Genomic DNA, 57,671 nt, shown 5'->3' on the forward strand with positions numbered 1-57,671 from the left:
TTTTGAAACGGTGGTGCTTTCCGCCCAGTGTTTCCTCAATGTAGGTTTTCAGCCCGCTCGAGGTAATGGAATCCGTGACGATCGTACCGCCTTCGTTGCCTTCCAGCGCAATGGCGGAGGCAATGGCTACCAGCCGGTTGCGGTTAATTTCGTCGCCCTTCGCGTCTACCGCGCCGCCCCTGTCAACATCGGTATCAAAAATAACACCCATGTCCGCTTTTGCCGCAACGGTCGCCGCGCAAACGGACTGCATGGCGGCCTCGTTTTCCGGGTTCGGGATATGGTTTGGGAAAGTGCCGTCCGGTTCCAGAAACTGGCTTCCGTTCGTGTCCGCGCCGAGGGGAGCGAGAACATCCCGTGCGTAAAAGCCGCCCGCGCCGTTGCCTGCGTCCACCACAATTTTAAAGCCCGCGAGCGGATGCTCGTAGTCCGCGGCGTTCACGCCGGATTTGATTTTCTCTCTCAGAGCCGCGCAGTACTGCGCCATATAATCAACGGTTTCCACTTTGCCCGCGCCGGCGGCGGGGGTATTGCCGTCCTGTGCGTGCTGCAGAATCTGTTCAATGTCCGGTGCGTCAAGGCCGCCGTTCCGGGTGAAAAATTTCAGCCCGTTCCGGTTGAAGGGGTGGTGACTTGCCGTGATCTGGATAGAACCGTCGCAGCCAAGGTCAACGGTGGTCATGAACATGGACGGCGTGGAGGCGAGCCCGCAGTCCAGTACACGGACACCCGCCGCGCAAAGTGAGCGGGTGACCGCCGCCTGAATCCGGTTGGCGGAAATACGGGAGTCGTGCCCGACCGCAACCGTCAGCTGGGAAGCTTTCTTTCCGGTATGGGCTTCCAGCCACAGGAGAAAGCCCGCGGCCATTTTTTCAATATTTTCATCGGTGAGGCTGATCTCCTGCCCCTCAACACCGTCGCTTGCCACTCCGCGGATGTCGGTGCCGCTTTTAAATTGTTTCCAGTACTTTGTAAGCATCAGTCTGTCCCCTTTACGCTGTTATTTGGTTTTATTATAAGCGATTCCGGGATATTTGTAAACGAGGTGTTCAAAATCGAAGATTTAATTACAGTGAGTAATATTTATAAAATATACAACAAAGGGGAAAACGAAGTGCGCGCTTTGAACGGCGTTTCCCTATCCATTCGCCCCGGGGAATTTGTTGCGATTGTCGGCCAGTCCGGCTCGGGGAAATCGACCCTGATGAATATTCTGGGCTGTCTGGATACGCCGACCTTGGGCGAGTATTATCTGGACGGAGAAAATGTGGCCGGGCTGAATGAAAAACGGCTGACCCAGATCCGGAACTGTGAGCTTGGCTTTGTCTTTCAGGGGTTTAATCTGATTAGCGGGCTGGATGCGCTGGAAAATGTGGAGTTGCCCCTGCTCTACCGTGGAATTCCAAAAGCGGACCGCCGTACTCTTGCGGAACAGGCTCTTTGCAAAGTGGGACTTTCCAACCGCGAGCACCACAAACCCGATCAGATGAGCGGCGGGCAACAGCAAAGGGTGGCCATTGCGCGCGCAATTGCGGCAAAACCACCCATTATTCTGGCCGATGAACCGACCGGAAACCTGGACTCAAAGTCCGGCACGGCGGTCATGGAAATATTAAATTCTTTAAATCAGGAAGGAAAAACGGTCATCCTGATTACGCACGATGAGAAGATCGCCGCGTCGGCGGGCCGTGTGGTGCAGATACAGGACGGTCAGGTTATCCCTCAGTGAACTTTTCATCCACAATTGTGTCCTTGAATTGGGGGAGTAGCTCTTTCCGGTGCTTCAGGTAGAAAAAGCAGTATTCATACATTTGGGTTATGGAAAGCATCTGGACGGAACGGCTGATGGTAATGTACCCGCAGCGCGGCTTGAAGTACAGGTACATCGGGAAGCCTCCGTCGTCACAGGGCTGAAGGAATTTCGCGTGAAGCCGGTGCGCGCCGAGTTTTTCATAAAAGCGGATGCGCTTTTTCTGCTGCTCGGCAAGCAGCGGATCAGTTTCTGAAACGTATTCCACGGAAAAGAGAATCCCGTCGAACGGACCGCAGTACTTTTGCCAAAGCGCCCGGAACAGCGCGCTGCCGTATCCGCAGCCATGGTGCTTTTTCAGAACCGCAAGGTAGTCGAGCCACAGGACATTGCTGTCCGCGATTGTATAAACGAATGCGTATCCGATCAGTTCGTTGTCGGATAGCCGCCGGTACAGCAGAATTTTATACCGGTTGCTGTTCAGAAGCTGCAAAAGCTTTGGGTACGGGTACAATTCGCAGGGTGGGAACTGCTGCTTCATGTCTTCATAAATCATGGGCAGGTCATTTTTATTTCCCAACACAATGGCGGACTCGGGTGCGAAGGTCATTTCCATAATCTCCTGTCTAATATAGCAGGTTTTCAGACGCTTTTCGGACCTGCTAAAGTCATTAATAGGCATTATAGCACATCCGGTCGAAAAACTGCAAGCTTCCCCAAAAAATGGGAACCTGACCGGCCTGATTGACAATCGGGAAGAAAATGTTATAATGGCCTTGGAAGATATTAGTATCACTGACCGGTGTATTTCACCGCTGAAGGAGGTTCATTATGACATCATCTACGCTGCAGCTGCACGATGTGGATGTTCCCGCGTTCCTAAAGGTACTTGACCAGTGTGAGGGAAACGTTTTTCTGGTATCGCGCGAAGGCGATCACCTTAACCTCAAGAGCAAACTCAGTCAGCTGGTTGGACTGACACAGCTGATAGAAGGCGGCAAAATTGCGGAAGCCTTTATTGTCTGTGAAAAGCCGGAAGACGAGTCAAAGCTTTTCCGCTTCAATCTTTTCGGAACAGAAAACAAATAATCGGAATTCCCAAATGCACCGCCCGTCAGGGCGGTCTTTTTCTACATTGAGAAAAGAGGGGAACAAGATTGGCATACAGAAAAAAGCAAAAATATTCCTTATGGGTTTCGCTGCTGATTCTTGCCGCGATTTCGGCGGCTATGGCGTTCGGGTCCCGCGGCGGAACGGGGATGGTCGCCGGCTCGGCACCGCAGAGTTCCTCGGGCGCACAGCTGTCCGGGACGGAGCAGGACGCCACAAGCGTCTATTTCCTTGACGTGGGGCAGGGGGACAGTGAACTTATCCGGCTGAAAACGGGGGAAAATATCCTGATTGACGCCGGTACCCCGGAAACGGCGCAGGAGCTTGCCGATTACCTGGCGGATCTGGGCGTTTCCAAAATTGACTGTCTGGTTGCAACGCATCCGCATGCCGACCATATCGGCGGGATGGAGCAAATCGTCAGCCGTTTTGAAATTGGGCAAATCTATATGCCCCGCATCCCGGACAGCCAGATTCCCACTACGGCTGCTTATGAAAAGCTGCTGACTGCCATAGATAAAAAAGGGCTGAAGATTACCGCCCCAAAAGCGGGAACAGTGATCGTTCACAACGGGGATGAAAAGCTGGAAATTCTGGCGCCGAACTCCGCAAAATACGATGACCTCAACAGCTATTCCATTGTTGCAATGCTGACCAGCGGCGAAAAAAAATTCCTGTTTACCGGGGACGCAGAGTCGGACAGCGAAAAAGAAATGGTGGCAAAGGGCTATGACCTGCGGTGCGATGTACTGAAATGCGGACATCACGGCAGCTCCACCTCTACCAGCGCCGCCTTCTTAAAGGCCGCAAATCCGAAAACCGCGGTGATTTCCTGCGGACTAAACAACGATTACGGCCACCCGCACAAGGAAGTGATTTCCCGGCTGCAGAAAGCGGGCGTCACCATTTACCGTACCGACCAGCAAAAAACCGTTCTGGCACAATGCGACGGAAAGAGTATCCGGTTCACCACGGGGCTGAATTCGGTGGGAAAGTAAAAAACCATATTGAAACAGAAAAGCGCTTTGTCCGGGAAAACAGCCGGGACAAAGCGCTTTTATTGAGAGAATCTGCAGAGAAAGCTCTGCGGATTCTTGTTATTTTTCTTCGTTGAAGAATTTTTCCCAGTCAAAATCACTGTCCTTTACCGGCTGTGCCTGTGATTTTGGAGAAGCACTCCGGTCAGCAGAAGGAGCGGACGGTTTGCTACGGCTCGATAGGTCCTGCGGGATGGGAGCGGTCTCATCCAGATCGGACTTTACCGGCTTTTTGTCCGGGTGCGGTTTTGCGGCGGGGCGGTTTTTTGCGGCCTGTGGGGTTTTCGCCGCGGCGGGTGCCTTTACGGGTTCCGATGAGCGGGACTGAATGTCAGTAAAGGTACGGGTTTCGTCGGATACAGGTTCGCTCGGATGCTGTGCTTCCTCGCTGTAAGAGCTGATGTCCTCAAAGGCGGCCGGCTCTTCCTGCTTTTTGGCGTTGCCGGCGGGAGCGAACTTTAGGTTTTTCTGGCGTTCCTGAAAAAAAAACTGAAGGTAAATAAACAAGCCGATTCCGCAGAGCGCAAGTACGATCAGCACAACGCCCAGAATTAAAAGCCAAGATACGCCGCCGATCCCCGACGGGGATTCGGGTTCACTGCTGACGGTTCCGCCGGCCTGAACCGCTTCGCCCGAGGAAGCGCTTTCCCCGCTGGAAAGGAGCTCGCCCCAGTCCTGAGAAGAGAGCACGTCCGGATCGCTGATGGTCTGCGCCGCTTGGGACGCCCTTTGTTCTACCTGATTGGTGTGGGTATCGACATAATGGTTGACCACTGGAGCTTTGCTGGAAGAAGTAGTTGTGGGGGATTCGGAAGAGGATGTCTCCGGTTTGCTGGATACGGTGCCGTCGTCGGGTTGTGTAGTCGTGCCGTCTCCGGGCTGAGTGGTGGTGCCGTCGCCGGGCTGAGTGGTGGTGCCGTCGTCGGGTTGAGTGGCGGTGCCGTCGCCGGGCTGAGTGGTAGTGCCGTCACCGGGCTGAGTGGCCGTGCCGTCTCCGGGAGAAACCGTACTGGATATTTCCTGTGTGGGCGGGTCCACCTGCGCTGAAGGATTGCCTTCCGCAAAAGCAGTCAGCGTAAACACCGTGACCGCAAAAATCAGTGTCAGAAACACCGTTACAAATCTTTTTGACTTTATATTCATTGTTCACAAATCCTCTCAATGATGATTGCAGATATAAACATATCATATCATATATTATGCGTTCCATACAACTGTGAATTTTCTGTAAAATTTCCACAGAAAGAGTCTTGCGCCGGCAGAACATTGAAAAAACGGGTTTATAATGATATAATTAAAAAATTAGTATGCAAAATGATAATGGGAGTGCGATTATGGGCGTTATTATCAGCACCGACAGTGCCTGCGATTTATTTCCGGATTTATATAAACAGTACAAGATTGAAATTGTACCGCTGTATATTACGGTGGAAGGCCGCACTCGCAGGGATGTTTTTGAAATCGGGCCGGACGACCTTTTTGTAAATTACGAAAAAACCCATCGGCTTCCCAAAACAGCAGCTCCCCCGCCCGCCGATTTTTTTGAGCTGTTTAAGAAACAGGTGGAAAACGGCAACGATGTGGTTCATATCGCAATGAATTCCAAATTTTCCTCATCCTATCAAAATGCCGCTATCGCCGCGCAGGAGTTTGACAATGTCTATGTGGTGGATACGTTTACTCTGAGCTCCGCTCAGGGACTTCTGGTGCTCCGGGCCGCGGACATGCGCGACGCGGGGATGTCCGCAAAAGAGATTTACGATAAAATGGAAATAGACAAAACAAAAATCCGCACCAATGTCCTTTTGGATACACTGGAATTTGCTTACCGGGGCGGACGGGCCACCATGCTGCAGATGTTCGGGGCGAACCTGTTGAAGCTGCGTCCCTGCCTTCTGCTGGATACCCACGGCGTGCTTTCCGTGCGGCGGAAATTCCGGGGGAATTTCACGCAGGTCTGTAAGGAATATATCCGTTTTGTACTTGACCAGCCGAATATGGACGACGAGCGGGCGTTTGTCTCTACCACGGGGATGGATCAGTCGCTTCTGGACAGCGTAGTCAGAATGGTAAAGGAAAGCGGAAAGTTCAGGCAGGTTCTCACAACGCGCGCAGGGTGCAGTATGACGGTTCACACCGGCCCCAACACGCTTGTTTTGTTTTACAAGGAAAAATAGGAGGGACTATGCAGCGAAAGGTAAAAATTGCAGCCGACAGCACCTGTGATTTGAATGCGCAGATGCTGGAACGTTACGGGATTGAAGTCATTCCGCTCAACGTGAATCTGGGCGATCAATCGTATCTGGACGGGGTAACCATCCATACGCCGGATCTGTTTGAGTACTATAAAAAGACGGGGCAGCTTCCCACTACTTCTGCGCCCACTCCTGCGTATTACGAGGAGTTTTACCGCAAATGGACGGACGAAGGCTGGGAAGTCGTACATTTCAGCATCAGCGCGGAGTTGACCGTAACGCCGAACATCGCAAAGATGGCCGCCGAAAAATTTGAAGGCGTTTATCCCGTGGATTCCCGCAACGTGTCCAGCGGCATGGGTATCCTCGCCGTCAAAGCGGCCGAGCTTAGAGATCAGGGATTCACCGCGGCTCAAATTGCGGAGCAGGTCGGGGCGATGACCGGAAAGGTACGCACCACCTGCGTCATCAGTACGCTTCTTTATATGTATAAGGGCGGACGCTGCACCGGGGTGCAGGCGCTGGGAGCGAACCTGCTGAACCTCAAGCCCTGCATCGATGTGAAGGACGGAAAGATGGGCGTTGCCAAAAAGTACCGCGGCAGCCTGAAATCGGCGGTCTGCAATCTGGTGGAGGACAGGCTCAAGGATGCCCAAAACATTGATCTTTCCCGCCTGATGATCGCCCACTATGATGTAGACGCCGAAACCATTGAGTCGGTCAGACAAAAGATTATGGAATACCAGAATTTTGAGGAAATTATCGTCTGTGACTGCGGCTGTTCCGTTTCGGTACATTGCGGGCCGGGAACCTTCGCTGTTATCTATATGGAAAAGTAAAGAAAATAAAATGACCGCCGGAGGCTTGTCCCCCGGCGGTTTTGCTGTCTGTTCGGTTATTGGAGTTCGCTGTTTGCTTCCAGAATATCTCGCGTCAGCTCCTCCAGTTGCGCCCAGCTTTCCAGACTGCCCGCCCTGCGGCGGAAGGAAGCGGCGTTTTTCATCCCCTTCAAGTACCAACCGACATGTTTGCGCGCCTCGTTCATGGCGCGGTGCTCGCCCTTGTACTTGCACATCAGCTCAATATGCTGCATCATGACCAGAATACGCTCGTGAAGTTCCGGCGGGGGGAGAATGCGGCAGGAATCGGTCAGGTAGGCGTTGATCTGGGCAAAAATCCACGGATTTCCCAGCGCCTCCCGCCCGACCATCACCGCGTCGCAGCCGGTTTGCTCCAGCAGCTGTGCGGCAGCCTGCGCGGAGACCACGTCGCCGTTGCCGATGACGGGAATTTTGACCGCCTGCTTCACCTGACGGATGATTTCCCAGTCCGCGTGCGGGGCATACATCTGCTCGCGTGTGCGGCCGTGAACAGTGACGGCGTCCGCTCCGGCGGCTTCGCAGATTCTGGCGACCTCTACCGCGTTGACGGAATCGCTGTTCCACCCCTTGCGCATTTTGGCTGTTACCGGAACCGGTACGGCTTTCTTCACCGCCGCTACGATTTCCCCGCACAGCTCGGGGTTCTTCATCAGTGCGCTGCCGGAACCGTTGCAGCTTACCTTCGGGGCGGGACAGCCCATATTGATGTCGATGACGTCCGGCCGGTACTCCATCGCCTTTACTGCCGCCTCGGCCATTACGGCGGGTTCGCTGCCGAAAAGCTGGATACCCGCGGGGCGTTCCGCGCCACTCAGCTCCATCAGCGCGCCGGTCTTTTTGTCGTTGAACTGAAGCCCCTTGGAGCTGACCATCTCGCTGACCACATAGGACGCGCCGAACCGCACGCAGGTTTCACGGAAAGCCCGGTCGGCCACGCCGGCCATGGGAGCGAGCACGGCATAGCCATCTATTTGTAAATTGCCGATTTTCATGCAAAATTCCTTTCTGTTTTAAAATCCGCGTTCATTATAACACTTATTTTTTTCTTTGGAAAGTGATATAATACCAATGTATATGTTCGAAAAGAAGCGAGGCTTTTCGGCGGGCCTTTTTGGCCTTCCGCTCTGCCCGCAGATGATACCGCGAAAAAAGGAGAACAACATGAAGCTGCTTGTACTTGACGGAAACAGCATATTGAACCGTGCGTTTTACGGCATTCGCCTTCTAACCACAAAAGAGGGGGTTTTTACCAACGGAATTTACGGTTTTCTGACCATGCTGCAGAAACTGAAAAACGAAACCGCCCCGGACGCGGTCGCCATCGCGTTCGACATGCGCGCGCCGACCTTCCGCCACAAGGAATACGCGGGGTACAAGGCACAGCGCAAGGGGATGCCCGAAGAGCTGGCCCAGCAGCTTCCCAACCTCAAGGAGCTGCTTCAGCTTTTAGGCTACCGGCTGGTGGAGTGCGAGGGCTTTGAGGCCGACGATATTCTCGGTACGTTGGCGCACCGCTGCTCGGAAAGCGGGGACGAGTGCATCCTTGCCACCGGCGACCGTGACAGTCTTCAGCTGGTCGGGCCGCACGTCAGCGTCCGTCTTGCCGCCACGAAATTGGGTCAGCCGCAGGTTACGGTTTACGATGAAGCCAAAATCATGGAGGATTACGGCGTGACCCCGAAGCAGATGATCGATATTAAGGCGATTCAAGGCGACTCGTCGGACAATATTCCGGGCGTTGCGGGCATCGGCCCGAAAGGCGCGGGCGATCTGATTCAGCGGTTCCACGATCTGGATTCCATTTATAAAGAGATCGACACGCTCGACATAAAAGAGGGCATGCGTCAGAAACTGATAAAAGATAAGGAAACGGCCTATCTGAGCCGATATTTGGGAACCATCCGCACGGACGCGCCGATTGATACGGAAATTTCGCACTATATCCCGAAGCAGTGGGACAATGACGGCGCCGCGCGGCTGATGGCAAAACTGGAGTTTTTCTCCTTAATTGACAAAATGGGGCTGCGCGAATCTGCCGCCGCGCCGGAGGGGGAGCAAGCGGAGGAGACCGCAGCGGACGTGGTGGAAAACACGGATACCGCTGCGCTTTTCAGAGAGCTGAAAAAAGCAGGCCGCGCCGATGTTATCGCTTCCTATGACGGCGGGAATCTGACGCTTTATATTAACAGCGGAAGCCGGATTCACAAGGTGGATGACCTCGATTTTATCAAACAGCTTTGTGAAGAGGAAACCATCCGGAAAAACACGCATGACATCAAACCTCTTTACGCCGCTCTGCTGGCGAAGGGCATCGAATTGAAAAATCCGGGGATAGACACGATGCTGGCGGCCTATCTGCTCAACCCGTCCGCGTCCGGCTATGAACCGGCCCGGCTGGCACAGGAGTACGGTGTTTCCCTGACCCGGCAGGAGGATGCCCGGCTGACAGACGCTTCTGTGATGCCCGCTCTTGCGGATGTGTTGGGAAACGAAATCGGCAAGAAAAATCAGACGGAGCTGCTGAACAACATTGAAATGCCGCTCGCCGAGGTGCTTGCCCATATGGAAACCGTCGGCTTTGACGTGGACGAGGATGGAATCCGAGCTTACGGGGAAGTGCTGCAGAAGCAGATCGATACGATTCAGACGCAGATTTATGAAGCCGTCGGCTACGAGTTTAATATTAATTCCCCCAAACAACTGGGCGAAGCGCTTTTTGAAAAGCTGGGGCTGAGCCACGGCAAGAAGACGAAAAGCGGTTATTCCACCGCGGTGGAAATTCTGGAAAACCTGCGCTATGAACACCCGGCGGTCGAACTGGTGCTGAATTACCGCAGTCTGGCAAAGCTGAAGTCCACCTACTGCGAGGGTTTGTTAAAGGTGATCGCACCCGACGGCAGAATCCACTCCAGTTTTAACCAGACGGAGACCCGAACAGGCCGTATCAGCTCCACGGAGCCGAATCTGCAGAATATCCCCGTACGGACCGAGCTGGGCCGGGAAATGCGCCGTTTCTTTGTCGCGCGCGAAGGCTGGGTGCTGGTGGACGCGGACTATTCCCAGATTGAACTGCGCGTTCTGGCGCACGTTGCCAACGATAAAAACATGATACAGGCTTTCCTGAATAACGACGATATTCACCGCAGCACGGCGGCGCAGGTGTTTCATATGCCGGAGCAGATGGTCACTCCGGTAATGCGCAGCCGCGCCAAAGCAGTCAACTTCGGTATTGTTTACGGAATCGGCGCGTTCTCCCTCGCGAAAAATATCCATGTTACGCGGAAAGAAGCGGAAACCTATATTCATGATTACCTTGCCCATTACTCCGGTATTGATGAATATATGAAGGAGGTCGTTGCGCGGGCAAAGGAAACCGGCTACGCTGAAACCATGTTCGGCCGCCGGCGCTACCTGCCGGAGCTGACCTCAAGCAACTTTAACATGCGTTCGTTCGGCGAACGGGTTGCGCGCAATATGCCGATACAGGGCGCTGCCGCCGATATTATTAAAATCGCGATGATTAAAGTGGAAAACCGGCTGCAAAAAGAGGGAATGCAGTCGCGCTTAATTTTGCAGGTGCACGATGAACTGATCGTGGAGTCCCCGAAGGAAGAGGCGGAAAAGGCCGCGCGGATTCTGACGGAGGAAATGGAAAACGCCGTTTCTCTTTCCGTACCCATGGTGGCCGAGGCGAAAATCGGAAAGACCTGGTACGAGGCGAAGGCATGACGATTTTTACCTGCCCCGTTTGTGGGGAAAAGCTGGACAGACTCCCCAAAGCCTGTGTCTGTCCGAACGGGCACAGCTACGATCTTGCGGCGGAGGGTTATATCCATCTTCTGCCGCCGAACAAAATGCATTCCAAAATTCCGGGAGATAACAAGGAAATGATCGCGTCGCGCCGCCGCTTTCTGGAATCCGGCGCCTACCGGCTTTTCAGCGATAAACTGAACGAGCTGGTGTGCGAATATTCCCCCGCAAAAAGTCCAATCATTCTTGACGCGGGCTGCGGGGAGGGTTACTATACCGGACGGCTCTGTGACGACCTTGTGTCCCACGGCTTTGCCCCGCAGGTTTTTGGGTTTGATATTTCGAAGTTCGCGGTGAAGGCTGCCGCAAAAAAATACAAACAGATTTCCTTTGCCGTCGCCAGCAGCTTTGGAATCCCGGTTTCAAACGGTGCCGCGGACTTTGTTCTGGATGTGTTCGCGCCTGTGGTGGAAAGCGAGCTGAACCGTGTACTCAAACCGGGCGGAACTCTGATTCTAGCCGTTCCGGGGCGGCGGCATCTGTACGGATTAAAAGAAATTCTGTATGACGCGCCGTATGAAAATGAGTCCATTGAAGCGGAATACGGCGGATTTCAGTTTCTTAACCGTGTGCCGGTGGAGACCGACGCCGAAATAACTGGCAATCAGATGATTCAGGACCTGTTCACCATGACGCCCTATTACTATAAGACCGGGCAGGACGGGGCTGAAAGGCTGAAACAGGTACGGACGCTTCAAACGCATCTGGAATTTGATTTTCTGATTTATAAAAAGGTGGGAGAAAATTGCATAAGCACAGAGAGCTGACAAACGAACAGTTTGAGAACATGGGCTTCCTTGTTCTGATTACGGTACTGGCCATGCTGTGCCGTTTTCTGCTTTTTCCGTTTGAATCGGGGGATTACCACCAGTTTTTGCAGGGATGGTATGCCGCGCTGAAGGACAACGGTGGCTTTGCGGCTGTGGGGATGAATATCGGCGACTATATGCCGACCTATCTCTATCTTCTCGCCGGTTTTACATATTTCCCTGTTTCCGGGCTGGTCGCCATTAAGCTGGTTTCCAGTCTGGCGGACATTGCTCTTGCTTATTATGTGATGAAAACGGTTCGCCTGAAGTTCGAAGACCCCCTGTATGGGGTCATGGCCTACGCTGTTGCTTTATTCCTGCCCAGTGTCGTGCTGAATTCGGCGGTCTGGGGGCAGTGCGACGCGATTTTTACCGCCGCGCTCGTTGCCTGCGTGTACTATTTCATGGTGGATAAGGAGTACCAGGCGGTTGCCGCGTACGCAATTGCGTTTATCTTTAAATTGCAGGCGGTATTTCTCGCGCCGTTTCTGCTGCTTCTGCTGATTAAGCGGCGGGTAAAGATCAGTACTTTTCTGATAATCCCGTTTGTTTACCTGTTGGCTGTCTTACCCGCGATGTTCCTGGGGCGCAGCATGAAAGAACTGCTGACGGTGTATTTTTCTCAGGCGGGGCAGTATAAAATGATTGCCATGTTCCTGCCGAACCTGTACACCTGGCTGCCGGAGGACACGCCGGAGTACATCAGCGCCGCTGCGGTGATGTTTGCCGGAGCGCTGACCGTCACCGCGCTGTTCTACCTTTATAAGAAGAAGTTTGTTTTTACGGACGAACTGTTTGTTACAATGGCGCTTTTTTTTGCGCTGTTTCTGCCGTTCATCCTCCCCCATATGCATGAGCGGTACTTTTATCTGGCGGACATCCTGGCGGTCATCTTTGCGTTTTATTTTCCAAAAATGCTCTATGTGCCGGTGGTCACGGTGCTGAGCTCCACCTACGCCGTCTGCCACAATCTGTTCAACACGGATTTCTTCAGCGTGCAGCTTCTGGCGGTGATAATGCTTTTCATTCTGATACAGGTTGCGAGGCACGCGGTGCGGCTGATTGATCTTCAGTCGGGGCAGGTGCCGGGATGAGCGGGGTGCAAATCGTACCGATGGGGGAAGAGCATCTGGACGCGCTGGTCGAAATTGACGCGCTCTGCTTTTCGGACCCGTGGTCGCGGGAAGGACTTCGCGCCGAGCTTTTCAGCGACACGGCTGTTTTTGCCGCGGCGCAGCGGGATGGAGAAACGGTCGGCTGTGCCGGGATGCACTGCGTCTGCGGGGAATGCTATATTGACAAGGTCTGCGTCCATCCATCCTGCCGCCGGATGGGAACCGCGCGGGCGCTGGTGCGGTATTTAATGGATTACGCGGTCAATCACAACGCGGAATTTATTACGCTCGAGGTTCGGCCGAGCAACGCGGCCGCCATTGCGCTTTACAGCGGGCTTGGTTTTCTGCCTGTAGGGGTCAGAAAAAATTTTTACACCGATCCGAAAGAGGACGCGCTGCTGATGACAAAAACCTTTTAAAAAATTGATTGACAGCGGGTCGTATGGTTTTATTTTAAAAATAAGGGGAAAATAGAGAATGCGGATTTTAGCACTGGAAAGCTCCTGCGACGAAACCGCCGCCGCAGTGGTGGAAAACGGCAGAACCGTTCTGTCTTCGGTGGTTGCTTCACAGGTGGAGGAACACAAATTATACGGCGGCGTCGTGCCGGAAATCGCGTCGCGCCGTCACTGTGAAGCAATTGTCGGCGTTACACAAAAAGCGCTTGACGACGCGGGAATGAGGCTGGAGGAAGTCGATGCCATTGCTGTGACCTACGCGCCCGGGCTGATCGGCGCGCTTCTGGTGGGCGTGAATTTTGCGAAGGGGCTTGCCATGTCCTCCGGAAAGCCGATTGTGCCGGTGCACCATCTCCGTTCGCACATCGCGGCAAACTACATTACCTCGCCGGAACTGAAACCGCCGTTTTTGTGCCTGATTGTTTCCGGCGGCCACAGCCATATTGTGGAGGTAAAAGATTATACGGATCTTTCTATTCTGGGCCGTACGCGCGACGACGCCGCGGGCGAAGCCTTTGACAAGGCCGCAAGAGCCATGGGAATGCCGTATCCCGGCGGGGTGGAAATGGACAAACGCGCCGAAGGCGGAAACCCAAAGGCGTTTCAGCTGCCGCATCCCACGGTGGACGGTTCCCCGTATGATTACAGCTTTTCCGGGCTGAAAACGGCGGTGATTAACCTGATCCACAACGCGGAGCAGAAAGGGCAGGCTTTGCCGGTAGAAGATCTGGCGGCCTCTTTCCGCAAGGCGGTAGTCGACTGCCTGGTAAAGAATTTTGTGAAAGCCGCGCAGGACACCGGCAGCACCAAGCTGGTGATTGCGGGCGGCGTTTCCGCCAATTCGCTATTGAGGAAACGTCTGCAAAAAGAATGCGCCGACCGGGGCTGGCAATTCTATATGCCGGAACTCAGCCTTTGCGGGGACAACGCCGCCATGGTCGGTGCGCAGGGATACTACGAGTTTCTTGCAGGAAACACCGCTTCCATGGACCTGAACGCCTGCGCGGCAATGCCGATTGACGGCGGCCGCTGAAAATCCTCCAAAAGTGGAACAAAAGCTTTGTGCATTTCTTATGGTAAAATTTTAACAATTTCATTATTTCAACATTGATTAAAATAATACAATGTATTATAATGAGATCTAATATCATCAATTTTGGAAGGTCATTGGACCGGAAGGAGAAATGAGTTATGACAAGCAACAAGTCCGTTTTAAATTGGATTGAGGAAATGAAAGCACTTGTTGGTCCGGACAAATTAGTCTGGATTGACGGGTCAGAGGATCAGCTTGAAGCACTGCGCGCCGAAGCCTGTACTTCGGGAGAAATTATCAAGCTGAATCAGGAAAAACTCCCGGGCTGCTACCTGCACCGCACTGCGATAAACGACGTCGCCCGCGTGGAGGACAGAACCTTTATCTGCTCCCGCAAAGAAGAGGATGCAGGCCCGACCAACCACTGGAAAGACCCTCAGGACGCCTATAAGATGCTCTATGATATTGCAAGGGGCAGCTACAGGGGCCGTACCATGTACGTCATTCCTTACTCCATGGGCCCGATTGGGTCACCGCTCGCAAAAATCGGCGTTGAACTTACAGATTCAATCTATGTTGTATTAAATATGGCAATTATGACCCGCGTAGGCCAAAAGGTTTGGGATACGCTGGGCGACAGCACCGACTGGGTAAAAGGTCTGCACTGCAAGTGCGAAATCGACGCGGAAAAGAGATACATCTGCCATTTCCCGGAAGACAACACCATTATTTCCGTCAACTCCGGCTACGGCGGAAACGTTCTGCTGGGCAAAAAGTGCTTTGCACTGCGCATCGCTTCCTACCTTGGCAAGACCGAGGGCTGGATGGCGGAGCATATGCTGATTCTCGGTATTGAGAATCCTCAGGGCGATATCAAATACGTCGCTGCTGCGTTCCCGTCCGCCTGCGGCAAGACCAATCTGGCTATGCTGATTCCGCCGGAAGGCTACCGCGCGAAGGGCTACAAGGTCTGGACTGTCGGCGACGATATCTCCTGGATGCGTCAGGGCCCGGACGGCAGACTGTATGCCATCAATCCTGAAAACGGATTCTTCGGCGTCGCTCCCGGCACAAACGCAAAGTCCAACCCGAACGCGCTTGCATCCACAATGTCGGGCACTATTTTCACCAATGTTGCGCACAACCTTGACGACAACACCGTCTGGTGGGAAGGCCTTGACAAGAATCCTCCGAAGAACGCCCTCAACTGGAAGGGTGAACCCTGGGATGGCACTACTTCCGACCAGAAGGGCGCTCATCCGAACAGCCGCTTTACCGCTCCCGCAAAGAACTGCCCCTGCGTCAGTCCTGAATTTGACAAGGGTGCGGGCGTTCCGATTTCCGCCATCATCTTCGGCGGCCGCCGCGCACAGACCACTCCGCTGGTTTATCAGTCCCGCGACTGGAACAACGGCGTGTTTGTCGGTTCCATTATGGCTTCTGAAACAACCGCAGCCGCTACCGGTGCAGTCGGCGTAGTCCGCCGCGACCCGATGGCCATGCTTCCGTTCTGCGGTTACCATATGGGCGACTACTTCAAGCACTGGATCGAAATGGGCGCAAAGCTCGGCGAAAAAGCTCCGAAGATCTTCAACGTCAACTGGTTCCGTCTTGACGACGAAGGCCACTTTATTTGGCCGGGCTTCGGTGACAACCTCCGCGTTCTTGAGTGGATTGTCAACCGCTGCGAAGGAAAAGCAGACGCTGTTGAAACACCGATCGGCTTTGTTCCGAAGGCGGAAGATATTAACCTGGAAGGCCTTGACTTCAGCATAGATACCCTGAAGAGCATTCTTGAGATTAAGAATGACCAGTGGGTCAAAGAGGCCGAGGGAATTGAGGAATTCTACAAGAAGTTTGGCGACAAACTTCCGAAGGAGCTTCACGATCAGCTCGATATTCTGAAAAACAACCTGAAATAATTTCATTGATCTACAGCGGCGGCTTCTCAGGGAGGTCGCCGCTCATTTTATGCTTTTTGCAGCTTGAAAGCGGTTTCATGCATACTTTATGATAGAATGCTCTAAAATAAGTGTGGAAATTTAATTTTTTGCATTTTCATGACCAAATTTCCTCAAAAAGTATGAATAAATTGTTTCTAAATCCAAAAGTTTGTGTAAATATCACATTGTCATATCCTGACCAAAGCTCTATACTATAAATAAATCGTGTTTGAACCCGGCAATGTTTGTCGGGCACTTTTATTTTTATTTATCAGGAGGAGAAATTATGGCAGGCAGTTCAGAAACAGCATACCATCCGAAGGGCGATTTCTTTAACTTAAAGGGCAACAATACAAATGCCCGCACAGAAATCGGGGCAGGTTTGACCACTTTCTTCGCAATGGCATACATCATCATCGTCAACCCGAATATGCTGTCACAGACAGGCATGAAATGGGGAGCGGTATTCCTTGCGACCATTATTGCTTCCGTAATCGGTACTCTCATCATGGGATTGTTCGCCAATGTTCCTTACGCACAGGCGCCGGGCATGGGCCTTAACGCTTTCTTTGTCTTTACCGTGTGTTTTGGCTTGCATTTCCAATGGCAGGAAGCACTCGCTATGGTTTTCATCTGCGGTCTTGTCAATATTTTAATCACAGTGACCAAAATCCGCAAACTTATCATCAAATCCATTCCGGAAAGCCTTCAGAATGCCATCGGCGGCGGTATCGGTATTTTTATCGCCTACATCGGCATTAAAAACGCCGGACTGATTCAGTTCACCTCCGACCCGGGCACCTATCTTCTTTTGGACAGCAAAACCGTTATCGCTTCCAGCGCTGCGGTTCCGGCCATTGTAAAGCTGAACGCACCCGTTGTGCTTCTTGCTTTGTTCGGTTTGGCACTGACTGTCGTTCTTCTGGTTAAGAACGTCAAGGGCGCTATTCTGATTAGTATTGCCGTAACCACCATTATCGGTATTCCTATGGGTGTTACAACGATGGGTCAGAGCATGGGATTTGCAGAAGCCTGCTCTCAGCTGCCGGAGACCTTCGGCGCCGCTTTCGGCAACCCCGGTATGGTTTCCCTGTTCTCAGATCCGTCAAAGATTCCGCTTGTACTCATGACTATTTTCGCGTTCAGCCTTTCCGATACATTCGACACCATCGGCACCTTTATCGGCACCGGCCGCAAGACCGGCATCTTCACCGCTGAAGATCAGAAGGCGCTTGAGACCAGCACCGGCTTTAAGTCCAAGATGGACAAGGCCCTGTTTGCCGACGCAACCGCAACTTCCATCGGCGCAATTTTCGGCACTTCCAACACCACCACTTATGTTGAGAGCGCAGCCGGTATCGGCGCCGGCGGCCGTACCGGTCTGACCAGCGTTGTAACCGCGGCGATGTTCATTATCAGCGCATTCTTTGCTCCTTTAATCAGCGCTGTTCCTTCCGCCGCCACCGCTCCCGCCCTGATTGTTGTCGGTATCATGATGCTCAGCTCCTTTAAAGAGATTGAGTGGACCAATCTGGAAGAAGCGACCCCCGCATTCTTCGCCGGTATCTTTATGGCGTTCTGCTACAGCATTTCCTACGGTATCGCAGCCGGATTTATCTTCTACTGCCTGATTAAGGTCGTTCGCGGCAAGGCAAAGGAAATTCATCCGATTCTCTGGGTTGCCACAGGTCTGTTTGTTCTGAACTTCATCATTCTGGCAATCATTTCCTGATTTTATTCATCCTGTTTTTATAGAGGCCCCGCACGGTACCGTGCGGGGCCTCTTCTTTATTATTACGGATTCCTATGGTATAATTACTGCAAAGAAGAGGCTATACTTTTAAAAGAGTCCGCACTGGGGAAAACGCTGCGGCGACAAAAGTTTAGCGGTCAATTAGTTTTATCATATACTTGAGGTGAATTATGCCCAGATTTTTTATTGATTACGTTCCACAGGAACGCGCGTTCATCACCGGAGAGGACGCCCGCCACATTGCGCGGTCGCTGCGGATGCAGCCCGGCGAAAGCCTGATTCTCTGCGACAGTATCGGAACGGATTATAACGGCGAAATCGAAAGCGTGGCGGACGACCAGGTAGTCGTGCGCGTTCTGAATTTCTGCAGGAGTGTCGCGGAGCCGAGCGCCCTTGTAACCGTGTACCAGGGGCTGCCCAAAGCGGATAAAATGGACAGTATTGTGCAGAAGTCGGTAGAGACGGGCGCGGTAAAAATTGTGCCGGTTATGACCGCGCGCTGCGTTTCAAAGCCGGACGAAAAAGCGGCGGCAAAAAAAATCGTCCGCTGGCAGAAAATTGCGGAAGAAGCCGCAAAACAGAGCGGCAGGGGCATCATTCCACAGGTTGCCCCGCTGACAAGCTTCCGGCAGGCAGTGGAGCAGGCGGCAAAAGCCGGGAAGATCATCCTCTTTTTTGAAGGCGGCGGGCAGAGCATCGCGAAGCTTGTCAACGGAGAGACCCGGGAACTGGCGGTCTTTATCGGGCCGGAGGGCGGATTTGAACAAAGTGAGGTCGATTTTGCGGTGGAAAACGGTGCGGCCGTCGGTACGCTCGGCGCGCGCATTCTCCGCACGGAAACCGCGCCCATCGCGGCGCTTTCAGCCATTATGCTCGCAACGGGCAATATGTAACCTGCAGTTAGGAGGAACTTATGAAATACGAATGGACAGATGAATACTGCCTTTCAAAAGTCGGCGTGGAAAAAGATTTTAAGGTGGAATGGAACGCAACCCGCTACATGATCCGGGGGAAGATGTTCGCCATGCGGGGCGGCGATAAAGAAGGCAAACCGATTCTGACGATAAAACTGGAACCCTCTTTCGGCGCGTTCCTGCGCACCCAGTACAGGGATATCGTACCGGGTTATTATATGAATAAGGAGCACTGGAATTCGCTGTATCTGGAGGGAAATGTTCCGGACGAAACGGTCAGGGAAATGCTGGACAACGCATACTCGATTGTATTTGCCGCTCTGAGCGGAAAAGTGCGCCGGGAACTGGAAGAAGGAGACTGAAAAATGAAAACGGCATTGGTTACCGGTGCTTCACGCGGAATCGGAAAAGCCGTGGCGAGCAGGCTCGCCGCCGACGGGTTCCGGGTCATCGTAAATTATTGTGCATCCCAGGGGCAGGCCGAAGCCCTTGCGGCGGAGCTGAATACCCTATATTCCGCGGGCTGCACGGCAATACAGGCTGACGTTTCAGACCGGGCGCAGGTGGAAAAAATGTTTGCCGCAGCCGGTGAAATCGACGTACTGGTCAACAATGCGGGCATCGCGCAGCAAAAGCTTTTTACCGACCTGACGGAGCAGGATTGGGACAGGATGTTTGATGTGGACGTGAAGGGGATGTTCCACTGCTGCCAGTGCGCGCTTCCTTATATGATCCGCCAAAAGCGGGGGAAAATCATCAATGTTTCTTCCATGTGGGGGCAGGTCGGCGCCTCCTGCGAAGTACACTATTCCGCGGCGAAGGCGGCGGTCATCGGGCTGACCAAGGCGCTCGCAAAGGAAGTCGGCCCCTCGGGAATCCAGGTGAACTGTGTGGCGCCGGGCGTGATAGAGACGGAAATGAACGCAAAGCTTGACGCGGATACGATCCGTGAGCTGAGAGAGGAGACTCCGCTCGGCGTAATCGGCGCGGCAGAGGATATTGCCGCCGCGGTCAGTTTTCTGGCAGGAGAGAATTCCCGGTTTATTACGGGTCAGGTGCTGGGCGTGAACGGCGGTATGATTATTTAGCGGAAATATAAACGGATGATTCTTTCGAATACAATTCTTTCATAACCATTACAAAGCTGTCAGAAATATAGACATTCCATGATTATCCATTATACTATAATTAAAATAATAATCAGTTCCCCGTACAGTGACAGGGGAAAGTATAGGAGGAGAATGGCTATGATGTACCGGGCAAAGCGCGCGGTGCTCCTGCTGATGGCGTTTTGCTGCATCCTTTCGCAGGCTGGCTGTGCCGGGGTGGCGGAGGCAAGAACTGCTTCCAGTCAGGTAACCGGTTTTTCACAGGGCAGCAAGGTAGTCAATACAACGGAGGATAAGGTGCAGATTCAGACGGCGGTTCCGGTTTTTCTCGGATTTTCCGCCGCGCAGGAACTGAATCAGAAAATCAAAGAGGTATCCGACGACGGAATTATCGAAATCAAAAAGGCCGAGAAAGAGCTTGGCAATTCGGCGGCGGAAGGACATCTCTTTTTTCAGAGCTATTACGACCTCTTTTGGGATAATGATATTCTTTCCGTGTGGGTCAGAAATGAGAATTACGCTGGCGGAGCGCACGGATACCGCTGGCTGAAGTCCTTTAACGTCAATATTCAGACAGGGGAATTCTACGATACACCCGGCAAATTGTTTAAAGACCCGGAGGCGGGAACCAAACAGATTACGGATAAAATTCTGGAGGAAATCAAAAAGAAACCCGACCTCTATTTTCAGGAAGCGGCACAGACTGTGAAGGATAAAAAGGGCGCGTATTCCTTTTATCTGGACGGACAGGATCTTGTCGTCTATTTTGACCTCTACGAGTTAGTGCCTTACGCGGCGGGGATGCCGGAGTTCCGCTTCCCGCTGACTGATCTTGACCTAAAGTTCCGAATGGGAAACAACCCTGACCGGTCGAGCGTGCGCAACAACGGAATGGACTTGGAATTCAAGAATCCGGTCGTTTCGAACGACAGCGGAGTATTTCTGCCATTGGAAGAGACTGCGGGCGCGCTGTGCCATAACGTGAAGAAAACGGACGCGGGCTATACGGTGGATAATCATCCGGTAAAACCCACGATGCTAAACGGCGCGGCTTATATGCCCCTTCAGTATTTCAACGATCTTGGGAAAGATTACGCGATTCCGGGATTTGTGGCCTATGACAGGGATACGCTTTCTATCTTCACCCAGACCGCACAGAGCGAGGAAGAAAAAAAGAGCACCGACCTTAACAGCGTGGGAAGCGAAATTTATTTGAACAGCGCGGCAGGGGATTCCTCTTCTGAAATTTCGTGGAAAAAAAGAATGTGTTATCTCAAGAGCTTTGACAAGGAGTCTTCCACTTTGACTTTTGATCCCATAGAGTGGATTTCCAGCGATGACAAGGATCGGATTTCGGAGCTGAAGCTCGGCGGCGATTTCCCGGACGGCTATTACATTTACAATCCTACCGTGGAGACGGAGAAAATAAAGCTTTCTGAAAATGCGAAAATCAGCCTTATTAACTGGAACGGGAACAATGTGGCGGAATCCAGTACGCTGACAAATACAGAAGGCTTGGTCGCGCGGCTGAAAGAGGACGGCGCGCTGAACTTTCCTTATGAATACACCGTGAGCAACGGACAGATGATAGAACTTCGCGAGCAGTATGTACCTTGAAGTCCGATCAAAACAAGAGCAATTTTTTCAGACAGGGAGGAAGAAAGGGATGAAAAACAGAGGATTTTTAGCACTTGCCGCCGCATTGCTGATGACGGCATACATACTTGGCGGCTGTGCCTCACAGGGAAAAAGCACAGCTGCGGTTTCTGCAGCGGGACAGAAATCCGTTGCCATGGATACACAAGCCGCGAATGAAGCGGCGGGAATCGACGGCGGGCAGCCATCGGTGGCTGGCAAAAAAACCGCAAACGGGGCAAACAACGCTCCGACCGCGGGCGAAATCGCGGCGGCGTCCTCCAGTCAGAAAATTATCGAGCGCCTGTCGTACCAGATTGAGACACTGAAATTTGACGATTCCGTCCAGAAAGTGCAGAGCCTCTGTACGGAAATGAACGGCTATGTGCAGGAATCGGGAGTTACGGGCAGCGGAATTGAGAAGCAAAACCTGCGCTCCGCGAATTTCGTCCTGCGGATTCCGCAGGAAAAGCTCAGCCAGTTTAAAAACAGCGCGGGCTCTATCGGGAGCATCCTGAACCTGTCCAGCTCAAGCGAAAACATCAGCGAAAGCTATTATGATACCGAAGCAAGGCTGAAAAGCCTGCGCACCCAGCAGGAAAGACTGATGGCGCTGCTGCAAAAATCCGGCTCTCTGACCGACATCATCGCGCTGGAAAAGGCGCTGGCGGACGTTAATTACCAAATCGAACAGTATACCGGCACCCTGCGCCAGTATGATTCCCTGATTAATTACAGCACCGTTTCCATCCAGCTGAATGAAGTGGTAAAGCCCACGGAGCTGGAAAAGACGCCGGTAACGCTGGGGGAGAAAATTTCAAGTCAGTTTAAGAGTTCCCTGCGTGCCCTGGGTGGGTTTGGGGAAGGGCTGCTGATCTTTGTGATCGGCGGCGCGCCCGTGATTCTGTTCTTGGCAGTCATCGCCGCGGCGGTGGTGTTTGTCCTGCACAAAAGAAAAAGGCGTTTCCAGAAAGCGGCCCAAAAGGCTCAGCCAGTGTTTACACAGGAACAAAAAGAAGAGAGTTCCAGAGATAAATAGTTCGTATCGCGAAAGCGGGCCGCTTCCCGGTTTGGGGAAACGGCCCGCTTTTGTATAGATGAATTAAAATTCAATTTTCTTGCTGATATAGGCTGCCAGCTCGGAAATCGCGATGCGCTCCTGCTGCATGGTGTCGCGGTCGCGCACGGTCACGCAGCCGTCTGCTTCACTGTCAAAATCATAGGTGATGCAGGACGGGGTGCCGATTTCGTCCTGACGGCGGTAACGCTTGCCGATGGAACCGGCGTCGTCGTAATCCACCATGTAATGCTTCGCGAGCATGTCGCTGATTTCCTGCGCTTTTTCACCCAGCTTCTTGGAAAGCGGAAGAACGGCGGCCTTGTAGGGAGCCAGCGCGGGGTGCAGCCGCATCACGATTCTGGTATCCTTTTCGTCCAGCTTTTCCTCGTCATAAGCGTCACACAGGAAGGCGAGCGCAACACGGTCGGCGCCGAGGGACGGCTCCACAACATACGGAATATACCGCTCGTTTGTTTCGGGATCAAAGTATTCCAGGCTCTTGCCGGAGTGGTTCTGGTGCTGGGTCAGATCGTAACTGGTGCGGTCTGCAATGCCCCAGAGTTCGCCCCAGCCGAACGGGAACAGGAATTCAATATCGGTGGTTGCCTTGGAGTAGAAGGACAGCTCTTCTTTTTCATGGTCGCGCAGACGCATGTTTTCTTCCGTCATACCGAGGTCGAGCAGCCATTTCTTGCAGTAATCCTTCCAGTAGTAGAACCAGTCAAGGTCGGTGTCCGGCTTGCAGAAGAATTCAAGCTCCATTTGCTCAAATTCACGCGTGCGGAACGTAAAGTTGCCCGGCGTGATTTCATTGCGGAAGCTCTTTCCGATCTGCGCCACGCCGAAGGGAACCTTGCGGCGGGTGGTGCGCTGAATGTTGGCAAAGTTGACGAAAATGCCCTGCGCCGTTTCGGGGCGGAGGAAGATTTCATTTTTGGCGTCTTCCGTAACACCCTGAAAGGTTTTAAACATCAGGTTGAACTTGCGGATATCCGTGAAATTGGCGGAGCCGCATTCCGGGCATTTGATGTTGTTTTCTTTAATGTAGTCGCTCATCTGCTCAAAGGTCATGCCGTTCGCGTCGCCGCCTGCGTCCTCAATCAGCTTGTCGGCGCGGTGGCGGGTTTTGCAGTCGCGGCAGTCCATCAGCGGGTCGGAAAATCCGCCCACGTGGCCGGAGGCCACCCACACCTGCGGATTCATCAGAATCGCGGTGTCCAGACCGACGTTGTACCGGCTTTCCTGCACAAATTTTTTCAGCCAGGCGCGTTTGACGTTGTTTTTGAATTCTACGCCGAGCGGGCCGTAGTCCCAGGTGTTTGAAAGGCCGCCGTAAATTTCGCTGCCGGAGTAAACAAACCCGCGGTTTTTGCACAGAGCGACAATTTTATCCATCGTTTTTTCAGTTGCCAACATGTTTAACTTCCTCCATAATCAGGGGCGCTGGCTGCGCTCCATTATTTTTTAAAGATAATCATTTTGCTTAGCACATAATTCATAATGACCACAATCACGTTCATAATGATTTTTGCCAGCCAGTCGTTCCAGACCAGCACATTCACCATGAGCAGCATTCCGAGAGAATCCACGCCAAGCGACAGCAGGCGCGCGCCCACAAAGGTGGAAAGCTCCCGCCAAAAAAGCTTTGCGGCGAAGCTTTTGCTGCGGAACACAAACAGCTTGTTCGTAATAAACGCAAAAGCCACCGAAAGAACCCAGGCAATCGTATTTGCCGTCAGCACATCCCACTGAGCGTTCCAGTGAATCACCGGGCGCAACAGTCCGTAGCTCACCACATTGACGACCGTGGTAAGAACACCGAAAATAATGTAGGAGATCATTTCGGGCGTTGTCAGAAAGCGCCACAGCTTTTTTAGCTTATCCAAAGTAACACCGCCATTTACTGAGTATTATTATAGTTTACCATTGAACGGCAAGGCTTTCAAGTACTTATCCTGTGGTTTATGAAAAATGAAATGACAAAAGCAGAATAAAATGCGCTCTGCACGGACAAACGGTCCGTACAGAGCGCAATCGTTTCATTCAGAATTTACTGCAGCTTCGCAAGCTCCACGGCAAGGTTCGCGCCGACCACAGCGTTGTTGTATACCAGCTGAATATTGGAATCCAGACTGTCGCCGCCGGTGATCTCCTTGATCTTGGCAAGCAGATAGGGGGTGGTGTCCTTGCCTTTGATCCCTTCGCGCGCAGCGTCGGCCAAAGCCTCGTCTATGGCCTTGTCGATCACCGCTTTGTCCATCTGATACTGTTCCGGAATTGGGTTTGCAATTACCAGACCGCCGTTGATGCCCATTTCCCATTTGACCTTGACCGCCTGTGCCAGCTCTTTTTCAGAGTCGATACGGTAGTCAACCTTATATCCGCTTTTTCTGGTATAGAAGGCGGGCAGTTCGTCCGTGCCGAAACCGACGACGGGTACGCCGCGTGTCTCCAGATATTCCAGCGTCAGCTTCAGGTCAAGGATGGATTTCGCGCCCGCGCAGATCACCGCCACATTGGTTCTTGCCAGTTCCTCCAGGTCGGCGGAAATATCAAAAGTTTCCGGTGCGCCGCGGTGTACGCCGCCGATGCCGCCGGTGACGAACACCTTGATTCCCGCCAGCGCCGCCAGAATCATTGTGGTTGCCACCGTTGCCGCGCCGTCGCCTTTTTTGGCAATGATAAAGGGAATGTCCCTTCTGCTGGTCTTGATGACGTTTTTGGCCGTGCCGAGGTGTTCCAGCTCGTCGTCGGTCAGGCCGATTTTAATCTTCCCGCCGATGATCGCAATGGTGGCCGGTTCCGCGCCGTGCTCGCGGACGATTTTCTCCACGTTGCGCGCTGTTTCCACATTCTGCGGATAAGGCATGCCGTGAGATATGATTGTGGACTCCAGAGCGACGACGGGCTTTCCTTCGTCCAGAGCTTTCTGTACGCCGGGGTTGATTTCAAGATAGTCTTTTAACATGGTAGTTTTCCTCCATCAGTATTTTTATATTTTCTACGGACATCTCCGGATTAATTGTGTTTTCATGACTGAGCGCAAGCTTTGAGGCCGCTGCGGACAGCCGGATCGTTTCCACCGGGGAGATTTGGTTCAGGCTGGCATAAACCATTCCGGCCATAAATGCGTCGCCCGCGCCCGTGGCGTTGACCACCTTTGCCTTTTCCGTTTCCAGAATAAACTCATTTTTCCCGTCGCGGTAATAGGTTCCTTTTCCGCCAAGGGAAATTACAACGCGCCTGACACCCTGTTTCAGAAAGTATTCCCCCGATCTGCGCAGGCTTTCTTCGTCGGTAATCGGAATACCGGTTAGCTTTTCCGACTCCAGCCGGTTCGGCTTGATGGTGTGCAGACGGCCGAGAATATTTTTGACCTTGACCGCCTTTGCGGTAGAGACCGTGTCAAGGTAAAAATCCATTTCCGGAAATTCCTGTGTCAGGTACACCAGTGTTTTTTCCGGCAGATTGGTGTCAATCACGCAAAGCTGCGCGCGCTTAATCAGCTGTCTGCGGTTTTCAATAAATTCCGGGCTGATTTTCTCAAGTACGGCCATCTGGGCAATCGCAACCTTCATGTCGCCCTCTTCGTCAAGGATGGAAAGGTAAATGGGAGTGGGGTATTCGTCCGAGATCAGCGAATGTTTCATATCCATTCCGCATTTTCCGGCGGCCTCCAGCAGCCCTCTGCCGTAATCGTCGTTGCCCACCGCGGTAATCAGCCGGGTCTGGATTCCCAGCCTGCTGATATTTTCAGCAATATTTCTGCCGACGCCCCCGTACGAAATCTTGACCGACCCGGGATTGGAGTCGTTCATAACCAGCTGTTCGCCGGGGAAGCCCTGAATGTCGATATTCGCTCCGCCGACCACACAGACATACGGTTCATCGTTTAGAAGATAGCATTTCCCTTTAATGACGCCCTTTTTCATCAGGTTGGTTATGTGCACTGCCACGGAAGAGCGCGTGATGGAGAGCTTTTCAGACAGCTCGTTTTGCGTAATCATCGGATTTTTACGGATCAGTTCAATAATTTCCTGTTCCCTGTTTGTCAAAAGGCCCCCTCCTTTTTATAGCCGCCTTATCACAGGCTATAGCGTTTCCAGTTGATTTTGCAATAAGGTTGTGTTCCTCCCCCGCCGAAGGCGGGGGAGGAACATGTTTTGTTTCGCAAACTGGAATAGAATTGCTGTAAGGATACTGTAAAATTTTATAATCAATTGTTTATACAATAAGCACATGATTATAATAACATGTCAGATACGAATTTGCAACAAAAAAATTTCCCGTCCTAGCTTTTCACTACGACGGGAAAATATAAGAAAAATCAGATTAAGCTTTGCCTGCGCTGCCGCACACTTGAATTTTGGCTTTTACCAGTTCCTTTACGGCAATGCGGGCGGTGCCAAGATATTTCTTGGGGTCAAAGTCGTTGGGATGTTCCGCCATATGCGCTTTGATTGCGTCGGTAAACGCAATGCGCAGCTCAGTGGCAAAGTTGATCTTGGACATTCCCTTTTCAACGCCTTCGCGCAGAGCTTCGTCGGAAAGTCCGGAAGCGCCATGCATGACCAGCGGGATGGAGACAACCTTCTTAATCAGCGTGGCGCGGTTAAAGTCCAGCACCGGTTTTTTTGCGTAAATGCCGTGCGCGGTACCAATCGCGACAGCCAGAGAAGAAATTCCGGTGCGGTTTACAAAGTCCGCCGCCTGATCGGGGTCGGTGTACTGGTTCCCGTCGCTTTCGGTGTCGTCTTCCTTGCCGCCGATTTTTCCCAGCTCGGATTCAACCGGGATGCCGAAATTATCCGCGTAATCGCGTACCTTTTTCGTGACGCAGATGTTTTCTTCATAGGGCAGGGCGGAACCGTCGATCATGACCGACGTGTAGCCGCTGTCAATGCACTGCTTCGCCAGTTCAAAGCTGGCTCCGTGGTCTAGGTGGATCGCCACCGGCACGCTGACGGACTCAGCGGCCGCTTTTGCAAGATTTGCAAAATAGGCGGGCGAGAAGTATTTTAGGGTTGAGGATGTGGTCTGAATAATAACGGGAGCTTTCAGCTCCTCCGCGGCGTTGACAATGGCCCAGACCATTTCGGCGTTTTCCGCGTTAAAGGCGCCGACAGCGTATCCGCCGTCTTTGGCGTCGTTCAGCATTTTTTTGGTAGTTACCAGCATGATTTGACCTCCTGTTATTTCAGTGTAATATAGGCGTCCAGCCCGGTCGGCTCGTCAGGATTTACTCCGCTTGCAAGAGCCTTGGTCAGCGCGATCATCTGCATGGTGTAGATAAACGGAATTCCGTATGTTTCAAAGCGGTGAATGCCGCTAATGGAAATGTGAAGGTCGGAACCGTAAACGTTGCTCTGTTCGGAACCGAAGGTGACCACGGTGCCGTTGTGCTTCTTTACGTCGTCGATCATGTCGCGCTGATAGGAGCTCCCATTGGGCTGTACGGCGAAGATGGTGAGGGTCTTGGTGCTGTTCAGTACCTTGGGGCCGTGACGGTAGTCGAGCATATTGAAGTATTTGCCGCTGATGAGGGAAATTTCGGTGAAGGCAAGCGCGCCTTCCTCCGCAATGCCGCAGAGTACGCCGTCGGCAAGAACGATGACATCTTCAAAGTCCTTTTTACCGATGATTTCCAGTTCCGCACGGTATTTTTCCATGTGGTCCTTGTTCTGGTCAATCGCGGTTTTTACGTCGGCCTTCAGTTCCTCGTCGCCGTAGCAGATTGCGTTCATCAGCAGACCGGCAGTGTACAGATTGGTGACGGAACGGGTCTGGCAGACGCTGTTGTCGTAAGCCCAGGGAAGGACGACGGTCAAATCAGAAAGTGCCTCAAGAGCGCTGTTCTCTTTCATGGTGATGGAAACGACCTTCACGCTGCCGGTTTTTTTCATGTGCTCGACAGCGCGGACGATTTCCGTGGTCGTCCCGGAACGGGACAATACCAGCACAATGCTGTTTTCAATCGTATGGGCGTAGGTTTCTGGGCTGACAAGGTAGTCGCCGCCCGCAAGCGCAACGGCGGAAGTGTCCGGGCGGGTGATGAACAGACGCTCGTTGCTCTTTGAGAGCATATAGCTGGAGCCGCAGCCCAGAAACACGAATTTGCGCTGTGTGTTTTCACGGAAGAAATTTTTGATTTCCTCTTCCTGCTTCAGAATCTGCGCATAGGTTTTATCAAGGGCTTCTTTTGTCGCCATGATTTCCTGTTCTGTTAAATACATCTTGTTTACCTCACTGTCTGTTTTTTAATTTTTGGGCAACCGACGGAAAATCCGCCGGGTTGAACTTAAAGAAGCAAAGGAGCACCGCTCCCATGACCGGGGAAAGCTGCGGCTTGACCAGTCTGCCGCCGAGCGCGTGGATCTGCGCCTCAAAAGGCTTTAAAATCAGATCTCCCGCTTTAAAAAGACCGCCGGAATAGGAAACGGGGAAGCCCGGCTGGAAACTCAGCTGATTCAAAACGCCTTTTACAATCAGCCCCAGCTCCGCGGCGGCGGAGCGGTAGGCCTCTATTGCCTGCGGGTCGCCCTTGACAGCCGCCTTTTCCAGAAGAATCTGCAGGCTTGCCACTTTTTCCCGGTAGGGGAAATACTCGTTAACCATCAGGTCAATCAACTCAAAGTCGTCCGAAAGATGAAATTCCTCACGGATGATGTCGTACAGGGGCCCTCTGGGAAGGCGGTGGTCCGCTTCCTTTGAGAAAAGTTCCACTGTTTTTCTTCCGGTCCAGTAGCAGGAGCCCTCGTCGGAGAAGAACTCCGCCCAGCCGCCGGAACGGGCGGTTTTTCCGCTGCCGTCCTCGCCGAACGCAATGGAACCCGTTCCCGCCACAACGTTGATTCCTTCTTCACACGCGAGGGAACCGGCCCAGCCGACTTCCACATCGTTTGTTATATAAACCTGAACACCGGGGAAACATGCGCAAATCTTTTGTTTCAGCTGCGGATCCATTACGGCGTTTTCCCCCACGCAGGGCAGCCCCATGCTGATGGCGGCCACGTCGCTGAGCGAAACGTTTCCCTTTTCAAGGCATTGTTCCACGCCCGTTCTTATCCTTTCCACAACACAGTCAATTCCATACATCAAATAGGAGGAACCGGCGCAAAGATGTTCCGCAACCGGGTCTCCTTCGCTGTTGCAGAGGGAAAATGCGGTTTTGGTTCCACCGCCGTCCACGCCGAGATAATATTTCATGATTACACCCTCTTTACAAAAACTTGTTATAACATTATAATAAGATTAACAAGAAAGAATGTCAATATACAAAATAGATAAATAAGGATGTGAGAAAATGTTGGATGAAAGCAGTGCAATTCCTCTTTACCGCCAGCTTCAGAATATTTTTCAGAATAATATTGAAAGCGGAGTGTGGCCGGCGGAGGAGAAGCTCCCCACCGAGTCCGAACTTTGCCGGCAGTACGGGGTCAGCCGCATGACGGTCCGTCTGGCGCTCGAGGGGCTGAAGACGAAGGGTCTGATCTACCGGAAGCAGGGCAAAGGTTCCTATATCCTTCAGCCAAAGGTGGAGCAGGAACTGTCGTCCTTCTACAGCTTCGGTAATAATATGCCGGATTTGGGTCATACCGTTACCAATCAGCTGATTTCCTTTGAAAAGGTAACGTCGCAGATTGCGGCGGCGGCGCTCCGGCTGCCGGAACAGGAGGAGCTTTTCTGCGTACAGCGGCTCCGCTGTGCGGACAACGCACCGTTCGCACTTGAAAAATCCTATATTCCCTGCAAAATCTGCCCGAATCTTACCGGCGAACTTGTCATAGAAAAGGGATTGTACAACGCGCTGCATCTTCTGGCGGGAATCACGCCAAACACCGCAAAGGAATCCTTTGAAGCGGTGCTGATGAGTAAAAATCAGGCGGAAACGCTGCAAACAGCGGGCAACCAGCCCGCGCTTCATGTGGAGCGCGTTACCAGCGCCGGCGGTGTTCTTGTGGAGTACTGCGACAGTATCGTCCGCGGCGACCGGCTGAAATACAATATCGTTCTGCGATAAACAAATGGAGAGAATAGCATGATTACTACCGTAACACTGAATACCGCAATCGACCAGCTGTACCGAATGGACTCCTGCCGTACAGGCGGTGTCAACCGGGTGCAGAGCTGCATCAAAACCGCCGGGGGCAAGGGCGTCAATGTGGCCAGAGTCGTTTCCCTCGCGGGGGAAAAGGTCATAGCCGCGGGGATTGTCGGCGGCTTCCACGGAGCTTATTTCAAATCCCTGCTTACGCAGGACGGAATTGAGGGCTGCTTTACCGACTCCGGAGCCGAAACCCGTTGCTGCATCAATGTTCGGGACGAATCCACGGGCGTGCATACGGAATTTTTGGAGCCCGGCGCGGAGCTGACCGAAAAAGCGCTGGAGGACTTTTATCAGACTTATTTGCAGTGTGTGGAGAAAAGCGACGTCATTACAATTTCCGGCAGTGTTCCGGCCGGTACGCCCGCCGATTACTACGGCAGACTGATTTCAGCCGCAAAGAACGCGGGAAAACGCGTGATTCTGGACACCAGCGGCGCCATGCTTCAGGGCAGTATCGCCGCCAAACCGACGATGATAAAGCCAAACGCAGATGAGATCCGCCAGCTGACCGGCATTGCCGCCTCTTCGCACGAAGAACTGATTCAAGCGGCTCAGAAGCTTCACGACGGAGGAATCGGGCTGGTTGTGATTTCCCTTGGCGGGGACGGCGCGCTGGTCGTGTCGGACGAAGGAATCTTTCAGGGCGTATGTCCCAAAATCGACGTGGTCAACACGGTGGGATGCGGCGACAGCATGGTTGCGGGGTTCGCGGTGGGCATGGTGCGGAACTACCCGCTTGAGGAGACCATCCGCTTTGCGCTGTCAGTCGCTTCGGCCAACGCACTGCATGAAAAAACCGGCTTCTTCCGTGAGGACGACCTGAAAAGGCTTTTGTCCGGCACGGTCGTAAACCGGCTTTAATCTGCGGCGGTTATTCGCCGAATTTGGAATCGATCAGCGCAACAAGGGTATCGACGGCTTTTACCTCGTCTTCGCCTTCCGCGGTAATTTCGACCTTCATGCCCTTGCTCAGGCTGAGCGACAGGATCAGGATAATGGATTTTGCGCTGACGGTTTCATCATCGTCCACATTTTTAATCGTGATCTTTGACTTGAACTGAGAAGCGCATTTCACAAAATCCGAAGCCGGACGGGCGTGCAGGCCGGTTTTATTGTTAATAGTCGTCTTTTTGGTATACATGGCGGATACCTCCTTTTTTATTGTTTTCTATTTTTATTTTTGTATTTTTTAAATCAGGGAATCAGAGAAGAATGTCCTTCAGAGCTTCGCTCAAGTACTGTTCCACTTCCTGCGCCGTAGAAAGAGTGAGCACTTTTGCCGCGATTTCCACGGCCTTTTTCATTTCCAGCTCATTGACCAGCTTTCTGGTCTGAGCCACTGAGGAAATGCTCATGCTCAGCTTGCGGACTCCCAGCCCCATCAGAACGGCGGCGCCAAGGCGGTCGCCTCCCAGCTCGCCGCAGACGCAGACGGACTTCCCATTGTCAATAAAGCTCTTCGCGGCAATGTGAATCAGACGGAAAAGAGCGGGATTGTAGCTCTGGTAATACTCGCTGACGGCGGGGTTCAGACGGTCAACGGCCATGGTGTACTGGCAAAGATCGTTGGTTCCGATGCTCGCGAAGTCGACCTCTTTTGCCGCGAAGTCCGCCAAAAGCGCGATGGAGGGAATTTCAATCATAATTCCCAGCTTCACATCGGGTGAAAAGGCGATGCCTTCACCGGTCAGTTCCTCTTTTACCTCAGCAACAAATTGTTTGGCGCGGCGGATGTCGTCCATGCTGGCGACCATGGGGAACATGATCCACAGGTTGCCGTATACGGAAGCGCGGAAAGCGGCGCGCAGCTGTGTGCGGAAAATGTCCGGTCTTTCAAAGCAGAGCCGCAGGGCACGGTTGCCCAAAAACGGGTTTTCTTCGTGCGGCAGGTTCAGACAGTCGAGCTTTTTGTCACCGCCGATGTCCAGCGTGCGCAGGGTAACGGGGCGGTCGCCGAATTTTGTTAGAACCTCACGGTAAATTTCAAACTGTTCTTCTTCCGTGGGCAGAGTGTCCCTGCCCATATAAAGGAATTCCGTACGGAACAGGCCGACGCCGTCGGTGCACTTTGCACCCTCCAGCGACTGCTCGCTGACGGAAGCGAGATTCAGCTCAATATCCACCCGTACTCCGTCGGGAGTAACGGCCTCTTTTTCCATATACTCGTTAATCAGCGCCTGCTGCTGCAGAAAACGGCGGCGCTTTTCGGCGCAGTCCGCAAGCTGTTCTTCAGTCGGGTCGCTGACGACCTGACCGGTCAGCGCGTCGGCAATGATGGTTTCCCCTTGGGAAAAGCTTTTTGTCGCATTTGCCACGCCCAGCACAGCGGGAATCCCGTAGCTTCTGGCAATAATAGCGGAATGAGAAGTGCTGCCGCCGATTTCCGTAACAATAGCCAGAACGTTCTCTCTGTCCAAAGTGGCCGTGTCGGACGGGAGCAGGTCGTGTACCACGATGACCGCGGGTGCGGGAAGGGAAGAGAGGTTCTTTTCCGCAACACCGTTCCACACACGGATCAGGCGCGTTTTTACGTCGCGGATGTCCGACGCGCGCTCCTTGATAAGCGGGTCGGGGGACTTTCCGAGAATACGCGCGTATTTTTCAAAGACCTCGTCGATTGCCCTGTCAGGGGAGTAGCGGTCGCATTCAACCAGCTCGCGGATATCGCCGTCCATTGCCTCGTCGAACAGGATGTCGATATGCGCGGTGAAAATCTTTGCTTTTTCGGGGTCGGAGGTTTCCAAACGGGTACGAATGGCTTTGAGCTCCGACTCTGCGTTCTTTCTTGCGTCTTCATATTTATTCAACGCTTCGCTGACAGCGCTTTCTTCAATCAGAGCTTCGCTGACAGCGGCGGTAAAGGGCTGGTAAAGAAAAACGGGGCCTGCCGCAATTCCTCTTGATACGGGATTGCCGTGATGAATCATATGGTTTGTGCCTCCTTAAAACTTGCCGGAAAGGTTCGGTCAAATCCCGTCTTCCGCAGCGACCGGATGTGGCTTGGGTTTCTTTTTGAACTGTTTAATGCCGACTGAACCCATTTCCATGGCGTTCTGCACGGATTCTTCCATGGTTTCTTTTTCTTCCAGCAGAACGGAAGTAAGCATGGGTAAATTCAATCCGGAAATGACTTCGATTTTTTTGTCCGGAAACTCACTTTTGAGGGTAACGGCGGTTTTGAAGGGAGATCCGCCGGCCAGGTCCACCAGAACCAGAATTTGATCGCCAAGCGATTTCATCGCCTGTTTGAGCTTGTCGGAAAGAGTGTCCACGCTGTCCGATTCTACAAAATCCACGCCCAGATATTTCTCTCTGGGGCCAACAATCAGCTTGGAAGCACTCATCATTCCGGTGGCAAAGCTGCCGTGCCCGGTTACTAATACTCCGATCATCGTACTATTTACTCCTTTTATCAGCAAATCTATCCTGCAGGCAATTTTACACAGCCGCGTGTTCCCAATTGGAGCGGGCCGCTGTGAGTTCCCTGAAACTGCCTGGTTTTTTCTAAAGTAAGGAAAGTCCGCTTACTGAATTTCCGAAGCGGCGTCCCGATCCAGAACCACAACCCCGTTGCTCACAAGCTGCATGACCGTGGCCGGCAGCAGAGGCGTCGGTTTGGTTTGAATGATCTTTTTCACAATTTCCGCCTTGGCTTTTCCGCCCGCCTGCAGGACAACCTGCCTGGCGTCCAAAATGTGGCGGATTCCCAGAGTGACCCCTCTGGACAGGCGAATGGGTTTTGAAAAATATTTTTGCCCTACCGTTTGGGTAACAGGGTCAAGCGTGACAACCTTCGCGTAGCTCTCAAAGGAAGAGCCCGGCTCATTCAGCGCCAAATGGCCGTTCATGCCCAGTCCCAAAAGCATAAAATCTATTCCGTTGCGTTCAAATATAATCCGATCGATTTTCTTACATTCATCTTCCATATCTTTTGCATGAATATCAAATAAATGAATTTTTGAATCTTCAATGTGCAGCGGCCCGTAAAAGTTTTTAAACATAAACGAGGTGCAGTTTTCCGATTCATCATTTAAGTCCAGCCACTCGTCCAATTCTACAAATTCCGCTTTGCTGAAATCCGTTTGCCCTGAATCCGAGCGCTCCTTCAGAATCTGATAGGTTCTGATTGCGGTATTGCCCGCGGCCAGACACAGAAGCAGACCCGGCTTTGCCTTTACAGCTTCGCAGATCAGATCCGCGCAGTGCTGCGACATCGCTTCAAAGTCATCACAAATAATTGTTTTTGGAGGGGTACCTGTGCTTTCCGTGTTTGGGGAAGAGGCTTCTTCCCTTTTATCCTGTAAATTCATTGCTGAATCCTCCGATACTTAGTCATTGGCTCTGTCCGAACAGAGGGCAGGGCCTCCGGTAACCGTTCGACAAGACCATGATAGTGAAATGGGGTACAGAGAACTGTACCCCCAACACTTTTACAAATTAAAGGATACCCAGGAAGGAAAGAAGAATGGCAAGACCGAAAGTACCAGCAATCAGCACAACCGGGCTCATTTTCTTCTTCTTCAGGAAGAAATACATCAACAGGGTATAGCCAAAGGGCAGTATGTTTGGAAAAATCTTATCCACGAAATCTTTTTGAATGGAAACTGTCTTGGAAGCGTTGACTACAATTTCCGGCAGAAGAGAAATATGCACATAAGAGGCAATCAGTCCGCCGATAACGGTTACACCCAGAATGGTGGCAACCTTGGAGATAATTCCAGAGTATTCCCTCAGCGTATCGACAGCCTTCAAACCTAAGTTGTAGCCGGCGTGTGTCCACGCAAGACGGAGAATAAAGATAGTCAGATAAACCGCGAAGAAAAGCAGCGGGCCTACAATGCTGCCGCTCATTGCCATGGAAGCGGTAATACCTGCGATAATAGGCAGAAGGGTGAACCAGAAGATCGCGTCGCCAATGCCGGCGAGCGGTGCGAACAGAGCGACCTTCAAGCCTTTGATGGTGCCTCTGTTTTCCTTCGCTTCTTCCAGGGAAATCAACAGGCCCATCAGGAAGCCGACAAGGTTCGGGTGCGTGTTAATGAACTCGAGGTTGTCTGTCATTGCTTCGGACAGTCCCTCTTTGTCGTCCTTGTAGATTTTCTTCAGACAGCCCATCTGCGCTAGCAAAAAGCCGCCGCTCTGCATTCTTTCATAGTTGAAGCTGGCCTGCAGCAGGGAAGAGCGCCAGCCGAGTTTGGTAATGTCTTTTCTGGTCAGTACTTTCTCAGGAGCTGTGTTCTTATCAGATGCCTTCATTGCCGTCATCTCCCTCTCCGTCAGATGCAACACCGGTTACAACTGCAGTTTTTCTTTTGTTTCTTTCGCTGTTAAACACAATCAGTGCCATTGCCATGCCAATGACGGCGACCGGCAGCAGGTTGGAAAAAGGAATAAAGCTCGCGATGACAAAGCCGATAATCAGGTAAGGAACGAATTCGCCCTTGAGCATAACTTTCAGCAGCATGCCGAAACCGACTGCCGGAAGGATGCCGCCCGCGATTTCAAAGCCGTGGGTCAGCCACTCGGGCATTGCCTTTACCAGAGCCTGCATCGCGTCCTGTGCAACATAGGCGCAGAGGAAGACAACAACGCCGTAGGTAACGGCTACGATTCCCGTTGTGAGCATATTCAAACGTAAAAGACTTTTGCCGTCCGCTTCTTCCGCGTATTTGTCCGCTCTCTTCATGAAGAGAGAGAAGCTGGAGTAGTAGAACAGAATGATATACTGCATCAGGAAGCTGAACGGAAGCGCAAGACCGATTGCCGTTGCAGGGTCCTTTCCTGTGGTGTAGGCGATGACGGTGGTCATAACGCCGGCCAGAACAGGGTTTGGCGGCTGTGTGCCGCCGGCGGGAGTAAGTCCCGCGAAGGCCAGCTCAGTCAGTCCGCCTGCCATAAGGCCCAGCGGGACGTTCCCTAAAATAATACCCGTAAGGGTACAGACGATGATTGGCCGGAAAATAAACAAAGCCTCAAGCCAGAAGTCAACGCCGACTATAATTGCCATAATAGCAAGCGCAATGCCTTGAGCTAAAGTAATTGCCATTAGTTTTTCCCCCTTTATTTTTGTTCCAAAAGTTTCGCCATGCGACCGGAATTGCTGTTTGCTGCCGGTAAGGTTCCCCCTTTCCTCTTCAATGGATTACTTTTTGGGTATGTGCTCTTTGATGTCCCCCGGGACATCCTGAATATAGAGATCTACATTCATTGCCTGAATAGCCTGCAAATCCTCCATGTCTTTATCATTGACATAGACTTTTTTGCTCAGCTGCCGTTTGCCGCTGGTGAAATGCATATTTCCCACGTTGACTTCCTTAATGGGTACGCCACCCTCCAGCAGGGTACGCACAGCCGCCGGCGTCCTGCAAATAATGAAGATTTTTTGGCTGGGAGCAGCTTTGCTGATGATGTCAATCGTTTTCTGCAAAGTAAAGAAACGGATGCCCGCATTGGAAGATTCGGCAGTCATTGCCATCAGCTGCTGCTGTATTTCATCGTGAGCTACGTCGTCATCTGCGACTAAAAGTAAATTGGCACCAAGCGTCATTGTCCAAGTGACCCCCACTTGACCGTGAACCAAGCGGTTGTCGATCCTCGTCAACAGTATGTTTGGATTTCCCACTTAAAATCACCCCTCATTAGTTGTTTCAGATTTGTTAGATAAGTTTTAACATATCATGAACAGAAATACAATAATTATGACTTTTTTTCAACCAGTTCAAAGACAGGTTTCAAATTTCCATGGATACCACTAGTACAATAGGTTTTTTTATGATAGAATAATGCTATGGTTTTTATTTAAAATGACCATGAATGATTTTCCATTCAAAACACGGGAAAGGAGTACACGCAATGCCGAATCTGCCATTGTATCAGGAACTCCACGATCACATTCTAAAGTATATTAACAGCCACGAATACCCCGAAAACGGTCTGCTTCCGTCGGAACGCGACATGTGCCAGATGTACAAAGTCAGCCGGTCAACCGTCAGGCAGGCGCTGGCCCTGCTGGAAGAGGAGCACATGGTCTATACGATTCACGGCATCGGTACTTTCGTAAAACCAAAGGTGTTTGAACAAAATCTCTCTCAATTTTATACCTTTACCGATGATCTGAAAAATAAGAACATCTCGTTCTACAGCCATGTGCTAAGTTATGAGATGCTGATTCCCGGCCGCGGCCTTGCCCTGAAGCTGAGGACGGACAGAAAGGAAACTTACCATAAACTGGTACGCCTTTGCTCTGCCCGCGACTATCCGCTGGTAATAGAAACCACTTATCTGCCGAAAAACCGGTTTGTCCATATCGATGCGGATACGATAGAGAAACAGTCGCTTTACGATTACCTCAGCTCAAAGTACGGGCTGAAGGTAGACCGTGCGACCGAAACCTTTGTCCCGATTCTGCCGGATTCCGAACAGTGCGAGCTTTTGAAAATTTCCCCCAGAATTCCGTGTATCCTGCTGGAGCGCTTCAGCTACGAGGACGACTGTTTGGTGGAATACACCTCCTCTGTGGTGAGGGGCGACAAATATGTTTTTAAAATTGAGCTGAATAATCAGAAGTGATCGTTTGCAGCCGGTGGGTGCCGCCCGCCGGCGCTGCCCCGCGCCAATAAAGTCTGATAATTTTTTCTGAATCCTGCTGTTTTTGCAAATCCACTTGACAACTCCTTGCATATTACATATAATAATAGGGCTGTCTGATGACGCAGGCACAGGTTAATTGCCATTTATAGTTGAAGCCTTTAGCCGCACGGAGCAGGGAATTTCACCGTGCATATTCGTCAGCAACGAGGTGTAACTCAGCTTGGTAGAGTGCTTGGTTTGGGACCAAGATGCCGCAGGTTCGAACCCTGTCACCTCGACCAAAATGGGACCCAACTCATGGAGTTGGGCGCCATTTTTCGTCGCAAGTGGTTGGTAGGCAGAATTTGCCGGTACAGATTCGGAGAAATAGAAAGGCTGTGTGTTCCGTCCGAAAGACGGAGGGCCTCGCGGAACGCGGGTGCAGTGTGCCAATATCCGAACCCTGTCACCTCGACCATTTTCGCATTAATTTTGTTGAATCGCTTGACAAATAGACCATAAGATGATATATTATTCGAGTGCTAAAAATGCTGGCGTAGCTCAGTTGGTAGAGCAGCTGATTTGTAATCAGCAGGTCGGGGGTTCAAGTCCGTCTGCCAGCTCCATTTGTAAATAAGTGAAAACTTGTAAATAAAATATGGGAGAGTTCCCGAGTGGCCAAAGGGGGCAGACTGTAAATCTGTTGCTTTATAGCTTCGATGGTCCGAATCCATCCTCTCCCACCAAGAAGATAGCAGGACAAAAGAATTCTTTTGTCCTTGTTATCATAAAATTAAATGTTTAATGAAAGTTAAATGCTTAATTTTATGATAACTTCTCAGATGTGGGGTAACACACCTGAGAAAGAAATCATAGAACCTAGTACGGCTATATTCAAAAACCATTTGCTAGATGGTAACGGTCATGTTCCATTTAGGTTACTATCAATTCCCTGTTGTCCTCGCCGCCCTACCTGCTAAGGTAGGTACTGACAGATCAAGCTGTCTTTGGCTTCGTGGCACAGCATTACAGCATCAAGGTCACTTGTTTAGAGTTACTTGACTTGCACATTTAAGTGCTGCATCATGGGTTGCACGCAGGGGCGCCTATTTAAGGCTATGATCCAATTTGCTTATAGCGTACTTGTGTAATTGTCAATGAGCGCCAACCTCGCGTGTGACTGCATCGGTCACAAAAGGTACACAATGTTTATCATTGTGGAGAGATGAGAAAAACAAAAGTCTGCACCCTCACTGCAACATAAGGGTACAGACCTTGACATGTATCCGAAATGCGTGTTAAAATAGCAACGCATAAACGGCATTCACAAGTCATAATGGGTCTCGATTACCCTTATGGCGCAAGGCGATTAACTGTTTAGCTGACAGTTTTTCGCCTGTGGATGCTTTTTTGTTCTCCACAGGGAGAATTATATACCAAATCTTAGTAATTTGCAAGTGCTTAAATATTTTAAACAGCTAATTTACGGGAGACTTCCTTTTTACTGTTTTGTAAAAACGGAAGTGCTTCCGCTTTTTTTATCATCTTGTCGATTTTACGCATTGATCTCCAAAAAATAATATTCCGACGGGCAAAGGGGAGAGGGGGGAATCCCTCTCCGATTAAGATACATTTCTCTCTTTATTGTTTTTGTGTAGTAAATACATTTGTTGTGTAAGAAATCTATCTTCCGCATCAGTGTATCTTCGCAATGTGAAAGCGACGTCCGTGTGCCCTAAAATCTTTGATAAGGCTTTATACTCTGCGCCTTCTTCAATCATTCGAGTAGCAAATGAATGTCGATAAACATGATTTGTAATAAAGTTTAGTCCGGTCTTTTTTCTCATCCTCAGATACAATTTTTTCAATACACTCTCTGTGACTGGGCCTCCCCGAGTGGACACAAATATTTGCGGGATTTTTTTCTGAAGTTTTTCTATAATCGCTTGTGTTTCTGGAATAAGAGGAACAATTCGAATACCTGCTTTTGTCTTACTTTTGCGGACGCGTATAATGCCCTTTTGAGGGTCGTAGTCACTCCATTTCAAATTACACAATTCGTTTGAACGCAGCCCGGTGTAAAGAAAAAATATAACAATATGACCCAAAGGATCTTGCATAGCCGCTTCCTCAACCAATTGCTGCTCAGCTTGAGTCAAAGCCCGTACATACTTTTCTGATGCATATTTTGGAATCGAAATATGATTAATTGGATTTCGGGTACACAAATTATTTGATACGGCAGCGATGAATGACTGATTCATAACTACACGAATGTCGTTTAACGTGGATCTTGCGTATTTGAAGCCGAGTAAATTTACGAATTTTTGGATTTCAAGTTCAGTAATTTCATTTCCTTTCTTTAGTAAGTATTCCGGTGCCTCTCTAAAAATTCGTTTTACTGTATCGTTATAGCAACGGTAAGTATTTGGGGCCAGATTGGGTTTCACATAGACTTCCAGCCATTCTGTAAGCCATTCTTTTTCTGTCATATTTTATATGACCTCCTTATTATTCTTAACAGAATACTTATCGGAAGTTTCTCAAAAAATCAAACGAAACCAGAGTGATATTGTATGAGTGACAGCAAAAAGCGGAAGCACTTCCGCTTTTTACAGCATATTCTTCTTTACGCTGACTCTTAATCCGTCCTCGACTCCCAGTAGATACAAGCTGTCTACCCCAGGCTTCAATCCGTTTCTTCTGAGAAATTCCGCAGGAATGGAAGTGAATCCTTTCCGAACAGTCACACGGATTTCATTTTCAAGCAGCGCCCTACCGTCGTCATTGCGGTAAATATAATAATCATCATGATTTTCCCGGATTACGGTGACCGGCCCATCAGGAGATATTCCAAAGTGCTGAATATAGAGCCTTGGAAAATAAATTTCCTTCATAGCGGAGATTTTTAGCGGACACCCTAAAATATTCAATGGTTCTTCTCTCCTTTCACGCACAGAAATTTCACTCCGGCTGGACAGATGATTATCCCCTCGGTGGTGGCCACAAGGTAAACATAGTCCCCAATCTGAATGTGGTTCGACCTTGCCCAATCGACCGGAAGATTAAACCGGCCGATACTAAGTTCCTTTTGCTGGATGTCCAGGTTGCGGGAATAGTTAGAGCGGGTAAGGAACAATAAATTTTTCTTGCGCCGCATGTAAACCCTCGCGTTTTCGCTCATGCGGTAAAGCAGACGTATGCTTTTGTCGATCACAATGCGGTGCCGTGCCGAAACGACTGCCGGTACACCAATGATTTCCATGTATTCCATTTTCATTCTCCATTCATAAAAATGAGCAGACCGGGATTATTTTCCTGATCTGCTTTTTCTTTTTCAGTGTGGTTGCCCATATTTCCAAAGCAGGGAAAAAATAGGGTGGACATTGTTGATGAAACAATCACTCATGGCGCATTTTACCCATCACCGGATTTATCACTGCCATATTCTCTCTTGTGCGGAAACTTCCTCTTAGCTATCTTAGAGATAAAGTCTTTTTTTCTCTGCTTTAACGTAACCTTCGTTGTGGAATTAGTTCCTTGGGGTGTCATATTGATACGGGGGGCCATATCAAATTGGCTTAAAAGAAGGCGGCAGAACAGCTGCAGCTTGAGCAGCCGGGACGCGGATAAAGGCTGTGCTGGGATACTTTTCTGCCGACGTGGAATTGCATGATGGTCACTTTGTTTCTGTCTGCCGGGTACCGTGCTTCCCATGTGATTCTCGCCGGTCGGAATATCTGCCGGTACGTCTGATATGTATTCTGGAATTTCATGCTGTTCACAGGCTTTTTCCACATTTGGGAGATCTATTACATCCTGTTTTGTATCTTCCATTTCCTCAATGCCACCCGGTTGGCCCGACGACTTTGTATCCTGCGGCTCAGTGAATACCGTGTACCGGTTTGAAGTCTGCCCGTTATTCAGGCGGCGGCGCGGCTCGGAAATGACCATGCCTGCCTTTTCCAGTTCTCGTAAAGCCCGCGTCACCGTAGCTACACTGATCTTACAAGCTTCCGCAATCGTCTTTTTAGACGGCCAGCATTCGCCGTTGATATTGCTGCACTCCGCTAAATAAAAATAGACATGCACTGCTTTAGCTGTCAGCTCCAATTTCCGGACAATCTTCGTCACATTCGATACAAAGTATCCCTTCATATTGCTCCCCCTAATTATTCATAATAAAAGGACGGGAGTGTTTATTCTCCCGCCCTACAAGTTTTATTAAATATCTTTCTCTTCAAAAGTAATCTTTCGTCTTGCCGATTTTCCTGAGCCGAGAGAATGAATATCAAGCGGCTCCACCTTCTCTCTTTGCGGAAATCTCTCCAAAACAGCCGCTTTCAATTTTTCTCGGCTTGCATAACTAACCGTGCGTGTTGCGTTCTCAGGCATTGCAAATGGAGCGTCCAGCTTGATGCCCCATTCGTCGAACCGCTTTAAGATAGTTTTTAATGGGTGTGTGCGCGTTTTTGTCAAAATCCACTGGTTATCCGGCATTGTCCTGATCTGCTCGGCAGTCATGAGCGGCTTTTGAATCATCTGCAGACTTTTTGTAGAGCTGTCACGCTCAAAGCTGCCGCTGCGGGAAGTGCTTCCCGACTGCACCGTCTGATTTCCCAACGCCCGAGAGACTTCCTCAGCACCCTTGGAAAGAGGAGTAAATCCACCGAATAACGCGTTAGTGCAGCAGTCAATGATGATTTCTCCGCCTTCCCGGCCGTAATTCTTGTGCAGCTGCTCCATGGACTGAATCATTGGATACAGCAGAATATTTCTTGATTTACCGGCTGTGAACATCTGCTCCGCATTATCGAATTTTGGAAGAGTACCAAACTCATCCAGATAGAAGTAGACACGCTTGTCCAGCCTGTTTTTACCATCTTGGTTTGCTACCACCAAAGACTCATTATAGAGCTGAGAGACAAACAGAGAAACAAGAAAATGTTTTGTCGCATCTTCCTCCGGGAACACAATAAAAACGGCTGTATTGCCATTACAGAATTGTTCCGCGTCCACATCGCTGTCAAAGCAAAGTATCTGTTCTAGCTCAGAATCAATAAAGGAAAGCAGCCGACTCATGGCCGTACTCATAACGCTGTGCATACTTGCTTCAGCAGTGTTGAGCGCGGCACCGGCAAGCCAGCGCGCCTTATGTTCTGCAGGCAGCAGCTCGATCAGCTTCTGATATTCGTTCTTCGGCTTCACATTGTTTGCTTTATCATCTTTGCTTGGAAGCGGTGTTTTCGTCTGCAGAAGCTCCTGAACGATTTTAAACACGCTGACAATATGACGCTCCCCATAGCCGCAGAACTCCGCTACAAGCAAAATGGTGGACGCAATGAGTCCTTCGGCTGCGTCATAGAAGTAAGCGTTCTGACCGCCGCCGTCAAATCCCTCCATCCGGACAATAGTTTTCGCGGTGATCTTTGCGTATCGCTCCGCCCGGGCCTTATAGGTGATGTCGCCGGTTTCTTTAAAGAGATCCGTGTATTTGTTGACCAGATGCAGAAGATTGAATCCATGGCTGCGCGTGGGATTGCGCAAGTCGATGATGTACGGGGTATAGTGATAATACTTCTGAGCGATTCCGGCGTAATCCCGGAAAACGTCCCCCTTGGTGTCGGTTGCCAGAAAGCTGCAGCCGCAGGCACAGATGAATTCCAGATTAGGATAAAGAAAACCGGTGGTCTTGCGGCCGCCGGTTGTGCTGAGAATCAATGTGTGGTTGTCTGAGTTATCTATCCTCGCGCGTACTTCGCCGCGCCCTTCCAGTATCCCCAATACAGCCGCGCCGTTCGGTTCATCCGGAAGATGTTTTTCCGCCCGCCACATTTTCGGTTCATAAAGTATTTCATCATAGGTTTCCTGTTCTTCCCGTTTAGTAGCCCACCGTGCGGTACCGTATTGGCCGTCACCGACTGTGCGAGCCTTGATATTCAGGTTTCCGTGCATAGCTTCTGAAATAAAGAGAGCGGCCAGAAAAGCGACAGCCGCTATAGAGATGACGATTGCGATTGTACTCGGCATAATTTTTCCTCCTTAAAAAAATGATATAAGAAAAGCACCTCACAAAGAGGTGCTTTCTCTACGGATATGTTTCAATTTTCATAGCTGGAAATCACTATGTCCATTTTAAGTAAATCAAGAAAATCTATACTAAAAGATTCAATATTAGATAAATTCTATATTAGTATTCGGTCCATGACCTTTGCCCATACAAATGTTGCATGCGCTGGTGATGGAGAACTATCAACTTCCTCAACCACTTGCTGGAATACTTCTGAAACTGGTTGGCCATAGAAGAAACAGCAATCCTCATCCGCGGTAAGTTTTATGGCCTTCCAGGCACTTGTTGGCATGCCCCCAGGAATGCGTTGCAATTCTCGAATGCTACGCTTTGAAATATCGTCGGACTGGAGATACCATCCGACTAGAGCCTTTTCCCAACTAGTTACTAACGCCGAAGTTGCCCCCTCTTTCCTTAAAGTTTCCACACATTTTGTAAGTATTTCCATTATACAGTCTACCTTCACTTCAAATTGCTTGTAGGCTTCTATGAAATTAAAAGTGCCGTTGCCATGATGATATGGATCCCATTGAAAATCCCCAAATGCAAATCTTAATTTCTTTTTATCAATTGTCTGTGGGGGCTTATTATGGCAAAAAATGCTTCGCAATTCCGTTATTGCATAAAAAAAATTTTTTAGTTCTAAATCGGCATTCATGGTTATAAGGCCCTCATTAGCCCAAATATCCAACAGTGGTTGGTCTGAGGCGCCTAAATAGGATTTATGCTGGTACTGTGAATGATTTCTAAAGAGATAGGGCATACAGTCATAAAACAAGCCGTAAATATTCGTTACTGCGTTCCAAAAACGTGCCTCCCCTTCTACACAGGGGTCAGGTTTGGGGTAATATGCTTCCGACAGTAGGAGGGCAGGGTGTAAATTTCTGCATTGTTTGTTGAGTTCATTAACTTGTGTGTTTGAAAACAAATTAAAACTGTCCATCGCCATTCCCTCCTATATCCTGCACGCTTGCAGTCCGCTGAACGAGGTGGCTACATTCAAATTTGTGAGCAACGTACCTTCATGTAGGCTACTCTCCATTTGACCAATAAGCTCTCCGCGAAAATAAATTGGTAGGCGAAATCCTGCTTCTTGTAGATTAACATACCCTCGGTTTCGCTTGTGATCATATCTATTGATGCGGCCTGAAAAAATCAAGGGTTTACCTTGTTCATTACAAAGAATATGCAAGCGCCGTTTTTCATAAACTGTTCCTTTACGGAGTTCTTCAAACAGCTGCTCACACTCTATGCCCCGATGTTGCGGGAGCTGAGCCATACAAAGTGCTAATAAATATACAATATGAGGAGGACGCATCTCGTCTAGTTCGAGATATCGATTGCTTAATTCAAATAACCTTTCCCACATTTCTTCTGATAACTTCATGCAATTGTTTTCCTTTCCCCATTCTGGAATAATGGGGAGTCCTGTTTCTAACAACCATTTTACATTGATAAGAATGTGGAGACAAGCAGAATCATTCCAGACGATGTCTGAATATTCAGAAGTTTCTAATATGTCGTTGACTTCCTTGCAGATTTCATACGCTTCCTTTTTCATTATAGGTTCTTTGAAGTTTATCCTATTGTTTCCCGAGCCCAGGAGTTGGCGAGTACGAAAATAGATACCGTAAGCCTTACCCTCCTGTATACTTTGTCGAAAGCGGTCATCATTCATGTTTAAAGTATCCAGAAGATGATCTAATTTGCCTGACAGACCATCCGTTTTTTCCTCTTGAGGCATCATGTCGTTAATGTGGCATAGTTTTTCAGCAAGTGTCAACTTTTGATCATTGTCTGTTAGACTATCAAGGTATTGTACCCCTGCCCATAGGTAAGCTGAATATGCAAAACCATTTTCGGGGTATTGTCGCATAATTGGAACCATAGATTTACCTACGTTTTTCCAAAGATCTCTCTTTGAAAGTCGATCATCATAATGGCTTAATCTTATGCATAAATTTCCCCATTCTACATAAAGGCTTGCTAAGGATTTATTAAGAGGTTCATTACAGCGTTGTTGGATTTCCTTTTCCGAGATTAGGCGCATTTTGTCTAGGCGGTCTATGCACTCTTTTTGAGAGTGTTCTTCTTTCCACCGATTATCACTATTAAAGATTTCGCGTGTCAGTGTGATTTCTGTCAGCAAAAGAAGGGTACCTGGATTTTTCTCTCTAAAGTAGGAGAGTTCGTCTAAGAGCGTCCAAAACTTTGGATAGCAATTCGGATTAGTCCAAAGAGTGAGACTTTGGTTACGGCTGTTTGGCCCTATTAAGCTGATGAGGTCTTGAATCAAATATTGTTCTCGATTGGAGCTCGGTGATAAAACATGTAGCATACTAATAATTAGGTCAATGGGATTTAGATCATAGGTTTTTTGGAGCATCTTAGCTTCCAGTTTGCTACGCAGACTTAATAAAGGTTCCCCATCATCTTCTGCGTCCCGAGACCTTAGCAAAGTATTACTCATAAGAATGTGTAACATACGAGAAGTTTCGGTGCTATAGGCACCTAAGAAACGTACCGCCATGGAGAGTGGCATTTCCTTATTGTAGATTGTGCACACAGCTATACAACATATTAAAGTTTGAAAAGTTTTTTTAATAGCTTGAGCCTTTTTGATGATAATTGAATCATCCGGTTTAGACGGAGAGGAAAGAAGGAAAGACAATGATTTCCCTGATTTTTCCATGGCTTCTCTAATTTTTCTTCCAAGAACAGTATCCATGATTTCTTGAGCTTTTTGCTCGGCTAATTCTGTAAGAAGCCTACCTACGTCCTCAATTCCACCTTCATTTTCTCGTTGTATTCGATTGCGCAAGGTCTTGTGTAGATCCTCAAACAAGTACAACTCTCCAAGAAATGATTCCTGATTACCATAGACTTTAATCAGATCTTTTGCATCCTGTTCATTAAACCCAGCCTTTTCCACTAAAAGACTTTCTACTTGTTCGTGTTCACCAGGTTGCAAAGTTGCTTTGACATCAACACAGTTATATTGTGCACGTTCCTCGTCTAATTTGCGTTCATATGCAGTGCAAACAATCTGTACACGACGCCCTCCACTACGCAACAAGTTGAGCAAGTCATAAGCTTTCCGCAGATCGGACTGGATTCGACAAGCTGTATCCCAAATAATCAGCGTGGGTACAGGATCGACCATTTTGTTTTCCAGATTTCGTAACAGTTCATCCAGTGCTTTTATAGTATCAGGGCGTTCTTTTTCTATCGTTCCTTCGTTTGTCTTGATGCTTTCCTCAGTAAATAAAATTTCATGGTCAGGAATAAAAATTACGGGATATTGCCGTTCGCAAAACATCTTATACGCTAATGCACCAAGAGCATTAGTCTTGCCCGAACAGGCTTGGCCGCAAAGCATAACGGGAAGTGCCTGACGCTTTTGTCCGGCGGCGCTGTGCAAGGCTTGAACCGCTGTTTCGTATAATTTTTTTTCAAAATACCGTTCCAAATGAAACATATTATCATTACGGTATCCGTACCATTGAGGCATTCCTACTGTACTGTTTTGTAAGAATGCTTGAAAATACTGTATCGAAGCCTCAGATGGGAATAAGTTACTTTGTTCCACCTCGTGGTACTCTAGTAATTTTGCAAAAGGTTCGATGTTCAGTAATAATTGCCTATCCAGTTCTCCATCCATATAAATTTTTTGACCATTTGCATACAACAAATAGTGATCAATTTCACTATCAGACAGTTCAGGGAGAAGGTCTTCCTCTTCAAGAGCATCCCAAAGCTCTTTGATTTCTTGAGGAATCAGTGTAGCGACACCATCTGTTACAAGACGATCCAGATATGGATTCTGTATTTGTTCTGCTATATTAAAAAAATAGAGGAATTCTTTTCGTTTAACCTTTGCAAATTGCATAAATAACTGTCGCATGAGTAATATGGACTCAGCTTGGGAGAAATCAAAACCACAGAATACTACACGTCCATATGAATCTAATAAAGTCGGAAGAATTTCTAAAAGCGATTGCTCATTTGCTTCTTGAGTAATGGGATCAGCTGTATAACCTTCTAAGCCGCGCAAACGAACAATAGCCAGTTCTCTCCAATTCAAGCTAATTTGACTGTCACTATTTGCTACGACGACATCTGCAACACGACGATGTTTGTTAGGTCGAAAATAGTTTGTTAACGTTGAAGATGAAGAAGTTGTATAGACACATGCCCAAGGAAAAGATAAAAGTTTTTCCATATCTTCTGCTTGGAAGTTATCACCTAAAAACAGGATTGTCGGCTCTAAACTGGTATGTTCAAGCAACTCCAGCAGTAATTCCTGCCCATTAATCATAAATAACACCTCTAATTAATATCTAAGATTTCTCGCGCTTCATCACTATTCTGAATAGGTCTTTCATAATAAGCCCAATCAGGTAATGGACCACTTCTTTTAAACCTATTATTTGGTTCTACGAAATTTGAAGAATAGTCGCTAAATATATAGTCCAGATAACATTTATTAAATTTTTCAAACTCATCTAAAAAAAACAAACCATAACCCATTTTTATTTTTGACATTTCGCTATTATTCATTTCAAGTCGAACGCGATCTATACGAGAATTATACAATTATACCTGGACTTTGAAGAAAGGAATCATTATCATTAGTTTTAAAGCAAGTTTCATATAATATGCAAAAAAGAATCTTTGCACTAAACGCATTAAAAAAGTCAAGATTTTTTAATGCTATTTTATATGATTTGTTTTTATCGTGAGTAATTGATTCAGCTCTGTATTCTGCTAAAGCCAGATTTATATTATTAAAAAAAATCATTTAAGCCTCCATACATAATTTTATTAAGGCATTATCTATTTACCAAAATTGTTCTTTACACTAATTATATCTTCATTTTTTAACTTATTCAACTAATTTCTTCCAGAATGTGAATATAATTATATATATTTCACACTTTAACTAGTCTGGCTCACCTCTTTTTAAGATCGTCGTTCCAGTCCTTTTTGACCGATTTCAAAACACTCACTTCATAAGGCCGCCGCAGCTGCTCCCGTATCTCTTCGGTTAGGTCTTCCACATACATCCCTTTGGAAAGTCTTTGCAGCGTTTCCTGAATGATTGCGTCTGCTTTAACACCTGCGCCGTCATTGTCCAGACATAAAACGACTTGATGGATGTTTGGGTATTCTGATAAGAAACGGAGCAGGGCGGGGGATGCCGTACAGCCCAATGCAAGGTAATTGTGTTTCTGCCATCCTTTTTCTTTGTGCAAAGTAATAAAGGACAGAAGGTCTATGGGCGCTTCAAAGACATAGAGCCGTTCTGATCCTCCGTGGAAATTAAAGAAATAATCTTTTTCCGACCCATTCACATCACCACGGTAGGACTTTTCGGTGAGCGTTCCTTTCTGATGCGCCGCCCTTGCCTTGTCGGTGGAATCATATCCGACAAAGACGGCGTTATGTGTGTTGGCGCTCTCATAGAGGCTGCGGTTATGTGCAAAGAAGGAAATGATGTCGGAATCGATGCGGCGTTCCTGCATCAGGTAAGCATAAACACGCTTCATGTTGCGGCTTTTGGCTGGCAGAACTAACGGCCGCCGTTCTTTTTCTTTTTTCAGCGTTGATCTCTCAAACTCGATTCCGTTGTAATCCCTGCAGTTCAGTGTACTGACTGCATCCTGAAAACGCATATTGAAAAAGGTACAGAGAAAATCAATCGCGGTTCCTTTATCGCCGGTGGAATGATCATAAAAGATATGTCCGCGAAACTTGACGCTGTGGTTCGCCGCCCACATCCATTCCGTGCCGCTTCTCTCGGCCTTTTCGCCCTTTGCTTCAAGAATGCTCTTAATGTCCGTGTGTGCGGCCTGATAGATTTCATCCTCCGTAAACGGTATGAATTTTGACAAGTGAATTCCTCCCTACATCATTTCTTCCTGATCGTCATATTGATGGCCGTGGACTTCTTTGAGTGCTTTTTGCCTATTGATAAATTTGCGATCCGGCCTGTATTTGCGAGTTGTACTGTCCCTAATGTTTTCGCCCAGGCTGTAAGCAAAGGCATTAAACAGGCCCATAACTGCGCTGACCGCCGCTTGATTCTGAAATGCATCGATCTGATTCAGACGGATCTGCGCATAAAAATTGCCGCCGGCAGAAGCGGCGGCGTAATATTGCTTTGCAGTGCTAATGTTACGGGTGGTTCCTAATCCGGATTCATACATCCTTCCTACTTTATACAGCAGATCCGGATTAGGGTTCTCCTGCAGGCTTTTTTGAAATCCGGCAAGAGCGGATGCATAGAGCAGTTGTGCCCTAAGTTCATCAGCGGGAATACCTTCTCCTTTTTGCATCATGTGGGCCAGCTGAAACTGAGAATATGTATCGCCTTTTTCTGCGCTCATGGAAAACCATTGCGCCGCGGTGGCGTAATTCTGATTCGTGCCATTGCCGAAGTAAAACATCTGTGCAATTCTGCGTTCCATATCTGCATCAGGATGTTCCCGGTCAATGGGAATAAATCCAGCTAGTGCCATAGAGTAGAATTTCTGTGCCTGTAAATCATCTTTGGAAATTTCCGTTCCTTTAGAAAAAAGCACTCCCAGCTGATATGCTGCGAAAGGATTCCCTTTCTCCGCGCATTTGCGGAACCAATCAACAGCGTCCCGCACAGTCTTTTCCACACCCAGTCCTTTCAGGAACATGTTGGCGACCCGAAATTCTGTGTCTACGTCCGGCTGCTGCTTGTCCTGCTCGATAAACTCATTCAGAGCCTTTTTAAACAATGCTCCAGCCAGCTCGTCATCCTTTTCGACACCTTGCCCGTTGTTGTACATCTGAGCGAGCCGGTAATCGGCATAGGAGACATCCTCCATGGAAGCCTTTGTGTACCATTCAGCCGCCGTTTTGTAATTCTGCTCGGCTCCGATGCCGGTATCAAACATTTTCCCCAGCGCATAGTAAGCATATTTGTCCTTACCGTTCGCTGCTGTTCTGTAATAGGATTCAGCCATTGCATAGTCCTGCTGAATCCCTTCTCCTGCGTAATATATCTTTCCCAAACGGTAATTGGAGTGGATATGCCCTCCGTCAGCGGAAAGCCTAAACCATTGATATGCTTTCCCGTTGTCTCGGGGAATTCCTTCACCGACGTATTCCATCCTCCCTAAAGTGTACATCAGAAAAGCGGCGTCTTCCCTTCCTGAGAATTCTGCCTGTTCTGCCGTCCCGTCATCCACGGAGCTTCCCACATCAAAGCCATAGCTTTTTTCAACCGATGCCCGGAAATCCCAGTAGGCGTCCAGACAGTATTCTGTGCCTAATTCCTGATTTTTCTCAATACCGATACCATAGAGGTACATTTTCCCCAGCTCGTACTTTGCAAAGGAGTGTCCAGCCGCTGCCGCAAGGCCATACCACATTTGTGCTTGCTCATAGTCCCTCTCCACGCCTTTCCCGTAGAAGTATTTCTTCGCAAGCTGATACTTTGCCTTTACATCTCCGTTTATTGCTTTATCGAAACAGTCTTCAAAATTATCCTGATTTCTATTGGAGAATTTTTTTCTCTCCCAACTTTTGTCATTGCCGTCATCGAAAATCTGGGGAGCCGGTACGGAATTCGGTTTAAAAGGGTTTTCTTCATCCTGGGGCGGCATCCAATCCAGAAGCTCATCCGGAGCAGACAGGAAAAGGGATTCTTCGTCGGAAAGGGAATCTTCCTCACTCGTCATGAAATTTTGTCGGCTCTCACCGGTGACCTGCAGATCGTTTGGATCTGTTATTGTAATTAAAGTTTCGTCCAGTTCAGGAACGTTTTTACTGAGTGCGATTGCCGTTCGGATAATCTTATTTTTAATGCTGTCAAACTCGTGATTCTTGATAATCGGGCCGATATCCTTCGGGTCATTCCGGTACATTCTTTGCAAGTCCTTATGATCTTCACAATAGAGTTCATAGAGCTGCCGGATGGCCGGAGCCTCCGCAAGCCCGGACATAATGTCTTTTACTTCCCTCCGGATATCATTGTCTTTAATCCAGCCGTACTGCGGCTTTCCTGGTCTGTCCTTCAGCTGCTCCCCCAAATGGAGAATTTTTTCGGAAAGAGAATCCACTTGCTTTCTGTTCAGCTGATCGGCAGAGTCGTTTTGGATATCCGATAAAATATCGTCGATATTTTGTTTCAGACTGTCACGGATCTCCGTCTTATGCTCATAAATATGCCGCCTCTCATCGGCAAAAATAACCTCTGAAAAAGCGGCCTTCATTTTGTTAATGCCGGACACGTTCAGGTGGCCGACTTTAGGGTTATCCGTAAAAACAAAAAGGTGGATGTGAGGATGATGTGTCGTGTTATGCATCCCGGCGTACCAATGAAGATTAGATACAGGAATATTGGACGCTTTTGCAATGACATCAATTTTTTGCAGAACTAGATCGCGCCACGGCTTTTGATGGTCGTATCCCAGCGCGTCGGCATCCTCACGCCGCAGGGAGATAACATGTGTCCAGATGTTTCCTTTACAACTCGCTAATTCCTCCTGAGCTTTCCGGATATCCACATTCGGTTCAGAAGAAAAAAGGCCGTGTTCTCCAACACGGTCAACTCCGGGACGCTTCCCAACATATTCAATCAGATTTTTTGCTTTACCAAGATCAACAGCAAACCCTAACCCAATTTCAGCAGCGTATGAAATAAGTTCGGACGCATTACCGACCGTCGGGTTTGCTTTGAAGTCCTGATATTCCAGTCCCTTTTTTGCTTCCGGTATTTCCCACAGGAAATCCGCGATGGTTTTCATTTGTTTGCCAGTCGCGGGTCGCACGGCAACTTCTGCACTGAGCTTCAGTGGATCAAGATTTAAGGCGGTAATTTCTGCTCCATTCATGGAAGTCTGATTTACATTCAACTCCACGCTTTCCCTCGTTCCAACATAATTGACAAGACCCATAACAGCATCTTTTGTCATGACATGCTTTCCGTCCGCTTTCTCGCCAGCTTGGGCAATGTGAAAGTAGCGGGAGTTTAAGACGATTCTTGCTCCGGGCATAGTCAATACTCCTTTCATAAAAAAAGCCATCCACTTAAAAGAGTAGATGACATAAAACTAAGCAAATAGTCATATTTCTGTTTATTTATTAATAAAACGCATAGCTTTATTAAAATTCCCTTTTAAAAATATGTAAAATATAGTAGAATAATAATGTACTAACACATTTATATATTGGAAGTGAAATTATGGCTGTAAAATATATTGAAGGACTACAAAAGATCCAATCAGCAAGATTTGCAGTTGTAGACATAGAAGATGTTTATTTGGATGAAGAAAATCCTCGTTTTGCATCGTCAGCCTTAATTGCCGATCAATCTGAAATCACACAATCAAGTATTATTAACTATCTGGTTGAATATGGCGAGGTGTCGGCGCTTGCCCAAAGCATAGAGCTAAATAAAGGCCTTTTTAATGAAGTCCTTGCTTCAGCGTACATTAAGGAGGGTAGAATCATTGTCCTTGAGGGAAACCGCCGCGTTACCGCATGCAAAATACTCAGAGATAATTCTTTAGTGAATGCTGAATTGCAGCAGCAGAGGCCAATCCCCACTGCTAGCGAGGAAACAAAAAAGAACATCCAAAAAATCAATCTTATTATTTATGATGAGAGTGCAGATGCTCAGAGATATATTGCTTCTAAGCATACACAGCCAGATGTAAAAAAGTGGACTACTATTGAGCAATACAATTATTATTATTCGCAATTTTTGAAAGGGAAAAAACCTATTCAGATTGCTGCAGAAGTATCGGTAAAAGATGTCAAAAAGGTAGAGGACAAAATCCGCCAGTACATCCTGTTTAGAAATATTTTTAATTTAGTCAAGAAGACAGATGCCCATTTACGTGTTGAAACTGCAAGTATTTTACCGATTGTATCAGAATTCATGCCAAAACTTTTGGGCAATAGAAGTAAGTATTCACTTGGACTCGAAGCTGACCCTATTTCGCTTGAATATACTCCGCTTCTTTCGAAAGTGGAGTTGTATAATAAGATTTTACTAAAGGTAGGTCAAGCATTTTTTCAACGTCCAGAAGCCAAAAAAAGCTCTGAACTTAAGGAGCGACCAACAAATGACACATATCGCATCAGCACTGATGAGATTAAGGGAAAAGAGAAGGTCACTAAGCTCATTGAAGACAATATACGAATTCCTGGCTTAAAGGTATTTATATTAGAGTTCCGTAACGAATACCCACCTAGATCTGAAGATAATCCATCCAGCCGTAAAGATATAGAGTCTTCTTCTGCATCTACGCTCCCGGTGAAATATCAAGTATCTCATTCTGCAAAGCTAGAAAGTAGGGGGGAGTTCCCGCTTGTTCCTGGTGAGAAGGAACCGTTGGATGAGACATCTCCGCAAGCAGCAGGAACGAATGCTTCTGGGACCTCACCTACGGTAAAAAACACCGAGGAACAAAAGGCATTTACTCAAAAAGAAAAACAACTTTCCTTTTTTGCTAATTTGCATATTGAGCATCTTAATCCAATTGATCCAAACAACCAGGGATTAATCGCTGTTGCAAAAGAGATCAAAAAAATTTCATTAACATTAGACTATACAGCTTACACTGAGTTTCCTATTGCTTCGGTCTTTTTGTTGCGTTCATTAATTGAACAAGTTGTTGCCAGGCAACTAAAAAAGGGAACAACTTATTCACGCCTTGTTAAAAGTAAACCTACACCGGAATTAGGCTATATGATTACCGAAATGTTAAAGGAATATAATAATGGAAATTATCAAGACTTCAACAATGATAGGCAGTTGGGGCAAGACTTCAACTCTTGTTTTACTGGTTTAGGAACGAAAGATCAGCTTGACAAAGTAATTCACCGCCCGGCTGAATGTCAGCCAAATAAAGATTTCCTTGATAATTTAGCCAAACAGGGGCTAAAGGATTTATTGCAAAAATTCATAAATTCCTTTATTTAATAGTTAGCTAGAGGGTGATGATCACTATCATCACCCTCTAGCTATATAGTTATAATCTCTTTGATAAAACTGAATAATTTGGTGCACATTTTCATTTTGTGTATGATAATTAACTTCTGTTAGGCCGTAAATCAGTTCTTCTTTCTCTTTAGCAGTCATCTTTTGATAAATTTCATCCCATTGTTGAGTAAGCCCCTGCTCTTCATAATAGTTTCTATAAATTATGAAATCACGTGGCAAAAGCAGTATCCGGTGAAAATCTTCTATTGTAGATCCGAAAGCTCGATTGAAAAAATCCTCTCCTTGGGCAACTACTCCTTTTGTAACTAAAAGAATAGCCGTAATAGCTTGCAAGTATTTTTTATTCCAATGCATCCCTATATAGCAACGATCAGTTTCTGTAATTGGCATATATTTCATAGGAAAAGAAAATATGGAAATATGTAACTCTTTTGCAAGCTCAATATTGATTTTCAGTCTATACCATAATGCATCAGGCGTGTCATCGAGATTATAAAGCATATAGTTGGAAAAATTGTTGATCCCGCATTGATGTGCAATTCTTATGGCCCTACAATAGTTTTCTACTGCTTGAGGATTATAGTGATCAAAGGCTATTCGCACTGGATTCAATGGCAACTGAGCCAAAATCGACATTTTTTCCATTGTAATTCGTGCAGCTTCTAGTCCCTGATTAAAGTCCACATATCGTTTCAGTGGTTTAGTGTGCGAATAATGTTGTAAAATTTCATTGATGAATTTCTGTCGTTCCTCAATATATTGACCTTTGTTATCAGCCTCAGATAATTGAGTCAGAAAATCTCTGTAAGCTTGCTGATCTTTAGGGTGCTTTATTTTGCCTTCAAACTCCTTTAAATAGGCAATTGCCCTCGATAAAACCTTTGGATGCAAATGTGGATTATTCACTTTATTAATATATTGTTCGTACGGTGACTGCCTGATGAATGTTGGTTCTCTGGTGAAGCCAACCTCCTGCAAATCTCTAACAAGTCCTTGCATCTCTTGGGCTGACAAATTAAAAATATTATTGTCCAAAAGAAGAAGATTTCTCTTGCCACCAAAATGCTCGTTTACATTGCTTATTTGAGTGCGAATATTATTCGTAAACTGGTAAGTAGGTTCCAAAATTGGCACTGCGCAAAAGGCACAACGATTTGGGCACCCTCGAGTTGTGTACGAAAAGTAGTTGTCGCCTGCAGGATAATCATATTCAATTTCATCAAGAATACTGTAGTCCAGTGGAAGAGTATCGACATTTGTGTAATCCTCGATTTCCAAAACACTTGCATCAGTTAGAAGCCCCGTTAAAACATGGCACTCTCCAACATCTTGCTGTAGCTTTTCGGTCAGAAGTGTGGCCATAATTCCACCCACATAAATATGGGCAGGATTGATCTTTTTGCTGTAATACTTTATCGTCTCAAGTGTTTTCTTGTAATAGAAAGTAAACAGGGTCGTTATATACACACGCTCAATATTAAGCTCAGCAAATTGAGCATCAGGCATTTTGCCTTTATAAAAAGTGACAACATCATTCCTTTGCTTATGAAAAGTACTTATTTTCATTAATCCCATCGGAGGATATTTATTCTTGTAATCTGGTTCTACGAGCAGAATGTTCATCGACGGAAACTCCTTATCTTATATCTTCTTCTGATTCATTAACTGCTTCCAAAATATCAATTGAACCGTTCATTCTCTTAACATCCTGAATAGCTTTCGCACGAAGCTTATCATATTTATTTCGGTCAATTTCAAAGACCGTTGCCAACATACGAGTAATCATGTCGCTTTCAACTGCATTTCGAAAATTACTTTTTGAAATTCGCGTAGCTAGGTTATTAACTAACCCTTCTATTTTTGAGCCAAAGACGCCGCATAAATAATCTTGATTATGTTGAGAAGTGCTATATCCAAAGTAAAAATCGATTGCACTTTCGATTATATCATTTCTGGATTGGTTTGTCCCAGTAAGTTTTATTAAGCTATCTATTTTTAAATATGCATCCTTTTTTAGATAGATTGAAGTTCTTAATTTTTCATTAAGGTCTATGCTACTATCAGAAAGTCTTTGAGAATTCACGACACTATCCATTATTAAAAATCCCTCCAAAAGTTGTTTAAAAGTCAAAATGGTTGTAATCAGTTCTGATTACAACCATTTTTGTAGGCATCATGCGGTATATGCAGCTTTTTCATACAATTTGATTCACATATTGTAATCAGTTTAAAAATTTTGATTACAACAGAGATAATCGTTCTACGCCCAGCACCGCTGGGCGTTGCGTCTTGCATTGTAATTTTGATTACAATGCTTTATCCTGCA

General features: G+C 48.6%; 51 protein-coding genes and 3 tRNA genes (1 of these 54 cut by a window edge). 24 read left to right on the forward strand and 30 right to left on the reverse strand.

From position 1 onward, the window contains the following. Positions 1–979 carry the 5' portion of a phosphohexomutase domain-containing protein gene (locus J5W02_RS09800; RefSeq protein WP_219965503.1) on the reverse strand. The gene continues 545 nt to the left of window position 1, outside the view, so only the first 979 of its 1,524 coding nucleotides appear in the window; the start codon lies at positions 977–979; its stop codon lies off the left edge, out of view. A gap of 93 nt (positions 980–1,072) precedes the next feature. Here J5W02_RS09800 and J5W02_RS09805 point away from each other — a divergent pair, with 93 nt between their 5' ends. Then, positions 1,073–1,729, forward strand: coding sequence for an ABC transporter ATP-binding protein (locus J5W02_RS09805; RefSeq protein WP_407928370.1), 657 nt, complete (start codon positions 1,073–1,075; stop codon positions 1,727–1,729). Here the strand turns inward: J5W02_RS09805 and J5W02_RS09810 are convergent. Then, the gene (locus J5W02_RS09810; RefSeq protein ID WP_219965504.1) at positions 1,716–2,360 is read right to left on the reverse strand and encodes a GNAT family N-acetyltransferase; all 645 of its coding nucleotides are present in this window, start codon (positions 2,358–2,360) and stop codon (positions 1,716–1,718) included. The genes J5W02_RS09805 and J5W02_RS09810 overlap by 14 nt on opposite strands. Before the next feature lie 221 nt (positions 2,361–2,581). On the opposite strand from J5W02_RS09810, the gene J5W02_RS09815 reads away from it, so the two are divergent. After that, positions 2,582–2,839 carry a hypothetical protein gene (locus J5W02_RS09815; protein ID WP_219965505.1) on the forward strand — a complete coding sequence of 86 codons (258 nt, stop codon included), beginning with the start codon at positions 2,582–2,584 and terminating at the stop codon, positions 2,837–2,839. 68 nt (positions 2,840–2,907) lie between these two features. After that, on the forward strand, positions 2,908–3,858 hold the full coding sequence (locus tag J5W02_RS09820; RefSeq protein ID WP_255575673.1) for a ComEC/Rec2 family competence protein: 951 nt from the start codon (positions 2,908–2,910) through the stop codon (positions 3,856–3,858). 99 nt (positions 3,859–3,957) lie between these two features. On the opposite strand, the gene J5W02_RS09825 is transcribed toward J5W02_RS09820, so the two are convergent. Further along, positions 3,958–5,040 (reverse strand): hypothetical protein, encoded by a 1,083-nt coding sequence (locus J5W02_RS09825; protein WP_219965506.1) that lies wholly within the window; start codon positions 5,038–5,040, stop codon positions 3,958–3,960. A 191-nt stretch (positions 5,041–5,231) separates the two neighbouring features. Here J5W02_RS09825 and J5W02_RS09830 point away from each other — a divergent pair, with 191 nt between their 5' ends. Beyond that, on the forward strand, positions 5,232–6,074 hold the full coding sequence (locus J5W02_RS09830) for a DegV family protein (protein ID WP_219965507.1): 843 nt from the start codon (positions 5,232–5,234) through the stop codon (positions 6,072–6,074). A gap of 8 nt (positions 6,075–6,082) precedes the next feature. Further along, positions 6,083–6,931, forward strand: a complete 849-nt coding sequence (locus tag J5W02_RS09835) for a DegV family protein (RefSeq protein ID WP_219965508.1) — start codon at positions 6,083–6,085, stop codon at positions 6,929–6,931. A gap of 56 nt (positions 6,932–6,987) precedes the next feature. Here the strand turns inward: J5W02_RS09835 and dusB are convergent, their stop codons facing one another. After that, positions 6,988–7,965 (reverse strand): tRNA dihydrouridine synthase DusB, encoded by a 978-nt coding sequence (gene dusB / locus J5W02_RS09840; protein WP_219965509.1) that lies wholly within the window; start codon positions 7,963–7,965, stop codon positions 6,988–6,990. Between the two features lie 169 nt (positions 7,966–8,134). Between dusB and polA the strand changes: the two genes are divergently transcribed. The 12 genes from polA to J5W02_RS09900 all read left to right on the forward strand — a co-directional run bounded on the left by polA (position 8,135) and on the right by J5W02_RS09900 (position 22,591). Then, positions 8,135–10,702 carry a DNA polymerase I gene (polA, locus tag J5W02_RS09845; protein ID WP_219965510.1) on the forward strand — a complete coding sequence of 856 codons (2,568 nt, stop codon included), beginning with the start codon at positions 8,135–8,137 and terminating at the stop codon, positions 10,700–10,702. Beyond that, positions 10,699–11,550, forward strand: a complete 852-nt coding sequence (locus J5W02_RS09850; protein WP_219965511.1) for a putative RNA methyltransferase — start codon at positions 10,699–10,701, stop codon at positions 11,548–11,550. Before polA ends, J5W02_RS09850 begins: the two co-directional genes overlap by 4 nt. Further along, positions 11,529–12,686 (forward strand): hypothetical protein, encoded by a 1,158-nt coding sequence (locus J5W02_RS09855; protein ID WP_219965512.1) that lies wholly within the window; start codon positions 11,529–11,531, stop codon positions 12,684–12,686. The genes J5W02_RS09850 and J5W02_RS09855 overlap by 22 nt, the downstream gene beginning before the upstream one ends. Next, entirely contained in the window at positions 12,683–13,126 is a 444-nt protein-coding gene (rimI, locus tag J5W02_RS09860) for a ribosomal protein S18-alanine N-acetyltransferase (RefSeq protein ID WP_219965513.1), read from the forward strand. The genes J5W02_RS09855 and rimI overlap by 4 nt, the downstream gene beginning before the upstream one ends. Before the next feature lie 58 nt (positions 13,127–13,184). Next, positions 13,185–14,198, forward strand: coding sequence for a tRNA (adenosine(37)-N6)-threonylcarbamoyltransferase complex transferase subunit TsaD (tsaD, locus tag J5W02_RS09865; RefSeq protein WP_219965514.1), 1,014 nt, complete (start codon positions 13,185–13,187; stop codon positions 14,196–14,198). A 158-nt stretch (positions 14,199–14,356) separates the two neighbouring features. Continuing rightward, complete coding sequence (locus J5W02_RS09870; protein WP_219965515.1) at positions 14,357–16,120, forward strand: phosphoenolpyruvate carboxykinase (GTP); 1,764 nt, start codon at positions 14,357–14,359, stop codon at positions 16,118–16,120. 307 nt (positions 16,121–16,427) lie between these two features. Next, positions 16,428–17,873 carry an NCS2 family permease gene (locus tag J5W02_RS09875; RefSeq protein WP_219965516.1) on the forward strand — a complete coding sequence of 482 codons (1,446 nt, stop codon included), beginning with the start codon at positions 16,428–16,430 and terminating at the stop codon, positions 17,871–17,873. 191 nt (positions 17,874–18,064) lie between these two features. After that, positions 18,065–18,787: a 16S rRNA (uracil(1498)-N(3))-methyltransferase gene (locus J5W02_RS09880; protein WP_219965517.1), complete on the forward strand. Its 723-nt coding sequence runs from the start codon at positions 18,065–18,067 to the stop codon at positions 18,785–18,787. A 20-nt stretch (positions 18,788–18,807) separates the two neighbouring features. Continuing rightward, complete coding sequence (locus J5W02_RS09885; protein WP_219965518.1) at positions 18,808–19,170, forward strand: MmcQ/YjbR family DNA-binding protein; 363 nt, start codon at positions 18,808–18,810, stop codon at positions 19,168–19,170. Positions 19,171–19,173: 3 nt separating this feature from the next. Beyond that, on the forward strand, positions 19,174–19,896 hold the full coding sequence (ymfI, locus tag J5W02_RS09890; RefSeq protein ID WP_219965519.1) for an elongation factor P 5-aminopentanone reductase: 723 nt from the start codon (positions 19,174–19,176) through the stop codon (positions 19,894–19,896). A 159-nt stretch (positions 19,897–20,055) separates the two neighbouring features. Then, on the forward strand, positions 20,056–21,534 hold the full coding sequence (locus tag J5W02_RS09895; protein ID WP_219965520.1) for a DUF3298 and DUF4163 domain-containing protein: 1,479 nt from the start codon (positions 20,056–20,058) through the stop codon (positions 21,532–21,534). A 49-nt stretch (positions 21,535–21,583) separates the two neighbouring features. Next, positions 21,584–22,591, forward strand: a complete 1,008-nt coding sequence (locus J5W02_RS09900; RefSeq protein WP_255575674.1) for a DUF4349 domain-containing protein — start codon at positions 21,584–21,586, stop codon at positions 22,589–22,591. A gap of 63 nt (positions 22,592–22,654) precedes the next feature. Here J5W02_RS09900 and J5W02_RS09905 read toward each other — a convergent pair whose 3' ends face one another. The 7 genes from J5W02_RS09905 to J5W02_RS09935 form a co-directional block, all read right to left on the reverse strand. Next, entirely contained in the window at positions 22,655–24,028 is a 1,374-nt protein-coding gene (locus J5W02_RS09905; RefSeq protein WP_219965521.1) for a glycine--tRNA ligase, read from the reverse strand. A 41-nt stretch (positions 24,029–24,069) separates the two neighbouring features. After that, a complete protein-coding gene (locus J5W02_RS09910) occupies positions 24,070–24,498 on the reverse strand; it encodes a GtrA family protein (RefSeq protein ID WP_219965522.1) in 429 nt (142 codons plus the stop codon). Positions 24,499–24,662: 164 nt separating this feature from the next. After that, positions 24,663–25,580, reverse strand: coding sequence for a pseudouridine-5'-phosphate glycosidase (locus tag J5W02_RS09915; protein ID WP_219965523.1), 918 nt, complete (start codon positions 25,578–25,580; stop codon positions 24,663–24,665). Beyond that, a complete protein-coding gene (locus J5W02_RS09920) occupies positions 25,561–26,667 on the reverse strand; it encodes a PfkB family carbohydrate kinase (protein ID WP_219965524.1) in 1,107 nt (368 codons plus the stop codon). The genes J5W02_RS09915 and J5W02_RS09920 overlap by 20 nt, the downstream gene beginning before the upstream one ends. A gap of 277 nt (positions 26,668–26,944) precedes the next feature. Then, positions 26,945–27,790 carry a class II fructose-bisphosphate aldolase gene (locus J5W02_RS09925; RefSeq protein WP_255575675.1) on the reverse strand — a complete coding sequence of 282 codons (846 nt, stop codon included), beginning with the start codon at positions 27,788–27,790 and terminating at the stop codon, positions 26,945–26,947. Positions 27,791–27,804: 14 nt separating this feature from the next. Continuing rightward, positions 27,805–28,845, reverse strand: a complete 1,041-nt coding sequence (locus J5W02_RS09930) for an SIS domain-containing protein (protein WP_219965525.1) — start codon at positions 28,843–28,845, stop codon at positions 27,805–27,807. 10 nt (positions 28,846–28,855) lie between these two features. After that, complete coding sequence (locus J5W02_RS09935) at positions 28,856–29,818, reverse strand: N-acetylglucosamine kinase (RefSeq protein ID WP_219965526.1); 963 nt, start codon at positions 29,816–29,818, stop codon at positions 28,856–28,858. A 97-nt stretch (positions 29,819–29,915) separates the two neighbouring features. On the opposite strand from J5W02_RS09935, the gene J5W02_RS09940 reads away from it, so the two are divergent. Together J5W02_RS09940 and pfkB are read left to right on the forward strand one after the other, a co-directional pair. Then, positions 29,916–30,632 (forward strand): GntR family transcriptional regulator, encoded by a 717-nt coding sequence (locus tag J5W02_RS09940; RefSeq protein ID WP_219965527.1) that lies wholly within the window; start codon positions 29,916–29,918, stop codon positions 30,630–30,632. Between the two features lie 18 nt (positions 30,633–30,650). After that, positions 30,651–31,580 (forward strand): 1-phosphofructokinase, encoded by a 930-nt coding sequence (gene pfkB / locus J5W02_RS09945; RefSeq protein ID WP_219965528.1) that lies wholly within the window; start codon positions 30,651–30,653, stop codon positions 31,578–31,580. Between the two features lie 10 nt (positions 31,581–31,590). On the opposite strand, the gene J5W02_RS09950 is transcribed toward pfkB, so the two are convergent. The 7 genes from J5W02_RS09950 to agaB form a co-directional block, all read right to left on the reverse strand. Further along, complete coding sequence (locus J5W02_RS09950) at positions 31,591–31,860, reverse strand: HPr family phosphocarrier protein (protein ID WP_219965529.1); 270 nt, start codon at positions 31,858–31,860, stop codon at positions 31,591–31,593. A gap of 61 nt (positions 31,861–31,921) precedes the next feature. Next, positions 31,922–33,646 carry a phosphoenolpyruvate--protein phosphotransferase gene (gene ptsP, locus J5W02_RS09955; protein WP_255575676.1) on the reverse strand — a complete coding sequence of 575 codons (1,725 nt, stop codon included), beginning with the start codon at positions 33,644–33,646 and terminating at the stop codon, positions 31,922–31,924. A 39-nt stretch (positions 33,647–33,685) separates the two neighbouring features. Continuing rightward, positions 33,686–34,111 carry a PTS sugar transporter subunit IIA gene (locus J5W02_RS09960; protein ID WP_219965530.1) on the reverse strand — a complete coding sequence of 142 codons (426 nt, stop codon included), beginning with the start codon at positions 34,109–34,111 and terminating at the stop codon, positions 33,686–33,688. A gap of 132 nt (positions 34,112–34,243) precedes the next feature. After that, positions 34,244–35,029, reverse strand: a complete 786-nt coding sequence (locus J5W02_RS09965; RefSeq protein WP_219965531.1) for a glucosamine-6-phosphate deaminase — start codon at positions 35,027–35,029, stop codon at positions 34,244–34,246. A gap of 127 nt (positions 35,030–35,156) precedes the next feature. Then, positions 35,157–35,975: a PTS galactosamine transporter subunit IID gene (gene agaD / locus J5W02_RS09970; RefSeq protein WP_219965532.1), complete on the reverse strand. Its 819-nt coding sequence runs from the start codon at positions 35,973–35,975 to the stop codon at positions 35,157–35,159. After that, positions 35,962–36,765 carry a PTS galactosamine transporter subunit IIC gene (agaC, locus tag J5W02_RS09975; protein ID WP_219965533.1) on the reverse strand — a complete coding sequence of 268 codons (804 nt, stop codon included), beginning with the start codon at positions 36,763–36,765 and terminating at the stop codon, positions 35,962–35,964. Before agaC ends, agaD begins: the two co-directional genes overlap by 14 nt. Before the next feature lie 96 nt (positions 36,766–36,861). Beyond that, a complete protein-coding gene (gene agaB, locus J5W02_RS09980; RefSeq protein ID WP_219965534.1) occupies positions 36,862–37,341 on the reverse strand; it encodes a PTS galactosamine transporter subunit IIB in 480 nt (159 codons plus the stop codon). 230 nt (positions 37,342–37,571) lie between these two features. Between agaB and J5W02_RS09985 the strand changes: the two genes are divergently transcribed. The 4 genes from J5W02_RS09985 to J5W02_RS10000 all read left to right on the forward strand — a co-directional run bounded on the left by J5W02_RS09985 (position 37,572) and on the right by J5W02_RS10000 (position 39,034). Beyond that, on the forward strand, positions 37,572–38,288 hold the full coding sequence (locus J5W02_RS09985; RefSeq protein ID WP_219965535.1) for a GntR family transcriptional regulator: 717 nt from the start codon (positions 37,572–37,574) through the stop codon (positions 38,286–38,288). 225 nt (positions 38,289–38,513) lie between these two features. Further along, a tRNA-Pro gene (locus J5W02_RS09990) sits at positions 38,514–38,590 on the forward strand. Between the two features lie 248 nt (positions 38,591–38,838). Next, positions 38,839–38,914, forward strand: a tRNA-Thr gene (locus J5W02_RS09995). A gap of 34 nt (positions 38,915–38,948) precedes the next feature. After that, positions 38,949–39,034: transfer RNA gene (locus J5W02_RS10000), tRNA-Tyr, on the forward strand. A gap of 876 nt (positions 39,035–39,910) precedes the next feature. Here the strand turns inward: J5W02_RS10000 and J5W02_RS10005 are convergent. The 10 genes from J5W02_RS10005 to mobP3 form a co-directional block, all read right to left on the reverse strand. Beyond that, on the reverse strand, positions 39,911–40,780 hold the full coding sequence (locus J5W02_RS10005) for a tyrosine-type recombinase/integrase (RefSeq protein ID WP_219965536.1): 870 nt from the start codon (positions 40,778–40,780) through the stop codon (positions 39,911–39,913). A 120-nt stretch (positions 40,781–40,900) separates the two neighbouring features. Further along, positions 40,901–41,221 carry an AbrB/MazE/SpoVT family DNA-binding domain-containing protein gene (locus J5W02_RS10010; protein WP_219965537.1) on the reverse strand — a complete coding sequence of 107 codons (321 nt, stop codon included), beginning with the start codon at positions 41,219–41,221 and terminating at the stop codon, positions 40,901–40,903. Then, positions 41,218–41,562, reverse strand: coding sequence for an AbrB/MazE/SpoVT family DNA-binding domain-containing protein (locus tag J5W02_RS10015; RefSeq protein ID WP_219965538.1), 345 nt, complete (start codon positions 41,560–41,562; stop codon positions 41,218–41,220). The genes J5W02_RS10010 and J5W02_RS10015 overlap by 4 nt, the downstream gene beginning before the upstream one ends. 143 nt (positions 41,563–41,705) lie before the next feature. After that, positions 41,706–42,446, reverse strand: a complete 741-nt coding sequence (locus J5W02_RS10020) for a helix-turn-helix domain-containing protein (protein WP_219965539.1) — start codon at positions 42,444–42,446, stop codon at positions 41,706–41,708. 66 nt (positions 42,447–42,512) lie between these two features. Beyond that, positions 42,513–44,318, reverse strand: coding sequence for a type IV secretory system conjugative DNA transfer family protein (locus tag J5W02_RS10025; protein ID WP_219965540.1), 1,806 nt, complete (start codon positions 44,316–44,318; stop codon positions 42,513–42,515). Positions 44,319–44,473: 155 nt separating this feature from the next. Next, complete coding sequence (locus J5W02_RS10030) at positions 44,474–45,301, reverse strand: hypothetical protein (protein ID WP_219965541.1); 828 nt, start codon at positions 45,299–45,301, stop codon at positions 44,474–44,476. Positions 45,302–45,313: 12 nt separating this feature from the next. Next, on the reverse strand, positions 45,314–48,676 hold the full coding sequence (locus J5W02_RS10035) for a hypothetical protein (protein WP_219965542.1): 3,363 nt from the start codon (positions 48,674–48,676) through the stop codon (positions 45,314–45,316). 11 nt (positions 48,677–48,687) lie between these two features. Next, positions 48,688–48,918, reverse strand: coding sequence for a hypothetical protein (locus tag J5W02_RS10040; protein ID WP_219965543.1), 231 nt, complete (start codon positions 48,916–48,918; stop codon positions 48,688–48,690). 392 nt (positions 48,919–49,310) lie between these two features. After that, positions 49,311–50,252, reverse strand: a complete 942-nt coding sequence (locus J5W02_RS10045) for a DUF3991 and toprim domain-containing protein (protein WP_219965544.1) — start codon at positions 50,250–50,252, stop codon at positions 49,311–49,313. Between the two features lie 12 nt (positions 50,253–50,264). Next, positions 50,265–53,408 carry a MobP3 family relaxase gene (gene mobP3 / locus J5W02_RS10050; RefSeq protein WP_219965545.1) on the reverse strand — a complete coding sequence of 1,048 codons (3,144 nt, stop codon included), beginning with the start codon at positions 53,406–53,408 and terminating at the stop codon, positions 50,265–50,267. A 170-nt stretch (positions 53,409–53,578) separates the two neighbouring features. Between mobP3 and J5W02_RS10055 the strand changes: the two genes are divergently transcribed. Then, positions 53,579–55,324 (forward strand): hypothetical protein, encoded by a 1,746-nt coding sequence (locus tag J5W02_RS10055; protein ID WP_219965546.1) that lies wholly within the window; start codon positions 53,579–53,581, stop codon positions 55,322–55,324. A 30-nt stretch (positions 55,325–55,354) separates the two neighbouring features. Here J5W02_RS10055 and J5W02_RS10060 read toward each other — a convergent pair whose 3' ends face one another. Together J5W02_RS10060 and J5W02_RS10065 are read right to left on the reverse strand one after the other, a co-directional pair. Continuing rightward, positions 55,355–56,968: a hypothetical protein gene (locus J5W02_RS10060; protein ID WP_219965547.1), complete on the reverse strand. Its 1,614-nt coding sequence runs from the start codon at positions 56,966–56,968 to the stop codon at positions 55,355–55,357. A 13-nt stretch (positions 56,969–56,981) separates the two neighbouring features. Beyond that, positions 56,982–57,440 carry a hypothetical protein gene (locus J5W02_RS10065; RefSeq protein WP_219965548.1) on the reverse strand — a complete coding sequence of 153 codons (459 nt, stop codon included), beginning with the start codon at positions 57,438–57,440 and terminating at the stop codon, positions 56,982–56,984. Between the last annotated feature and the right edge of the window lie 231 nt (positions 57,441–57,671).

It is taken from the genome of Caproiciproducens faecalis (assembly GCF_019448085.1).
Taxonomy (GTDB): domain Bacteria; phylum Bacillota; class Clostridia; order Oscillospirales; family Acutalibacteraceae; genus Caproiciproducens; species Caproiciproducens faecalis.

Coding starts and splice junctions, on each gene's coding strand:
- J5W02_RS09810 (WP_219965504.1), bottom strand. CDS start 2,360: ATGACCTTCGCACCCGAGTCCGCCATTGTGTTGGGAAATAAAAATGAC.
- J5W02_RS09815 (WP_219965505.1), top strand. CDS start 2,582: ATGACATCATCTACGCTGCAGCTGCACGATGTGGATGTTCCCGCGTTC.
- J5W02_RS09825 (WP_219965506.1), bottom strand. CDS start 5,040: ATGAATATAAAGTCAAAAAGATTTGTAACGGTGTTTCTGACACTGATT.
- J5W02_RS09830 (WP_219965507.1), top strand. CDS start 5,232: ATGGGCGTTATTATCAGCACCGACAGTGCCTGCGATTTATTTCCGGAT.
- J5W02_RS09835 (WP_219965508.1), top strand. CDS start 6,083: ATGCAGCGAAAGGTAAAAATTGCAGCCGACAGCACCTGTGATTTGAAT.
- dusB (WP_219965509.1), bottom strand. CDS start 7,965: ATGAAAATCGGCAATTTACAAATAGATGGCTATGCCGTGCTCGCTCCC.
- polA (WP_219965510.1), top strand. CDS start 8,135: ATGAAGCTGCTTGTACTTGACGGAAACAGCATATTGAACCGTGCGTTT.
- J5W02_RS09850 (WP_219965511.1), top strand. CDS start 10,699: ATGACGATTTTTACCTGCCCCGTTTGTGGGGAAAAGCTGGACAGACTC.
- rimI (WP_219965513.1), top strand. CDS start 12,683: ATGAGCGGGGTGCAAATCGTACCGATGGGGGAAGAGCATCTGGACGCG.
- tsaD (WP_219965514.1), top strand. CDS start 13,185: ATGCGGATTTTAGCACTGGAAAGCTCCTGCGACGAAACCGCCGCCGCA.
- J5W02_RS09870 (WP_219965515.1), top strand. CDS start 14,357: ATGACAAGCAACAAGTCCGTTTTAAATTGGATTGAGGAAATGAAAGCA.
- J5W02_RS09875 (WP_219965516.1), top strand. CDS start 16,428: ATGGCAGGCAGTTCAGAAACAGCATACCATCCGAAGGGCGATTTCTTT.
- J5W02_RS09880 (WP_219965517.1), top strand. CDS start 18,065: ATGCCCAGATTTTTTATTGATTACGTTCCACAGGAACGCGCGTTCATC.
- J5W02_RS09885 (WP_219965518.1), top strand. CDS start 18,808: ATGAAATACGAATGGACAGATGAATACTGCCTTTCAAAAGTCGGCGTG.
- ymfI (WP_219965519.1), top strand. CDS start 19,174: ATGAAAACGGCATTGGTTACCGGTGCTTCACGCGGAATCGGAAAAGCC.
- J5W02_RS09895 (WP_219965520.1), top strand. CDS start 20,056: ATGATGTACCGGGCAAAGCGCGCGGTGCTCCTGCTGATGGCGTTTTGC.
- J5W02_RS09900 (WP_255575674.1), top strand. CDS start 21,584: ATGAAAAACAGAGGATTTTTAGCACTTGCCGCCGCATTGCTGATGACG.
- J5W02_RS09905 (WP_219965521.1), bottom strand. CDS start 24,028: ATGTTGGCAACTGAAAAAACGATGGATAAAATTGTCGCTCTGTGCAAA.
- J5W02_RS09915 (WP_219965523.1), bottom strand. CDS start 25,580: ATGTTAAAAGACTATCTTGAAATCAACCCCGGCGTACAGAAAGCTCTG.
- J5W02_RS09925 (WP_255575675.1), bottom strand. CDS start 27,790: ATGCTGGTAACTACCAAAAAAATGCTGAACGACGCCAAAGACGGCGGA.
- J5W02_RS09930 (WP_219965525.1), bottom strand. CDS start 28,845: ATGTATTTAACAGAACAGGAAATCATGGCGACAAAAGAAGCCCTTGAT.
- J5W02_RS09935 (WP_219965526.1), bottom strand. CDS start 29,818: ATGAAATATTATCTCGGCGTGGACGGCGGTGGAACCAAAACCGCATTT.
- J5W02_RS09940 (WP_219965527.1), top strand. CDS start 29,916: ATGTTGGATGAAAGCAGTGCAATTCCTCTTTACCGCCAGCTTCAGAAT.
- pfkB (WP_219965528.1), top strand. CDS start 30,651: ATGATTACTACCGTAACACTGAATACCGCAATCGACCAGCTGTACCGA.
- J5W02_RS09950 (WP_219965529.1), bottom strand. CDS start 31,860: ATGTATACCAAAAAGACGACTATTAACAATAAAACCGGCCTGCACGCC.
- ptsP (WP_255575676.1), bottom strand. CDS start 33,646: ATGATTCATCACGGCAATCCCGTATCAAGAGGAATTGCGGCAGGCCCC.
- J5W02_RS09960 (WP_219965530.1), bottom strand. CDS start 34,111: ATGATCGGAGTATTAGTAACCGGGCACGGCAGCTTTGCCACCGGAATG.
- J5W02_RS09965 (WP_219965531.1), bottom strand. CDS start 35,029: ATGAATTTACAGGATAAAAGGGAAGAAGCCTCTTCCCCAAACACGGAA.
- agaD (WP_219965532.1), bottom strand. CDS start 35,975: ATGAAGGCATCTGATAAGAACACAGCTCCTGAGAAAGTACTGACCAGA.
- agaC (WP_219965533.1), bottom strand. CDS start 36,765: ATGGCAATTACTTTAGCTCAAGGCATTGCGCTTGCTATTATGGCAATT.
- J5W02_RS09985 (WP_219965535.1), top strand. CDS start 37,572: ATGCCGAATCTGCCATTGTATCAGGAACTCCACGATCACATTCTAAAG.
- J5W02_RS10005 (WP_219965536.1), bottom strand. CDS start 40,780: ATGACAGAAAAAGAATGGCTTACAGAATGGCTGGAAGTCTATGTGAAA.
- J5W02_RS10015 (WP_219965538.1), bottom strand. CDS start 41,562: ATGGAATACATGGAAATCATTGGTGTACCGGCAGTCGTTTCGGCACGG.
- J5W02_RS10020 (WP_219965539.1), bottom strand. CDS start 42,446: ATGAAGGGATACTTTGTATCGAATGTGACGAAGATTGTCCGGAAATTG.
- J5W02_RS10025 (WP_219965540.1), bottom strand. CDS start 44,318: ATGCCGAGTACAATCGCAATCGTCATCTCTATAGCGGCTGTCGCTTTT.
- J5W02_RS10030 (WP_219965541.1), bottom strand. CDS start 45,301: ATGGACAGTTTTAATTTGTTTTCAAACACACAAGTTAATGAACTCAAC.
- J5W02_RS10035 (WP_219965542.1), bottom strand. CDS start 48,676: ATGATTAATGGGCAGGAATTACTGCTGGAGTTGCTTGAACATACCAGT.
- J5W02_RS10040 (WP_219965543.1), bottom strand. CDS start 48,918: ATGAATAATAGCGAAATGTCAAAAATAAAAATGGGTTATGGTTTGTTT.
- mobP3 (WP_219965545.1), bottom strand. CDS start 53,408: ATGAAAGGAGTATTGACTATGCCCGGAGCAAGAATCGTCTTAAACTCC.
- J5W02_RS10055 (WP_219965546.1), top strand. CDS start 53,579: ATGGCTGTAAAATATATTGAAGGACTACAAAAGATCCAATCAGCAAGA.
- J5W02_RS10060 (WP_219965547.1), bottom strand. CDS start 56,968: ATGAACATTCTGCTCGTAGAACCAGATTACAAGAATAAATATCCTCCG.
- J5W02_RS10065 (WP_219965548.1), bottom strand. CDS start 57,440: ATGGATAGTGTCGTGAATTCTCAAAGACTTTCTGATAGTAGCATAGAC.